The organism is Streptomyces rectiviolaceus (assembly GCF_039533825.1).
Taxonomy (GTDB): Bacteria; Actinomycetota; Actinomycetes; order Streptomycetales; family Streptomycetaceae; genus Streptomyces; species Streptomyces rectiviolaceus.
The window spans coordinates 57,672-113,559 of the sequence record NZ_BAAAUG010000010.1; the positions used below are offsets into that span (position 1 = coordinate 57,672).

The 55,888-nt window shown below is 67.7% G+C and carries 58 protein-coding genes and 1 pseudogene (2 of these 59 only partly in view); 32 read left to right on the plus strand and 27 right to left on the minus strand.

The genetic code is table 11. From position 1 onward, the window contains the following. From ABD378_RS01685 to ABD378_RS01750, 14 genes and pseudogenes are all read left to right on the plus strand, one after another. Positions 1–1,392 carry the 3' portion of a ParB N-terminal domain-containing protein gene (locus ABD378_RS01685; protein WP_344518447.1) on the plus strand. The gene continues 381 nt to the left of window position 1, outside the view, so the window shows 1,392 of its 1,773 coding nt (coding positions 382–1,773); its start codon lies beyond the left edge, outside the window; the stop codon is at positions 1,390–1,392. 66 nt (positions 1,393–1,458) lie between these two features. Further along, the gene (locus ABD378_RS01690; protein WP_344518448.1) at positions 1,459–1,881 is read left to right on the plus strand and encodes a hypothetical protein; all 423 of its coding nucleotides are present in this window, start codon (positions 1,459–1,461) and stop codon (positions 1,879–1,881) included. Between the two features lie 136 nt (positions 1,882–2,017). Continuing rightward, positions 2,018–3,235: a hypothetical protein gene (locus ABD378_RS01695; protein WP_344518449.1), complete on the plus strand. Its 1,218-nt coding sequence runs from the start codon at positions 2,018–2,020 to the stop codon at positions 3,233–3,235. A 100-nt stretch (positions 3,236–3,335) separates the two neighbouring features. Continuing rightward, a complete protein-coding gene (locus ABD378_RS01700) occupies positions 3,336–3,695 on the plus strand; it encodes a hypothetical protein (protein ID WP_344518450.1) in 360 nt (119 codons plus the stop codon). Positions 3,696–3,818: 123 nt separating this feature from the next. After that, positions 3,819–4,709, plus strand: a complete 891-nt coding sequence (locus ABD378_RS01705; RefSeq protein ID WP_344518451.1) for a hypothetical protein — start codon at positions 3,819–3,821, stop codon at positions 4,707–4,709. Between the two features lie 119 nt (positions 4,710–4,828). Then, positions 4,829–5,251 (plus strand): DUF6409 family protein, encoded by a 423-nt coding sequence (locus ABD378_RS01710; protein ID WP_344518452.1) that lies wholly within the window; start codon positions 4,829–4,831, stop codon positions 5,249–5,251. 327 nt (positions 5,252–5,578) lie between these two features. Next, positions 5,579–7,045 (plus strand): DUF3560 domain-containing protein, encoded by a 1,467-nt coding sequence (locus tag ABD378_RS01715; protein ID WP_344518453.1) that lies wholly within the window; start codon positions 5,579–5,581, stop codon positions 7,043–7,045. 73 nt (positions 7,046–7,118) lie between these two features. Continuing rightward, complete coding sequence (locus tag ABD378_RS01720; RefSeq protein ID WP_344518454.1) at positions 7,119–7,769, plus strand: hypothetical protein; 651 nt, start codon at positions 7,119–7,121, stop codon at positions 7,767–7,769. 62 nt (positions 7,770–7,831) lie between these two features. Next, positions 7,832–8,239: a DUF6197 family protein gene (locus ABD378_RS01725; protein WP_344518455.1), complete on the plus strand. Its 408-nt coding sequence runs from the start codon at positions 7,832–7,834 to the stop codon at positions 8,237–8,239. 43 nt (positions 8,240–8,282) lie between these two features. Beyond that, positions 8,283–8,681, plus strand: a complete 399-nt coding sequence (locus ABD378_RS01730; protein WP_344518456.1) for a DUF6181 family protein — start codon at positions 8,283–8,285, stop codon at positions 8,679–8,681. Positions 8,682–8,731: 50 nt separating this feature from the next. Next, positions 8,732–9,281, plus strand: a pseudogene (locus tag ABD378_RS01735) (DUF6349 family protein). Between the two features lie 201 nt (positions 9,282–9,482). Next, positions 9,483–9,761, plus strand: a complete 279-nt coding sequence (locus ABD378_RS01740; protein ID WP_344518458.1) for a DUF6211 family protein — start codon at positions 9,483–9,485, stop codon at positions 9,759–9,761. A gap of 44 nt (positions 9,762–9,805) precedes the next feature. Continuing rightward, positions 9,806–10,459 (plus strand): hypothetical protein, encoded by a 654-nt coding sequence (locus ABD378_RS01745; RefSeq protein ID WP_344518459.1) that lies wholly within the window; start codon positions 9,806–9,808, stop codon positions 10,457–10,459. Positions 10,460–10,462: 3 nt separating this feature from the next. Continuing rightward, positions 10,463–10,639 (plus strand): hypothetical protein, encoded by a 177-nt coding sequence (locus ABD378_RS01750; RefSeq protein WP_344518460.1) that lies wholly within the window; start codon positions 10,463–10,465, stop codon positions 10,637–10,639. Between the two features lie 839 nt (positions 10,640–11,478). Here the strand turns inward: ABD378_RS01750 and ABD378_RS01755 are convergent. Further along, entirely contained in the window at positions 11,479–11,997 is a 519-nt protein-coding gene (locus ABD378_RS01755) for a hypothetical protein (RefSeq protein ID WP_344518461.1), read from the minus strand. 514 nt (positions 11,998–12,511) lie between these two features. On the opposite strand from ABD378_RS01755, the gene mobF reads away from it, so the two are divergent. The 3 genes from mobF to ABD378_RS01770 all read left to right on the plus strand — a co-directional run bounded on the left by mobF (position 12,512) and on the right by ABD378_RS01770 (position 17,953). Beyond that, positions 12,512–16,957, plus strand: coding sequence for a MobF family relaxase (gene mobF, locus ABD378_RS01760; RefSeq protein ID WP_344518462.1), 4,446 nt, complete (start codon positions 12,512–12,514; stop codon positions 16,955–16,957). A 532-nt stretch (positions 16,958–17,489) separates the two neighbouring features. Further along, positions 17,490–17,726 (plus strand): hypothetical protein, encoded by a 237-nt coding sequence (locus ABD378_RS01765; RefSeq protein WP_344518463.1) that lies wholly within the window; start codon positions 17,490–17,492, stop codon positions 17,724–17,726. Then, the gene (locus ABD378_RS01770) at positions 17,723–17,953 is read left to right on the plus strand and encodes a LexA family protein (protein WP_344518465.1); all 231 of its coding nucleotides are present in this window, start codon (positions 17,723–17,725) and stop codon (positions 17,951–17,953) included. Before ABD378_RS01765 ends, ABD378_RS01770 begins: the two co-directional genes overlap by 4 nt. A 63-nt stretch (positions 17,954–18,016) precedes the next feature. Here the strand turns inward: ABD378_RS01770 and ABD378_RS01775 are convergent, their stop codons facing one another. After that, complete coding sequence (locus tag ABD378_RS01775) at positions 18,017–18,556, minus strand: AAA family ATPase (RefSeq protein WP_344518548.1); 540 nt, start codon at positions 18,554–18,556, stop codon at positions 18,017–18,019. A 277-nt stretch (positions 18,557–18,833) separates the two neighbouring features. Here ABD378_RS01775 and ABD378_RS01780 point away from each other — a divergent pair, with 277 nt between their 5' ends. Next, complete coding sequence (locus tag ABD378_RS01780) at positions 18,834–19,109, plus strand: GNAT family N-acetyltransferase (RefSeq protein WP_344518466.1); 276 nt, start codon at positions 18,834–18,836, stop codon at positions 19,107–19,109. Here ABD378_RS01780 and ABD378_RS01785 read toward each other — a convergent pair. The 4 genes from ABD378_RS01785 to ABD378_RS01800 form a co-directional block, all read right to left on the minus strand. Further along, positions 19,088–19,561, minus strand: coding sequence for a TrmO family methyltransferase domain-containing protein (locus tag ABD378_RS01785; protein ID WP_344518467.1), 474 nt, complete (start codon positions 19,559–19,561; stop codon positions 19,088–19,090). The genes ABD378_RS01780 and ABD378_RS01785 overlap by 22 nt on opposite strands. A gap of 37 nt (positions 19,562–19,598) precedes the next feature. After that, a complete protein-coding gene (locus ABD378_RS01790; protein WP_344518468.1) occupies positions 19,599–20,990 on the minus strand; it encodes an NsdA family TPR-like regulatory protein in 1,392 nt (463 codons plus the stop codon). 208 nt (positions 20,991–21,198) lie between these two features. After that, positions 21,199–21,738, minus strand: coding sequence for a GNAT family N-acetyltransferase (locus ABD378_RS01795; protein WP_344518469.1), 540 nt, complete (start codon positions 21,736–21,738; stop codon positions 21,199–21,201). Next, positions 21,735–23,012 (minus strand): NsdA family TPR-like regulatory protein, encoded by a 1,278-nt coding sequence (locus ABD378_RS01800; RefSeq protein WP_486389298.1) that lies wholly within the window; start codon positions 23,010–23,012, stop codon positions 21,735–21,737. The genes ABD378_RS01795 and ABD378_RS01800 overlap by 4 nt, the downstream gene beginning before the upstream one ends. A gap of 562 nt (positions 23,013–23,574) precedes the next feature. Here ABD378_RS01800 and ABD378_RS01805 point away from each other — a divergent pair. The 5 genes from ABD378_RS01805 to ABD378_RS01825 all read left to right on the plus strand — a co-directional run bounded on the left by ABD378_RS01805 (position 23,575) and on the right by ABD378_RS01825 (position 25,804). Then, complete coding sequence (locus ABD378_RS01805) at positions 23,575–24,051, plus strand: recombinase family protein (protein WP_344518472.1); 477 nt, start codon at positions 23,575–23,577, stop codon at positions 24,049–24,051. Positions 24,052–24,175: 124 nt separating this feature from the next. Continuing rightward, positions 24,176–24,613, plus strand: coding sequence for an ATP-binding protein (locus ABD378_RS01810; RefSeq protein ID WP_344518473.1), 438 nt, complete (start codon positions 24,176–24,178; stop codon positions 24,611–24,613). After that, positions 24,613–25,035, plus strand: coding sequence for a hypothetical protein (locus tag ABD378_RS01815; protein WP_344518474.1), 423 nt, complete (start codon positions 24,613–24,615; stop codon positions 25,033–25,035). Before ABD378_RS01810 ends, ABD378_RS01815 begins: the two co-directional genes overlap by 1 nt. Further along, the gene (locus tag ABD378_RS01820; RefSeq protein WP_344518475.1) at positions 25,032–25,334 is read left to right on the plus strand and encodes a hypothetical protein; all 303 of its coding nucleotides are present in this window, start codon (positions 25,032–25,034) and stop codon (positions 25,332–25,334) included. Before ABD378_RS01815 ends, ABD378_RS01820 begins: the two co-directional genes overlap by 4 nt. Next, on the plus strand, positions 25,331–25,804 hold the full coding sequence (locus tag ABD378_RS01825) for a LuxR C-terminal-related transcriptional regulator (protein WP_344518476.1): 474 nt from the start codon (positions 25,331–25,333) through the stop codon (positions 25,802–25,804). The genes ABD378_RS01820 and ABD378_RS01825 overlap by 4 nt, the downstream gene beginning before the upstream one ends. A gap of 8 nt (positions 25,805–25,812) precedes the next feature. Here the strand turns inward: ABD378_RS01825 and ABD378_RS01830 are convergent, their stop codons facing one another. Next, positions 25,813–26,973, minus strand: a complete 1,161-nt coding sequence (locus tag ABD378_RS01830; RefSeq protein WP_344518477.1) for a helix-turn-helix domain-containing protein — start codon at positions 26,971–26,973, stop codon at positions 25,813–25,815. Positions 26,974–26,979: 6 nt separating this feature from the next. Next, positions 26,980–27,399, minus strand: coding sequence for an NUDIX hydrolase (locus ABD378_RS01835; protein WP_344518478.1), 420 nt, complete (start codon positions 27,397–27,399; stop codon positions 26,980–26,982). A 168-nt stretch (positions 27,400–27,567) separates the two neighbouring features. On the opposite strand from ABD378_RS01835, the gene ABD378_RS01840 reads away from it, so the two are divergent. The 8 genes from ABD378_RS01840 to ABD378_RS01875 all read left to right on the plus strand — a co-directional run bounded on the left by ABD378_RS01840 (position 27,568) and on the right by ABD378_RS01875 (position 37,847). After that, positions 27,568–28,368, plus strand: a complete 801-nt coding sequence (locus ABD378_RS01840) for a TauD/TfdA family dioxygenase (RefSeq protein ID WP_344518479.1) — start codon at positions 27,568–27,570, stop codon at positions 28,366–28,368. Beyond that, a complete protein-coding gene (locus tag ABD378_RS01845; RefSeq protein ID WP_344518480.1) occupies positions 28,359–28,832 on the plus strand; it encodes a hypothetical protein in 474 nt (157 codons plus the stop codon). Before ABD378_RS01840 ends, ABD378_RS01845 begins: the two co-directional genes overlap by 10 nt. A 259-nt stretch (positions 28,833–29,091) precedes the next feature. Next, positions 29,092–29,280, plus strand: coding sequence for an FxLD family lanthipeptide (locus ABD378_RS01850; RefSeq protein ID WP_344518481.1), 189 nt, complete (start codon positions 29,092–29,094; stop codon positions 29,278–29,280). Between the two features lie 81 nt (positions 29,281–29,361). Further along, on the plus strand, positions 29,362–31,401 hold the full coding sequence (locus ABD378_RS01855; protein ID WP_344518482.1) for a lantibiotic dehydratase family protein: 2,040 nt from the start codon (positions 29,362–29,364) through the stop codon (positions 31,399–31,401). After that, positions 31,398–32,471 (plus strand): lanthionine synthetase LanC family protein, encoded by a 1,074-nt coding sequence (locus tag ABD378_RS01860; protein WP_344518483.1) that lies wholly within the window; start codon positions 31,398–31,400, stop codon positions 32,469–32,471. The genes ABD378_RS01855 and ABD378_RS01860 overlap by 4 nt, the downstream gene beginning before the upstream one ends. A gap of 38 nt (positions 32,472–32,509) precedes the next feature. After that, on the plus strand, positions 32,510–34,564 hold the full coding sequence (fxlM, locus tag ABD378_RS01865; RefSeq protein ID WP_344518485.1) for a methyltransferase, FxLD system: 2,055 nt from the start codon (positions 32,510–32,512) through the stop codon (positions 34,562–34,564). A 3-nt stretch (positions 34,565–34,567) separates the two neighbouring features. Further along, complete coding sequence (locus ABD378_RS01870; RefSeq protein WP_344518486.1) at positions 34,568–35,701, plus strand: hypothetical protein; 1,134 nt, start codon at positions 34,568–34,570, stop codon at positions 35,699–35,701. A 256-nt stretch (positions 35,702–35,957) separates the two neighbouring features. Beyond that, positions 35,958–37,847: an ATP-binding cassette domain-containing protein gene (locus tag ABD378_RS01875; RefSeq protein ID WP_344518487.1), complete on the plus strand. Its 1,890-nt coding sequence runs from the start codon at positions 35,958–35,960 to the stop codon at positions 37,845–37,847. Positions 37,848–37,863: 16 nt separating this feature from the next. Here the strand turns inward: ABD378_RS01875 and ABD378_RS01880 are convergent, their stop codons facing one another. Both ABD378_RS01880 and ABD378_RS01885 read right to left on the minus strand, forming a co-directional pair. Beyond that, a complete protein-coding gene (locus tag ABD378_RS01880) occupies positions 37,864–39,054 on the minus strand; it encodes a helix-turn-helix domain-containing protein (protein ID WP_344518488.1) in 1,191 nt (396 codons plus the stop codon). Continuing rightward, complete coding sequence (locus ABD378_RS01885) at positions 39,051–39,653, minus strand: hypothetical protein (protein ID WP_344518489.1); 603 nt, start codon at positions 39,651–39,653, stop codon at positions 39,051–39,053. Before ABD378_RS01885 ends, ABD378_RS01880 begins: the two co-directional genes overlap by 4 nt. A 191-nt stretch (positions 39,654–39,844) precedes the next feature. On the opposite strand from ABD378_RS01885, the gene ABD378_RS01890 reads away from it, so the two are divergent. Next, entirely contained in the window at positions 39,845–40,744 is a 900-nt protein-coding gene (locus ABD378_RS01890) for a DUF4365 domain-containing protein (protein ID WP_344518490.1), read from the plus strand. 267 nt (positions 40,745–41,011) lie between these two features. Here the strand turns inward: ABD378_RS01890 and ABD378_RS01895 are convergent, their stop codons facing one another. The 17 genes from ABD378_RS01895 to ABD378_RS01975 form a co-directional block, all read right to left on the minus strand. Further along, positions 41,012–41,449: a hypothetical protein gene (locus ABD378_RS01895; protein WP_344518491.1), complete on the minus strand. Its 438-nt coding sequence runs from the start codon at positions 41,447–41,449 to the stop codon at positions 41,012–41,014. Continuing rightward, entirely contained in the window at positions 41,446–41,955 is a 510-nt protein-coding gene (locus ABD378_RS01900; RefSeq protein WP_344518492.1) for a hypothetical protein, read from the minus strand. Before ABD378_RS01900 ends, ABD378_RS01895 begins: the two co-directional genes overlap by 4 nt. Then, the gene (locus ABD378_RS01905) at positions 41,952–43,400 is read right to left on the minus strand and encodes a type IV secretory system conjugative DNA transfer family protein (RefSeq protein WP_344518493.1); all 1,449 of its coding nucleotides are present in this window, start codon (positions 43,398–43,400) and stop codon (positions 41,952–41,954) included. Before ABD378_RS01905 ends, ABD378_RS01900 begins: the two co-directional genes overlap by 4 nt. 299 nt (positions 43,401–43,699) lie before the next feature. Then, entirely contained in the window at positions 43,700–44,086 is a 387-nt protein-coding gene (locus ABD378_RS01910) for a DUF6238 family protein (protein WP_344518494.1), read from the minus strand. Then, positions 44,083–45,519, minus strand: a complete 1,437-nt coding sequence (locus ABD378_RS01915) for an ATP/GTP-binding protein (protein WP_344518495.1) — start codon at positions 45,517–45,519, stop codon at positions 44,083–44,085. The genes ABD378_RS01910 and ABD378_RS01915 overlap by 4 nt, the downstream gene beginning before the upstream one ends. Continuing rightward, positions 45,516–47,042, minus strand: a complete 1,527-nt coding sequence (locus ABD378_RS01920) for an SCO6880 family protein (RefSeq protein WP_344518496.1) — start codon at positions 47,040–47,042, stop codon at positions 45,516–45,518. Before ABD378_RS01920 ends, ABD378_RS01915 begins: the two co-directional genes overlap by 4 nt. Before the next feature lie 7 nt (positions 47,043–47,049). After that, positions 47,050–48,684 carry a TrbL/VirB6 family protein gene (locus tag ABD378_RS01925; RefSeq protein WP_344518497.1) on the minus strand — a complete coding sequence of 545 codons (1,635 nt, stop codon included), beginning with the start codon at positions 48,682–48,684 and terminating at the stop codon, positions 47,050–47,052. After that, entirely contained in the window at positions 48,665–49,765 is a 1,101-nt protein-coding gene (locus tag ABD378_RS01930; protein WP_344518498.1) for a DUF8175 domain-containg protein, read from the minus strand. The genes ABD378_RS01925 and ABD378_RS01930 overlap by 20 nt, the downstream gene beginning before the upstream one ends. A gap of 216 nt (positions 49,766–49,981) precedes the next feature. Continuing rightward, positions 49,982–50,320 carry a hypothetical protein gene (locus tag ABD378_RS01935; protein WP_344518499.1) on the minus strand — a complete coding sequence of 113 codons (339 nt, stop codon included), beginning with the start codon at positions 50,318–50,320 and terminating at the stop codon, positions 49,982–49,984. Between the two features lie 48 nt (positions 50,321–50,368). Then, positions 50,369–51,283: a bifunctional lytic transglycosylase/C40 family peptidase gene (locus ABD378_RS01940; RefSeq protein WP_344518500.1), complete on the minus strand. Its 915-nt coding sequence runs from the start codon at positions 51,281–51,283 to the stop codon at positions 50,369–50,371. A 73-nt stretch (positions 51,284–51,356) separates the two neighbouring features. Next, a complete protein-coding gene (locus ABD378_RS01945; protein ID WP_344518501.1) occupies positions 51,357–51,758 on the minus strand; it encodes a hypothetical protein in 402 nt (133 codons plus the stop codon). 238 nt (positions 51,759–51,996) lie between these two features. After that, complete coding sequence (locus ABD378_RS01950) at positions 51,997–52,377, minus strand: hypothetical protein (RefSeq protein ID WP_344518502.1); 381 nt, start codon at positions 52,375–52,377, stop codon at positions 51,997–51,999. Positions 52,378–52,868: 491 nt separating this feature from the next. Next, positions 52,869–53,417: a hypothetical protein gene (locus ABD378_RS01955; protein ID WP_344518503.1), complete on the minus strand. Its 549-nt coding sequence runs from the start codon at positions 53,415–53,417 to the stop codon at positions 52,869–52,871. An 84-nt stretch (positions 53,418–53,501) separates the two neighbouring features. Continuing rightward, positions 53,502–54,545 carry a DUF2637 domain-containing protein gene (locus ABD378_RS01960; RefSeq protein WP_344518504.1) on the minus strand — a complete coding sequence of 348 codons (1,044 nt, stop codon included), beginning with the start codon at positions 54,543–54,545 and terminating at the stop codon, positions 53,502–53,504. 62 nt (positions 54,546–54,607) lie between these two features. After that, positions 54,608–55,027 (minus strand): DUF6195 family protein, encoded by a 420-nt coding sequence (locus ABD378_RS01965; protein WP_344518505.1) that lies wholly within the window; start codon positions 55,025–55,027, stop codon positions 54,608–54,610. After that, entirely contained in the window at positions 55,024–55,380 is a 357-nt protein-coding gene (locus ABD378_RS01970) for a DUF4326 domain-containing protein (protein ID WP_344518506.1), read from the minus strand. Before ABD378_RS01970 ends, ABD378_RS01965 begins: the two co-directional genes overlap by 4 nt. Further along, positions 55,380–55,888, minus strand: the 3' portion of a protein-coding gene (locus tag ABD378_RS01975) for an ATP-binding protein (RefSeq protein ID WP_344518507.1). It continues 217 nt past the right edge of the window; 509 of the gene's 726 nt are visible here — the last part of the coding sequence; its start codon lies off the right edge, out of view — the gene reads right to left on this strand; it ends in the stop codon at positions 55,380–55,382. Before ABD378_RS01975 ends, ABD378_RS01970 begins: the two co-directional genes overlap by 1 nt.

Consider the following 55,888-nt stretch of genomic DNA (forward strand, 5'->3'; position numbering starts at 1 on the left):
AAGATCCAGCGGCTCGACGGCGGAGTCCTCCAGGTCAACGACGGAAACCGCCGCTACCACGCAGCGATGGACGCGGGCCTTACCCACCTGCCGTACGAGTGGGAGGACGACGACCGCGACGCGGCCGGGCAGTTCCTCGACATGATCACGACCGCTCAGCACCGTAAGAGCCTCACCACGTCCGAGATGAACCAGGCCATGTTCAGCGCCGCCGAAGCGGGCGCGCAGGTCGGCCGCATCGCCAAAGCCGCAGGCGTTCGACAGAAGGACGTCAAGACGCTGGTCAAGGTCAGGTCCGACGAGAAGCTGAGCGCCGCCGCCAGTGGCGCGGGCAGCTACGAGTGGACGTTCGAGCACCTGGCCGCGCTCTCGGAGTTCGCCGACGACGCCGAAGCGCTCGCCGCGATCACCGAGGCCGCCGCCGAGGACGACGCCGACGAGGGAGACGTTGACTGGGCCATTGCCATCGAGCGGACCAAGCGAGACAAGCGGATCAAGGCCGAGGCGCACCGCGCGGAGCTGGAGACGGCCGGGCAAAAGATCAGGGACGCCGAGGAGCTGTCCGAGCGGGCTATGCCCGTGTGGCGACTGCGCGGCATCAGCACCGAGGAGCACGCCGAGTGCAAGGGGCAGGTGTGGGTGTTCGACGAGCGGCGGGGCGATCGGTACGAGCCCTACTGCTCCGCCCCCGGCCTGTACGGGCACACGGTGCCCGAGGGCAGCAGCGGCACCGGCGGCACGAAGACCGCCGCCCAGGTGGAGGCCGAGCGCGCCGCCCGCGCCGCCGTGAAGAAGGGGAACATCGACTGGGACGCGGCCGAGGCCCTGCGCCGGAAGTGGATCACCGACCTGATCAAGCGGCGCAACCTCCCCAAGACCACGACCAACACCCTGATCTGGCACGTGAATAATGCTCTGCTGAACGGCAGTTGGGGAATCTGCGACGACCTGAACAAGGAGCCGACGACCGAGATCCTGGCCGCCTTCCTGGGCCTGAACGCCGAGCAGGCCAAGGATCGGGGCAGCTTCGCCGGGCACGTCGCCAAGGACCCGCGCCGGGCCCCGCAGCTCCAGTTCGCCGCCATTGCCGCCGTACGGGAGAAGTGCGCGAACCGGTCGGCGTGGAGGACGGACAGCCAGCGCGCCCCGTGGACGCGGAAGCCCACCGGCCGGTGGTTCCAGGTGCTCGCGTCCCTCGGGTACCCGCTCACGCCCATTGAGCAGTCGGTTGTGGACGATGAGCCCTACGACCCGTCGAAGAAGAAGCCTCGCGCGATCACTTCCGGCAGTGAGCCGGAGGCCGAGCAGGAGCCCGGCACTGACGAGGAGGCGGGCGAGCCGGAGGCCGAAGAGGCCGACGACCCGGCCAGCGACGACGAAGCCGCCGCCTAACCACCTCAGCCGCCCGGCGCCGGGGGCGGGAACTCCCCGCCCCCGGCCACCCCCTGGAGCCCCACTGTGACCCGTACAGCTCTGTTCGAGACCCACGCCGATGACCACGGTTGCGGATGCGTCCCCGCCCCCGCCGAGCCCGACCCCGGAACCACCGCCGACATCATGCAGGCCCGCGCCATCGCGGGCGGACTTGCGGAGTTCGGCATCGGGCCCGCCCGCTGGTCCGCCGCCTACGACCACGAGACCACCGCCGTCGTCCTGCGCGTGGACACCCCGCGCGGACTGTACGCACTCGCCATCCCGGACTCCGGCCAGCCGTTCCCCGTCCACCACCGGGGCGAACGCATCGGCGCGCTGGACTGCCGCCGCACGTACGGCACCGCCGACAGCTACACCGCCGCTCTGTTCGCCGCGTTCCTGCGCGACCGCGCCGCACTGGACATCCCCGTCCGGGATGTTTGCCCCGCATCGCAAAACATGGTTTAATTAATGGTGTCGGAGGGGGAGGGCAACCCCCCTCCGACACCACGGGCCGCCATCTGGCCCGACCCCCGGCCGCACGCGGAGGGCAACCCGCCCGGCCGGGCCCTCGATTCCTCTCTCACCAGCAGGAGCACCCACGATGACCAGCGCAGCCATGCGGTTTTCCATCCCCGCCACGGCCCAGTCCCGCGTCCGTCAGCTTGTCGAGGCCACCAACGCCCGAGCCGCCGTCCACCACCTCACCGCGTACGCACTCGACATCTCCGCGCCGTTCCTGGCCGACTACCACGACATTGACGGCCGTCTGATCGGTAAGCGCCCCACCGTCACCGTGACGATCTCCGGTGACATCCCCCGTCACCACGGCTGGACCGTCATCGCCCGCTTGGACCACGACGAGGAGGGCGAGACGATCACCAGCCTGTTCCCCGGTCTGCCCGAGCAGGACGCCGAGGCCGCGCGCCAGTACCGCGCTATCGAGAACTTCTGCCACGGGTGCGCCGTGTCCCGTCACCGCACCGCCACCTATCTCGCCCGCCACGAGAACGGCGAGATGCGGCAGTTGGGCACGACGTGTGTGGAGCCGTACACCGGTCTGCCGATCAAGGGATTGGAGGCGTTGTGGCGGTTCGGCACGCTGAAGGACTCCGATTGGGACGGCGAAGAGGGCGGCATCCCGGCCGATCTCCGCGTCCCCGTGATCGAGGTCCTGCGGGTGACTGCCGCCATCGTGAAGGCCGAAGGCCGGTTCTACAGCCGGTCCGAGCAGTGGAAGAACACCCAGCCGACCGCCGACGGCGTCGAAGCGTACTTCTTCGACCGCAAGGCCCCGATGGAGTGGCGGGCCGCCATCGACGCCGACCCCGACGCGCCGAGCACCGCTGCCGCCGTCCAGGCATGGGCCGTCCAGGGATACGGCAGCCTCTCCGACTACCGCCACAAGGTAGGCCAGTTGGCGAAGGGCGAGACCGTCGACCCGCGCCACCTGCCGACGCTCGTGTCCGCCATCGCGGGGTGGTACCGCGACCAGGAGAAGGAAGCCGCCGAGCGGGCCGCCCAGAACAGCAAGCCGCAGGGCACTGTGGGCGAGCGCATCACCACCCCCGCCACCGTCACCACCGTGATCGAGCTGGAGGGCCGGACGTACGGCTACCACACCCAGCGCCGCCGACTGGTGAAGTTCCAGGACCCGCAGGGCAACGTGTTCGTCTGGTTCAGCAGCGCCGCCGACGTCCCCGACCAGGGCGAGGAGGTCGAGCTGACCGGCACGGTCAAGGACCACAGCATCTACGGCGAGACCGCACAGACCGTGCTCACCCGGTGCCGCGTCGCCGCACGCGAACCGGTCGCCGCGTAGCAGGCCCTGGCCGTGCGGGAGTCACCGACCTCCCCTACGTTTCCCGGCGGCGCGCACCCGCAGCGCGCCGCCCCCCCACACACACACGAAAGGCACCACGATGAGCGCCGACATATTCACCATCGAGCCGCAATGGATCGTTCAGGCCCCGCACCTCCGGTGCACCCTCAAACGCGCCCTTGCTCTCCAGGCCACACAGAATGTGTGGTCCGGTACCGAACACATCAACAACGCCGTGGCAATGGCTTACGGCGATCAGCTCCCGGACTCTGGTCGATGGGAATTGACCCGTTCCCAACTCCGCACACTCAAAATCGCCATTGAGTGGCGCAGGGCCAAGCGTGCAGCCAGCGATAAGAAGACCGCCCCCGATATCCTCGAACACTGGACACAGGTAGAGGATGAGGTCATAGCCGCATACCGGGCCGTGAGTGACGAAGCGGGGTTGTACTGGATTTAAGGGTTGCCGATCACTCAGAAACATGGTTTAATTAATGGTGCCGGAAGGGGAGGGCAACCCCCGACCGACCCCGTGAGGCCAAGCCGGCCCCGGACGCCTATCTCTCACCAGGAGGACCGAGACATGCCCCGCAAGCCGAAGATGACCGACGAAGAGCGCCGGGTCTACTCCGCCAAGATGCGCGGTGAACTCGAAGCCATCATGGATCGCGCATACGGCGCGATGGTCGCCAGCGAAGAATTCTGGGCCACCGTCATGCGCACGGCCGCGAACCTGACCCACCCGGACCGCGACGACCGTAGCCCCACCAACTGCATCGCCATCGCCGCCCAGCACCCCAACGCCACCCACGTACTCAGCTCCGGAGACTGGCGAAAGGCCGGACGCTTCCCGGTCAAGGGCTCCACCTCCCTCCGCATCTGGACGCCGATCAAGCGGCGACCCGAGGGAGCCCAGGAGGCCACGGCCGCAGCCGCCGACGGCGGGCAGCGAGACGCCGCCAGCGAGACCGCCGAGGGCGAGACGCGCAAGGTGTCCGGCTTCAAGGCCGGGCCGGTATTCGACATCAGCCAGACCGACGGCGACGCCTACGAGCCACCCGCTGCCGCCCCGCTCGCCGCCGAGGTCATCCGCGATGTCCTGGTGAACCAGTATCGCGACCAGTACCACGAGGACCCGGAGCAGGCCGGAGGGTTCGACTTCACCCAGGAAGCCCCCGACAACGCCGTCCGCATCCTGCTGTACGGCCACGCGTGGCGACGCATCACCGAGGCAGACGCCCCCCTTCCCGGCCAGCACGCCGCCGAGGTCGCCTCAGCCGCCCACGTCGCCGCGCTCATCCTGAACATCGCTCCGGGCCCCGCCGTCATGCCGCCGCTCGCGGGCATCATCACCCAGGACAAGAAGCCCCCGGTACATGAGTCCGCCGTCCGGGTCATCGAGACCGGCCGCGCCATCGCCCGCGCCGTCACGACGGCCGCCGAACGCCGCCGCGAACTTGCCGTGACCGGTTGACCTAGACCCAAGAACATGGTTTAATTAATGGTGTCGGAAGGGGGAGGGCAACCCCCCGACCGACACCCCGACGGGGCCGACCGACCCCGTCGGAATCTCTCACCAGACAGGAACAAGACATGCTCACCACCGACCAGAAGCCCACCGTCCAGGACTTCCCCACCGCGGCGCTCGTGATCGGCGGACCCTGGTTCCGGGGCCACCAGCTCGACACCCGCCCCGCCGTCGTCGTCGGCCCGTTCGGCGGGCCGGAATTCGCGGACGAGGCCACCATGGTCGTCGTCTGGTACTTCACCCTCGGAGCCCCGCAGCCCGGCGACAGCGTCCAGGCGATGTTCCCGCACGAGCTGACCCCGCTGGACGACACGCTGACCACGATGCACGGCGACACGTTCCGCGACATCGTCCGCAGCCTGCGACGGGGACGGTTTGCCTACGACGACGGGGACACGCTCCGCGCCGCCGTTCGCCAGGCATGGCGCGAGCGGACCGGACTGACCGACGCAGACACGGCCGCCCGCCACACGCTCCACCGCAGCTGACACCAAGGCCCCGCCGGTCCGGGGGAGGGCAACACCTCCGGACCGGCAGGCCCCCAGCACCCAAGCGGACACCCCTTCGGGGCGTCCGCTGCGGTCCGGTGCCCGCCGCCAGCCGACTCCGCCGCAGGCGGCTCCGCCGACCGACGACGGGCACCGGACCGCAGCGGACGCGCCCCGCGGGGGCGCGACAGCCCCTGTCGCCGCGCAGGCGCGACGACCCGCGAGCCGATCGTCCCTCACGGCCCGCGCCGGTGGTGCAGCGCCGCTGCCAACGCAAGGTCCGCCCTGCGGCCGGACCACAAACTCTCACCAGAGAAGGCCAGTTCAGTGACTATCAAGATCACCCACACCCGCCGAGAAGGAACCCTCATCGAGGGCACGAGCCGGAACGACGGCTCGAAGGAAATTCTCCGGACCCGCCACTACGCATCCGGCTACACCACGCTCGCCAAGTGGTCGCGCGACCTCGGGTGCTGGTACCTCCCCTACAGCCGCGACAAGCGCACCTCCCCACAGATGCTGGAAGCCCTCGCCGATCGTCTCCGCGCGGAGGGGTTCGAGGTCACCGTCACCATCGACGAGACCGACCGCCGTTCGTTCGCCGAGGCCGAGCAAGACCGCGTTGAGCGGGCCGAGGGCCGCGCTGAGAGGTTCGGTGGATACGCCGACACCGCCGCCCGGAACTCCGAGGCCGCGTGGAAGTCGAGCCACGAGATATCCGAGCGGTTCGCTTTCGGTCAGCCCATCCTCATCGGCCACCACTCCGAGGACCGCGCCCGCCGTGATCACGCGCGCATGGACAACGCGATGCGCAAGAGCATCGGCGAGCACGACCGTGCCGAGCACTGGACCGGCCGGGCACAGGCCGCTGCCAATTACGAGCGGTTCCGCAAGGACCCCGGCCGCACGCTGCGTCGACTCGACAAGCTGCGGGCCGACCTCCGCGCCGTCGAGAAGTGGCAGGCGGGCAAGTCGGCTAAGGGGTACTCCCGCAACCCCGACGACCCCGAGCTGACGATCCGGCACCAGGAGCTGACCGAGGAAATCGAGCACTGGCAGCAGGTCATCAAGGACGCCGAAGCCAACGGCTTCAAGGTCTGGTCGAAAGCGGACTTCACCCGCGGAGACTTCGTTCTCTACCGCGGCACCTGGTACGAGGTCCTGCGCGTCAACCCGAAGTCCGTGACCATCCCGCACATCCACAACGGCACCGGTCAGCGCATCGTCCGCGCGACGGACAACCGGCACGACGGCTGGACCTGGACCGCCCCCTACGACGACGTATCCGGGCGCAAGAGCGCCGACGAGATGCAGCAGCCTCCCCAGGCCGAGGCCGCCGAAGACCAGGAGCAGGCCGAGCAGTCCCCGCCGGTCGAAGATCTGGAACCGGCGGCCGAGATACGCCACTCCAGTCCGTGGCACGCGGAAGGGCGTCGCTGGGCTCACTGCCACCACGCCACCGAAGAAGGGCCGACCCCCGCGTCGGCCCCCGCCGCCGGGGCGGACCGGCAGGAGGGCATGGTGCTGGTGCTCATCGCCTCAAAGAACTCCCGCCGCTCCCGCAAGCGCGCTCTGTGGGCGATGACCCGTCGCGAGGCACAGGCCGTGTGCGGCGACTCCCGCACCTCCGGCCGCTCCTACATGCTCACCTGGACCGACCGGCCCGGCATCGAAGGTGCCGACTGGGAATGGGTGCCCGACAACGGGAGTCTCGACCCGGTCCTTTCGGACCTGGGTGTCACCCCGCGCCGTGACTGGGCCGCCGCCCCGCAGGCCCCGGCCGAGGCCGCGTAACCACGCCTCCCGCCCGCCCCGGCGGCCGAGCGCGCTGGGGCGGGCCCCTCTCTCACCAGAACAGGGCACCACCATGACCACGCAACTCCTTGAACGACCCGCGACCATCACTGTCCCCGACACCGAAGCGGGCAAGCTCATCGTCCCTGCGATCGAGGGCACCACCACTGTCCCGACGTACCGCGTCGGCGCCCCCGACATCCAATGCCGATACCCCGTGATCGTTGGTGAAGACCACGTCATCGGCCGCGCCTACAGGTGGCACCGTGACTGGCTCGTCCTCACCACCGAGGGCGAACACAACCTCCGTCGCCCGCCGAAGGGCACCCCCGGCACCGACATGGCCGCCGCCCATCTCGCGGAGGAGTACGCCGCCGGGCGGATCGGCGCAGTCCCCCTGGACCAGGTGCTCGCCGAGGCCCCCACGCCGTTGTGCGGGCCGGTGCCTCTCCTGCACCCGCGGATGCCGGTCAACGATCGCAACATCAAGGGCGCGCAGATCGCGTTCGCGGGACTCGCGGCCCACCACTGGCGGGCAGTCCTCACAGGGTTCCCCGGCAGCGATAACCACTGGTTCCTCAGCTGCGAATTGTGTGACTGGCAAGGCCCGAAGTTCTGGAGCCACTTGCGCGGGCGCAACGGAGAGCCGCCGAGCCCGCGCCGTCACAAGGGCGGGTGCATCGGAGAGGACAAGGTCCGCCGACTGATCCCCGCCTACCACTAGCAGACCGACCGGGGGGGGCGGCGGCAGCGCGCCGCCGCCCCCGCTTTCCCGAAGGGAGCACCGTGCCGACCCACCACACCCCCGAAAGCATCGTCATCGCGGACACTCCGGCCGCGATCCTGGAATGGGCAGCCCGCCACATCGAACACGTCGGCATCCACCAGGGCCCGCGCCTGTTCGCCGGTCCGGGCCGTACGGCCACGTTGCCGTGCTGGCCGCGCGGCGCCCTCGAAGTCGCCGCCGGCCGGACGTACGACTGGGACCGCATCGACCGTGCCCGTGACCAGGCGTACGGCATCCTCGCGGAAACCGTCACCGGTCACCCCGTCGACGCCGACGACCCCGCCGCCGCCAAGGCCCGGCACCGCGAGGTCATCGACCGGTGGAGCGCCGAGCCCGGCCGTACCGCCGCCGACGCTGCCCGCGCGTTCCGCGCTGCCGCCGCCCGTGCCGAACACGCCCTGTTCTGACCCCGCCGCCTGCCAGCATCCCGAGTCATCGAAGGCCCACACGATGGACGAGACGACAGAAGACCGCAGCACCACCAGGACACCGAGCCGCCGAGGAGCCGCCACCCCCAGCCGGGACGGCGTCCACCGGCTCAGCGTTCCCCTCCACCCCCGGCTCAGCGCGACCGAGCTGATCCGCGTACTCCTCGCGGCTCCGGGGGAATCGGACCTCTCCGCCCTCGACCCAGTACAGGTCCGGTCGCTCATTGCCGACGTGCTCACCCAGCACGGCTATGACGTGCTCGACCGGTCGCCGTACTACCCGGAGCTCGACCGCCACCAGGACGCCCGCCGGGCCGTGCGCCGTGCGTACGGGCCGCGGTTCCTCGACGCCCCCGACGAACAGGCTGTGCTCGCTGATCCGCTCCGCGAAGTCCTCGCCGCCGGAAGCAGGAAGTCGTGACCGTCGCCGAGCCGACTGGAGCACGGGCACGGCAAACGCACTATTGGCGGGTGCGCAATGCGCGGACGCGCCACCGCCCCAAGAGCGCCGGGCAGGCGTGGCACATCCAGCCCGGACACCCCGGCGGCGCGTACTGCGACCTCGGCCACGAGCTGGACCCGCCCGCACGCCACACCCCGACCCTGCTCTCCCGCAGTCGGCCGACCGGCGGCCGGGGGGGACGAGCAGGAGTTCCGCGGCGGGTGTCTCGCGTGCGAGTGGGAAGGCCCCGTGCACTCCGGCGACGGGTTCGGGGACGGTGACAACGAGGCGGTGGAGGACGCGCACGACCACTGCTTCCCCGGCTGGCGGACGCTGCCGCCGATCACCACGGTCGAGTACCGGTGGGCCGTCCCGCGGAGCCGGAGCCGCTGGGCTCAGCTCATCGCCCGGTACCCGGTGGGCTGGATCGACCAGGGCGCCCCCGTCGTGGCCTGGAGCCGTCACCGCCGCGAAGCTCATCTTCCACCGCACGCCGGACGCCCCCGCTACGAACTCCGCGTAACCCGGCCACGGAGCAACCGGGGTCGACACCCCACAGATCAGGGAGCCCTCTTCTGATGACCGCCGTCCTCCGGATCAGGGCCCCACCCGGCTAAACCCAAAGGTGGTTTAATTACTCCGCCGCGAGCGGAGCGGGCAACCTCCGACCGGCCGCGCGTCCCACGGGGCGCGACGCACCCCAGACAACAGATGACGGCCAGCGCACAAGGGCAACAAGGCGCTGGCCGTCGGTGTCTCTCTCACCAGAAAGACCACACCATGCTATGTGACCGACACCCCGACTGTCCCCAGCCCGGCGACATCGCCCAGCTCAAGGGGGGTAACAGCATCGGCGCTGATCAGGCCGACACCTTCGTCATCGTCGAGGACTTCCCCCCGACCGGCCGGCACCTCGTGCTCAACCTGCCCGTCGACCACCCCGGCCGCGCCGACTGGGCCGCCGCCGTCCCCTTGGCCGACATAGCCACCCTCACCCGGCTCGAACCGGCAGGCAGCCGTACGTGGACGCCGGCCCCGGACCCGGACGACATCCCGTGACCGCGCCGAGCGGTCACGACCCCGACCAAGAACAGGAGACGACCGTGTCCTCCAAGACCGGCCGCACGCTCTACTCACGCGCAGACCTGCGCAAGGTCCACGGCATCAGCGAGCCGACCCTTCAGAACCTCTGGACCGACCGGGAGAGCAACGGGCACCCGCCCGTCGCGGAGACCATCGACGGCGTCATGCACTGGGATGGCGACGTTTGGGCGAAGTGGCACCACGAGCTTCAGCGACAGCGTGCCGCCGCGAACACCACGAACCCGCCGAAGCTCGACGGCGACCCCGAGGAAATGGTGGGCCCGGCCGAAGCGGCGAAAGTCTGCGGGTTCGCCGACTCCGCCACCGTCTCCCACTACGTCAAGAACCCGCCGGAGGGGTGGCCCGACCCGGACGGCTGGGATGAGCTTCCGACCCGACGACGCCCGAAGTGGAAGCGCTGGAGGCTGTGGCAGTACCTCGCGGACCGGAAGGGCCGCGGGCACGCCGGCGGACGGCCCACCGGCCGCCGCGGACTGGCCTACCCCTACCAGGGAGACGAGCGGCTGACTCTTGCCCGGCAGGCCATCGCGGCGAACCCCGGGGCGAAGAACGCTGACCTGATCCCCGAGCTTCAGGGGCAGACGGAGAAGACCTACTCCCGCCCGACCTGGAATCTGATTCTCAAGTCCGCCCGCGAGAACCCCGAGGAGTGACCTGTGCCTGACACCCGTTGTCCGCGCTGCGGCGGCCCGCTCGGTGAACGGCGCGCGCGTTCCCGGATGACCGTCGACCGCGAGGTCTTCATCTGCACCACGTGCGGTACGGAGGAAGCCGTGCGCGAAGCAAACGGTCAGGCGCCGGTGCCGTTCGGCGAGTGGCCCCTGAACACGTAGCCGTCGGCCGAGCCGCACGGCCAGCATGACGAAGGTCCCCGCTCCGACCCCGGAGCGGGGACCTTCGTCATGTCACCAGGCGTTTGCGGGCCGGGCAGGGCCCAACCAAGACCGCCGACCCGACCGCAGGCGACAGATCAGCGGCTACGAGCCCCCACCGGTCGGGAGCCCGCTCCGCCCTCCGGCCGATCGCTCGGGTACGGGGGCGGAGTCTGACGCCCGGTCCGAACCGGCTCTTCGCGTCGCCCCCCGGTACGCCGGGGAGTCCGAGGCCACCCAGTACGGGCTGGACAACTCGGCGAACCGGCGGGAGCCGCCGGATTCGGGGCCTGCTCCACACGCGGGCCAACGGCACAGCCCCCGCGTAGGTGCTGCACCGAAATCGGATCGTCAAACGCCTCAGCGCGTACGGCACCCCAGCCAGCGCACCTCCCGCAGAGGTAACAGTCCTCCTGTGGATCAGGCTCCAGGAGCCTGATCCACAGGAGCGACGAGGCCGCTCCTGTCCTGTGTAGTTTCTCGTTGAGTTCGGGCGGGTTTCCTAGCTGCGGGACGAAGAGTTGGGCTGCTCGATGGAGCGCGTTTCTGTGCAGACTTACTTTGCGTTTTCCGTCCGCTGCGTCGGCAAGTTCGTTGGGAGTGGCTCGCTCTCGGGGACAGGTTGAGCTGTCAGAGAGGGAGGGGGCGGGGCCGCTGCGGCGAAAGCGACCCGGCTCTACCCAAGGCCGGGCCGGGTGCGTGGTCTGGTGGTAAGGGTCGGCACGCCGACGTCGTCCACCGGGCCGGAATCCTCCTCGCCCCTGTCCCTGTCTGATTCGACCGGGGCGAGGAGGCGGGATCTAGGCTTCGGCGACGGCCAGTTGATCCAGCGTGCCGCTGGCGTTCGTGAAGCCTCCCAGGAAGCACGCAGCCATGGCATCGGTATTGCTCGCGATGTCGTTACTGGTGCTCGCGCTCACACGCTGGCCCTTGAACGTGCCCTCGGTGACCACCCCGGCAAGGGTCCATCCGGTGATGGTGAATTTGAAGGTGCCCTGCAGGGTGCTTGTGGACTCCTGTCCACTGGTTGTGGTCCACCGCACCCTCCCTTGCGCTTCCCCGTTGGGGATGCCCAGGTTGGGCACGCATGAGCCCTTGCCCTGCCCGTCGACGCTCAGGGTCGCCGCAACGATGTCCGAGCCGTGGCAGCCCGTGGTGGTTGCTTCGGTGTACACGCTTTGTTGCCGGTCACCGATGCCGAGCCCGGGTTTGATCGAGGTGCTGGAGACGCCGCCCGCGCACGTCACCGAATCCCCTGGGGCAGCGGGCGCAGCCTGTGCCGCTGGGGAGAGGGCCGTTCCCAGCAGGACGGCCGCCACAGCCGATGCGGTCCCCAGCGCAGGGGCTCGTCGTAAAGCTCGCACAGTCACTCCTCGTTCGGGTGGGCCCGGGGCGTCGCACCCGGGCAGGAGCATCACTGCTCACTCCAGGAAGCGGCGTAACCACCCGTATGAGGAATTGACACGCGAACCGCACCGCCCACACATCCGCCAGCGGACGCCGAAGCTCCGACCCGCCCCGGTCGATGTACGCGACCTCGAACCCCTCCGCCAGTGGCCCGGCGACACCGTCCGGCAGCACCCCTAACTCACGTACCACGACCAGCTAACTCCGCCCCGCGACGCAAGGTCACTCTGCACAACGCAAGATCCCACGCAGAGTAAAGCTGCAAAACGAAAAGTTCAGCCTCACAGGACAGATCCGAGTGCCCGAGATCCCCTCCCGTTGATCATGATCTTGAATTTTGAGGACCAAGGTATCGTCACTTCGTGACGATACAATCGGCAAAGATGACCGAGTCTGACCCATTGAGAGCGGGGGGTGAGCGGGCCGATGGGGCATACGACCATGATCGGCCCGTCCGACGAGCAGGTTGAGTACCGCCTTACCGGCGGTCACGGCTGCGGGAAGTCCACCACCGTCGACGCTGCTCCTCTCGTAGCCGCCATCGAGGCCAAGGCCGAAACGACTGGCGCCCCTGTCGCCTCGTTGCTCGGTTCCCGCGAGGCCAAGCGCGCTTTCTTCCGCGCCCGCGGACTGATCCGCAGCAAGGGTGCCGCGCGGTTCACCGGGTTCGACGCCGTCGAAGTCGCCGCCTCAGCCGGTCTCGACGCCCGCGACCTATACGGCGAGCAGGCACTTCCCCGACCGGCCGCTGATGGACAGGTGGACTACCACCTGGACGCCAGCGAACGCCCGTTGGTGTGGATCGGCAACGGGCTCAACGAGTTCGACATCACTCCCGGCAGCGTGCTGCACCCCGAGCGCTTCCAGGCCGCCCGCCGCCTCATGCACGGCGAGGACCCCCGGACCGGGCAGACCCTCGTAGACCCCAAGCTCGCCATCGCGCCGACCGCGAAGCTCCCCGCCGCTCCGCTGGCCCGTGCCATCCGCCGCGCCGCCGCCGAACGAAGCGTGAACCCGGTGACGATGCTGGACTCCAAGCGGAAGCAGGACGCCTTCCGCAGGATGGAGAGCCAGCTCAAGCGGTTCGGGGAGTCCCACCGAGTCCCGGCCTCCACCCTGCTCAAACTCGCCGACGCCGTCAGCATCGACGCCGTCGCCCTCTACGGCGAAGACGCGCTGGAGAAGGCCGTCGCCGCCGAGGCAGGCGGGCACGTGGACGCCCGCGCCCTCCTGCGTGCCGTCGAAACCCGAGCCACCGAAACCGGTCAACGACCCGGCGATTTGTTCTCCGCTGCGTCCATGAAGCGCCGGTACGTCCAGACCGCGGGCGAGGGCGAACGCCGACTTCGGGACCTGCCCATGGACGTCCGCGAAGCGGTCGCCATGGCCAGGGCGGCAGGACTTGCACCCGAGGACGTATGGGATGCCGAGGAGATTAAGGCCGCCCTCCTCGAAGGGCGGGTACAGGTCGGCAACTTCGGCGCCGACGTCACCTTGGACCTCGCGAAGTCCAAGAGCGCGTTCCTCGCCTACGCCCCCGAGGAGATCGCCGCCCAGGTAGAGGGCATCTACACCTCCGCTGGCCGCGAGTCCATCAGCGCCCTGGAGCGATGGACCGCGTACGCCATGCGCGGCCACCACGGCGACGGTGATGCGGCGGAGACCATGAAGACGAGCGGGTTCTCTGGCTGGATGATGGTGCACCGCGCTGCCCGGCCCGTGGACGGTGCCCCGTACGGCGACCCTCATTTCCACCTGCACTTCACCCTGGCCAACATGGTCAAGGGCACCGACGGCAAGTGGTCCACCATGGCCGGCGGGGGCCGCGACCTTCACCGGCACACCCGCGCCACCCAGTCCCTCATGAACGCTCGTATCCGACGCGAGTTGACCGACGAGTTCGGCATGTCCTTCCGCCGCGAAGAGCGGACCGGCGCATGGGAAATCGCGGCGATCCCCGAGGCCACCATCCGTCTCTTCAGTAAGAGGGACAGTCAGGTCCGTGACCTGCTGACCAAGCTGGGCATCGACTACGACAGCGCCACCGCCCGCGAGCGCACCGCAGCCTCCACCGCCTCCAAGGCCGCGAAGAACGGCGAAGCCACGGGCGTCGGGGACGACGTCCTACGCGACTACTGGCAGGCCGAAGGCCGCGCCGCAGGCGACGACCCCGACGCCATTGCGGCCAGCGCGATGCAGCAGGGCAGTTCGCGGCAGAACCCCGGCCTGGACGAGCTGTGCACCGCGATCTTCGACCCGAAGACCGGCCTGACCAGCCACTCCAAGGACTTCACCCACGCCGCTGCCATCGCCGCCGTCCTGGACGCACTTCCGTACGGAGTCGCCGACGCCGAGGAAGCTGAACGCCTCACCGACTCGGTGCTCCGGCACGCGGGGTACGCGGTCAAGCTGGACCCGAAGGGTGCCCAGCACTTCGCACACGCCGACCGCTACACGACGGCGGACGTGGTGGCCGCGGAGACGCTGATCGTCTCCGAGGCAACGAACCGTCTCGACACACAGGCAGCTGTCATCAGCCGCGACACGGTCGACATGACCCTGTCCACTGTCGAGGCACAGCACGGCGGCACCTTCACGTTCTCCGACGAACAGCGCGCGGTCCTCGACCGGTTGCTGACCGCCGGACACGGCATCGACGCCGTGGAGGGCGTCGCCGGATCGGGCAAAACCACGATCATGGACACCGCCCGGCAGGCATGGGAGGCCCACGGACTCGTCATCGCCGGAGCCAGTACGGCCGCCGTCGCCGCCGCGAACCTCAAGGCCGAAGCAGGGATCACCTCCCGCACACTCGCGTCCTGGCTCACCGGCATCCGCACCGGCGGCGCCGGTCTCACCGGCGTGGACGTGCTCGTTGTGGACGAAGCCGCGATGTGCGATGACCGCGACATCGCCGAACTCCTCACCCACGCCGCCAAGACCGGCACGAAGGTCGTCGGTATCGGGGACCCGAAGCAGCTGCACTCGCCCGGCATCGGCGGCAGCTTCGCCGCCGTGCACCACATCGTCGGCGGACTCACCCTCAACCAGAACTTCCGGCAGAAGGACGCGATCGAGCGCCGCGCCCTGGAACTGTGGCGCGACGACAACCGTGTGGAAGCCCTGCGCACCTTCGCTGGAACCGGCCGCGTGCACGCCCTCGCGGACAAGGACGCCACCCTCGCCGCGATGCTCACCGTCTGGGCCGACAGGCGCTCTGCGCACACCGACGACCACACCGCTGTGCAGCATCTGCTGATGCTCGCCGCCACCAACGAGATCGTGGAGGAACTGAATCTCGGCGCCCGCGCCCTGCGGAAGGCGAGCGGTGATCTCACCGGCCCGGAACACGTCTACGCCCTCCCCGGTGGCGGCGAACTGACGCTGTCCGTCGGGGACCAGGTCCTGCTTCGGACCAATGACTACCGGGGTAAGAGGAGCCGAGGCAAGAACGAAGACGTGCTGAACGGCTACCGCGGAATCGTGCGAGCCGTGGATGAGGAGCGCCGAGTCCAGGTCGAGTGGCGCGAGAAGACCGCCGACGGCCACCGAGACGTTGCCGAATGGGTCGACGCCGACTACATCGCACAGGGCGGACTCAGCCTCGGGTACGCGATCACCGGCCACAAGTCTCAAGGGTTGAGTGTCCAAGAAGCCCTGGTCTACGGTCCAGGCGCCCAGGCCAATGCGCTCTACACGATGATGAGCCGCGACAAGAAGGAGTCCCATCTCTTTCTGCCGCTGTCCGTCTACGAAGCCGACGCCGACCGTGCCCGCGGAGGCGACGCGCTCACCGAGCAGGAGCAGCTTGACCGGGCTGTCGCGGGCCTCATCCGCGAGATCGAGAGCGGTACCGAGGAACGCATGATCCTCACTGAACTCCCGAAGAACGCGGTCCCCGCTCACGTCCGTCGGGCTGTAGCCGATCTGCCAACCCCGCGCGCTCCCGGAACCGGCGACCCGAACGACGCGGACGGCCCCGAGGACGCACCGCAGCCCGAGGACCGAAGCACCCTAAGCGCAGCTGAACGGACCGCCCCACCGGCCCCGGACACCGCGCCGACAACTGACCGCCCATATGCACACCTCAGCAACGCGGCCCTGCGCGACGCAATTCGCAAGGCTGCCACGGCTGCCCGCGCCACCCGGACGGCAGCCGAAAGGGCGGAGACGGCAGCCGACCGCGCCGGGCAACTCGCCGCAGCAGGAACTGGCCCGAACGTGCTCGCCCTCCACCGTCGACACCAAGACGTCGCCCAGCGTGCTGAGACGATCCGCTACGTTCGAACGCTGAGCGGGGTGATCGCCGAACGGACCGCTGGTCTGCGCGATTTCGAAGAACGACTGGAAGGGGTCGAACAGCAGCTGACCGCCACCGGCCGTTTCGGACGGCCAGAGTTGCGCGGGGATGCCCGAGGCAGGGTCGAGGCCGACCGTGACGAACTACTTGGCGGATACGAATCGGCCGGGCGCGAACTGGAGCAGCTGCACAAGCAGCTCCGCGACCTGACCGAGGCCGCAGGCCCCGCCGGTGAATTCGAAGCCGTGCTCACCGAGGCGAACACGCCGGAGGAAGAGACGACGGACCTCCTTCGACGGGCCCAGGAGAAGGACAACCACGGCGCCAAGCAGCTGCGCGCCGAGGCCGTCTCTGCACGTGGCACCGCCAATGGTGCGGCCTACCGAGAAGCTGGCCTTCGAAGCGAGATGTCAGCGCGAACCGGACCGAACGCCCTACCGCCTGAGGACGAGGAGCACCCTGAGCCGTCACGGGTGCGACGGCCCGCTTCTCCGTATGCCACCCGCGTGCACACGGACCCTCCGCAAGTACACGATGCGCCGGAGGAACCCCCAGCTGAACTGCTGCCGTAGGCATACCGGCGGCTGAGGGGATGGCGGGCTACCTCAAGTGGAACGAGGAAGATCGCCGACCCGGACCAGCAGCTGACCCGCCTCGAGGAACTGCGTTCAGAGCTACGCGAAGCCTACGACCCTCTCATGCACAGTGTTCGTGTCGTCGTCCTTGAAGGGCCGCCTGCCACTGCTGAAGCGGCCCAGGGCGTATTGGACGCGGCGAAGAAGGCTAACCGGTGCCTATGGCGCATCACCTGCGGTGACGCGGACGCGCACGCTCGCTTCGTCGAGGCGGCGCGCGCCGCAATGGAAGCATCCTGATCGGACACCTGGGCGCACCGCATCCTGGGGTGTGGAACGTCGCCCCGACGAGATTGCCGGCCTTCGAGAACACTGCGCTCTACTGGCCGGCTTGGACGCAGGCCCCCTGTCTGGCGTAGCCGTCACGGAAGCGCGGCCAGAACCAACTGGGGCGCTCAGTCACAACACCCGACCGCAGATGAGGCGCGGTTCTTTGCTCGGGAATCGAACGTGTGATCTATTAAAGGATATGGACCGTGACCGCTTCCCCAGTGACCTTCTGAAGGATCAGATCGCCTGGTACCTGACCTACGACGAACTGGCAGTTGACCCCGCCGGGGCGCAGACGGCTGCGCGACGTCGTCGCCTGCTGGAACTTTCCCGCCGCGTCGCGGGGCATCCCTTCTGGAAGACGCCTGCCGGAACGCCTGCCGCCCGGATGGCTCTCAAGGAGATCGCCCGCACCCAGACAGAGGCGGGCTCGTGACACGGGCCGTACGGAAGCCTGCCGCTGAGCGGAGCCATGAACTGCTGCGTAAGCAGCGTGCATGGATCGCCGAATACGGCGAGGAGCCATCCGTGCGTGAACTCGCAGGGGCCGTCGGCATCTCTCCGTCCACCGCAAGCCTCCATCTGACGCGGATGCGAGAGGACGGGATAGACATCGGCACCCGCGGAGTACGTAGTCGCCGCTGCCCGCACTGCGGGCGTTGAAGGGAATCCGCCCGGCTCCGCGAAGCCGACCCTTGGTGCTGCTGACAGCCTGGCCGAGCGTCCTCAGCGGTCGATGGCTGGCACCTTGTCCAGGCCCGTCCCACGCATGATGCGTTTCACCGTGTCGTCCAGACCGCTGTTGGCATCGATGACGGTCTCGACGCCGCTGGGCAGCAGGTCCCGCTCGCGATACCAGTCACGCAGATGCTCGTCGGTGACCTGGGCAAGGTATTCCGGGTCGGCCTTCATCGCGTGACGAACCAGCGTCTCCTGGAGCGGCACGTCCAGGTAGTAGCACCGAGAGATGCCGCGGTGGTCGTGCACGAGGTCTTCCAGCATCGCGGCATACCGGTCGGCGTACAGAATGCCCTCGACGACCGTGTGGAACCCGGAGTCCAGGGCATAGCGGGCTGTCATGCCGATCAAGCCGATGTTGGCTGCGCCGGGCCGGTCGCGCTCGCGCAGCACGATGCGGCGCAAGTTGTCCTGGCCGACCAGGGCCAGGTTGCGGCCGAACCGATCGCGCAGGCCAGCAGCGATCGCAGACTTCCCCGATGCGCTGTTCCCGCGCAGAACGATCAATCGCGTCTCTTCGCTTCCCACCTTCACGACGGCACCATATCGATGGCCACTGACATGCACGGGCGAGCGATGGCCACGCTCCGGTCGGGCGACGCGGCGGTGCACGCGGGCCCAAGCGCCGCCGAACGGCCGCGACTCGGTCTCTTGGCCGGAGGCTTGGAGGCGGCGTCTCGACTAGGACGTTTCTTCTCGATCACCACTTCAACGGCCTGTGCGCGATCTTTGTTGAGGTCGACGGCGTGCTCGTCGGCTGTGCAGGTGAGGGCGGAAGCATCCTGGAGGTGACTGTGGTCACGAGATGTGGCTCGATCCCGAGCATCGCGACAGCGGCGAGGGTCGCGCCTTGGTCGGCTACGTCCGCGTGTGGGCACAGGAGCGAGAACTCGGGCCGCTCATCGCCCACTGCTCGCCCTGCAACCACGGTGGCCAAGCCTTCTACGAAGCCATCGGCATGCGCGCCGTCGCCGTCGTCTACCAGGAGGATCTGGACGACAGTGCAGAGCACGGTCGCTCCGGATCGAGAAAGCGACGTCAGTCCCGGCTACGCGGTGATTACGCCTTGCTTGACCAGTAGTCGGCCAGCATCTCGCCAGGCCAGGCGGGTTCGCGGACCGTGCCTCGCGGGCCCATCTCGGCGAAGTACGGCGACAGGTCGTAGACCTTCGAGCCGACCACTGCGTCCAGGTCGGTCACGTGCAATTTGAGTCCATCGACCTTGAGTAGCCGAGGGAAGCTCTGTGCCAGTTGGTTGGGGCGTCGATGATTACGGTGCGCGAAGGGGCCGGTCGCGGGCCACTGCGTGTTCCCGCGCGGGCTCCGCGCGTGATACTCGACATCTTCGGGTGAGGCAAAGTTGAAGTGCCACACCACCACCAGGTGGGAGAACTCGTCGAGGCCCTTTACGGATTCGATGGGAAACTCGGCCTGGTCGAGCTGGATCACGGACTTGACGCCGCCCCAGTAGTCATCGGCCACCTCGATGCGGCCAGTGACCACTTCCCCGATCGGCTTGATCTCCAAGGTCATGGGCCCACCCTTCAACTCGTCGTAACGACGCTAGTGATCAATCTACTTCGGCAAGGTATGAGGCCGCACGGGCGTCGAGGACGCCCACTGCCGGGATACCGCGCTTACGGTAGGGCGACAGCAAGTGCCGCATGTCGACCACCCGCTGCCGAGCCCGGCCTGAGTAGATGCCCTCCTCCATCGCGTCCAAGACGTTGGTCCATGTCGCGCACGCCTCCTCGACGCCGCCTTGGGCAATCTGCGCCGCACCCATGTACCCGAGAGTGACCGCGTGCGTGCGCCGGAACTCCGCACCACGCGTGCGCACAGAGCGCCGGAACTCCTTGACGGCACGCTGTTGATCACCGAGGTCCCGCAGGGTGCATGCGGTCTCGTGCGCCAAGGACGCCTCACCGAAGAAGAACGTCCGGTCCGGCTCCTTGATCCCATCGTGGGCATTCGACAGCTCATCCTCAGCTTGGAGCAGGGCTCTTGCCGCCTCATTGTTGCGGCGATTCGCGGCCAGAGCCCGCGCGTGCACTACGCCGAGGAGCGCTCGCTCGCGGGGGGTGGCGGACGCGTACCGCTGGCCATGCACTGAAGCCTGCGCGAGCTTGAGTGCTTCTCGCCGAAAGCCCAAGTCGAGCGCCTGGTGCGCCATGGCTCGCAGGATGTGTCCGCTCAGGGGCGCGTCGCCGGACCGTGCTGCCAGCTTCACCGCGGTGTTGAAGCGCTGGAGCGCGATGGCATGCTCGCTGTTGTCGAAGGCCATCCAGCCTGACAAGTAGGCAAGTTCGGCGGACGCCGAGAACATGGCACGCCGTGTCTCGTCATCGGCGAATCGGCCCCGAAGGTAGTCGTGAGCCTCGTGCCTCAGGTACTCGTCGACCGTCAGCCGGCCGTGTCCGCCACCTCGCCGCTGATCCATGCGCGAGAAGGCCAGGGTCAGTTGTCGCACGGTCTCGACGTCCCCGCTGCCGACGCGCTTCTTGTCCGGGGGCTCCTCGGACGGTGGGGTGGCCATCGCGTCCCACCACGCTTCATCCGGAAGGATCAGGGCCGCTGCGGAGTACACGCCACCTGCCAGCAGCCGACGCCGGTCCGTGTCCACGCCACTCCCCAAGTCGCTCAGCGCGATCAGAGGATCGGCGCGCCAGTCCAGCGCCTCCTGCGCTGGTGAGGTGGAAGCTGCGAACCCGACCTCTTGTGGCGTGATTTCACGCTTCAATCGACGGGACAGCGCCTGGCACAAGATAGCGGGCGCGATGCCTGATGGCTGGACGCCTCCCACCCACATGCTCACGTGGGAGCGTCCGATCTTCGAGTTCTCCCGTACTTCGCCGTTCAGCGTCTCATCGGCGACTCGGTTGTACGCGGCGGTGGCCTGAGCCCGTGACCAGCGTGCTTCCTCCAGCAGGGCTGCTAACTCTTCGTTCCGCTCGCGCGCCATTCCTGCGCCCCCACCACCGAAAATGATCTTTGATCACGTTGACCAACCCGCACTTGTTGGCAGCCGTAGATCGGTTGTGACCTCAAAGTAGTGGCCAACATCGTTGTGAGGTAAGCCATATGACGGAAAGCCACCCTGCGGGTAGTTCGGCGGCAGAGAGCAGGGGCTCAGCCCTCAGGACTTCATCCGCCCGTCGGCACGCCTTGGGTCAGCAGGTCGGGCGAATCATCACGGTGAGGCGCGGCGAGGCTGGCGAGGGCTGGCTGTGTCCAAGATCCGTGTACCCCCATGTTCGGTACAGGTCATGCACTTTCCCATCACCGACGACTTCGTTGACCATGAGCGTCACATAGGGCTCGTCACGACCAGCAAGCAGCACGTCGTGAATGCGTCGCGCGATCCCCGTGCCCCGCCAGTTGGGGCGCACGCCGATCTCCTTCAGCGCCAAGGCTGGCTGCGCTGTGTACTTCTCGCTGGGCGCTGGGCTGGTGCGCTGCCAGTAACGGTCTCCGTCCTCGATCCTGTTTCCGTAGGCATAGCCCACAGGGTGGTCACCTTCGTAGGCGAGGACGGCCTGGAAGCCAGGTTCACAGCCGTGGCGGTCCAGGCGCTCCCCGAATGAGGAGATTGCATAGTTGGCAAGGTGCAGCAGCGGAGCACGCACTTCGGCGTAGACGTCGAGCAGGTCGCCGCGGGCGGCGTCCAGGTCGGTGAACGATCGGAGTTCGATGGCGGGTGCCGAGGTCATGCTGTTGCCCTCCAGGCGGCGGTGTGCTCGGTCCAGGTACGTACGCTGACGCTGCCCGGTGCGGTGGCACGCAGGGCAGCGCCGAACTCCTGAAGCATGCGCGATACTCGGGCATGTTGGGTAGCAGCCTCAGCTGAAACCTCCATAGCGGTGCTGGTGGCGGTGTCGACGTCGCCCTGGGCGAGCTGAGCTTGGGCGAGTCTGCTGGTAGCGATCGCCCGCGAGCGAAGCATGTGCGGCTTGAGCGCAGTCAGGCACTGGTGCGCGTGGTACTCGGCGGTGGACCAGTCCCCTGCCGAGAGATGCGCTGTGAGAGCTAGCGAATGCAGTTCCGCTTCGTCGTAGAAGGCCAGTAGCCACACCGGGCGGAAGGCGCCTGGGTCGGCTCGCACCATGGCTTCCCGCGCCTGATCGAAGGTGCGAGGCAGGCCGGTGCGCTCGTGTGCGATGCCCTGGATGGCCATCTGCCGGGCCATGCCGAGTGAGGCAAACATCGGGTCCCGGCGGGTGATGTGCAGATTGCGCGCGACGTCGTTCGCGGCGCGGGCATCAACAGGTCGGCCGAGGTGCCGATAGAGACTTCCTGCATGGGACCAGATGCGGAACTTGATGGCTTGATCGCCGGAGAGTTCAGCAAGGGTCTGGGCTTCACGCATGTGAGCGATGGCGTCTTGGAAGCGGCGACCGTCAATGGCGGCCCACATCGCCGACGATCGAAAGCTGGCTGCGGTGGCGTAGAGACTGCTGCGTACGCGTTGGGTAGCGCTGCCAGAGTTCTGAAGATTGAGGGCCTTGCCGGCGAGAACTGCAGCGCGGTTCTCGATGTCGGGCTGTCCGCCCCGCTTGTGGTCGCTGGCGATCACGGCGGCGAACTTCTCCTGCAGACGCCCGACGTCAGCCATGCCGATCTTGCGGGTTGACACGCCGCCTGGGGCGGAGGCAGCCACAACTGCCGAAATCGAACCGGCGACGAGGGTGCGACGAAGCATGGGGTCCTCCTGCGGTGGGGCTGCCATCGGCGAAGGTCTGCCCCGTGGCACGAACCCTAAGTCGGTGGCTGACCGCCCGGAGAGGTGCTCTAAGGCTGTCCGCGTTACGGCGTTGGGCCATCGGACCCGCCCGGAGCGCCACTCCCGGACCTGACGCCCGTCATAAGTCCCAGGTCTCCCGGTTAGGCGCTCCACGGCTGAATTGGCGGCCTTGGCAAGGCTATTGGCGCTGTGCTGGTGCTCATCCATCCACGCCTCGAGCGCCTTGTTTCGCGCGGCGTCCATGACCGCACAGTAGACCGTTGGCGACACACCGTGAGGTAAAGGGATTACCAAGACCCCCTAGGGTGCCCTTCGCTTTTCTGGGCTGGATCCCCTAACCAGCAGCCCCAGACCGGGAGTTACCTGATTCACGCGGCACTGGTCTGCAGGCGGCACCCAACGGGCGTCACCGGCCGAATACCTGCGCCGTGGCACCAGCCGGGAGGAATCAGTCGGTCGCCACAAACGATCTTTGACCACCTTGACCACCCCCGAGCCCTTGACCCCATTCCGGTCACTGCGGATTGGCGGTTCGCTCTTGTAGGCCAGGTACTCGACGAGCGGGAGCACCCCACATGAACGCCTCCACTGGCACATCCGGCGCCGCAAGCATCGCGCGCCTGGCCAGCGTCGACCCGCTGCAGATCCGCGACGTCGTGCGGGGGTGGTCGTAATGCCCCTCGCTCTTGCCGACGAGCTGACGGAGTTCCTGGACAGAGCCGCCTACGTCTACCAATGGCCGCTGTACCCGCCGCCGGAATCGTGTAGCCCGGAGCGGCCCAGGTCTCGCAGGGCGCCTGCCTGGATGGACGCCGAGCGCCTGACCGCCGAACGGTGGCACCCGGACGAGGTTCGCATCACGCCCGACCAGATCGTGCGTCTCGGGATTACGCGCCGCGAAGCCCTTGACCAACGTCTCACACACCTCAGCGCCCACGGCCGCACCCCGCGCGTGTGCTTGTACGCCTTAACCCCGGTACGGAATCAGCCGCCACGCTCGTTCGCTGCGGCCCGTGACTACGCCAACGACGAGGGGTGGCGAGTCTGCGCCGACCACTGCATCGCGGACGGGCTCCCCAAGACGGACCCAATGCACCGCCCCGGCTGGCGCTGGGTTCTGAATCTCGTGCGCGCCGGGCACGTCGACGGCGTCGTAACGCTGACACACACTGAGATCACCCAGCACCTGGACGAGTACGAACTCCAACTCGACCTGGTGGACCACCACGGAGGGTTCGTCGCGCTCGTGACGCCGGAGAACGTGGGGGCGAAGCGCCGATGACGCAATTGGTGGACGTACCCGTGCGCACGAACCGAGCAGTCGACGGCGAGGTGAGGAAGCCCCCGCGACGTAACCGCGCCGGCAGTTACAACCTCTCCCACAGCGCCCGAATGGGAGGGTCACGATGAGCCCCGTCACATCTGCGGTCGCCGCTACCGCTTCCGAGTTGCAGCAGGGCATCGGACCAGGCTTCGCGGTCGCCTTCACCCCGGACAAGTCCCGAGTCCCACACATGCGCAAGATCACCGGGGCTCACCTGCGTCTATGGCGGGTGCCTGAAGCAACCGCCGACAACGTCATCCTTGCGGTCTCGGAGCTCGTCACCAACGGCATCCAGCACGGCCACGGCGCGGTCGGACTAAAGGTCATCTGCTCCGACGGTGCGTTGCGAGTCGAGGTCACGGACGGCAACCCCAGACCCGCCCAGCTCGCTGAGGCAGATGACGACGACCTATCCGGCCGCGGCCTCTTCCTCGTTGCTGTCCTCGCTCACAACTGGGGAGTCAGCCCCGACGGCCACATCACTTGGTGCGTCTTTCATCTCCCTGCCGGGAGGCCTTGATGACTGCCGTTGCCTACGAAACCGCTTCGCCGCTGCCCGTCGCGATGTTCGCGAACGACGATGCGACAGCATGCAGAGTCGACCTCGGCCTGCGCCGGTTCCTGGCCTCCGACGCGGTCACCACCGACCTGTACGACGACCTGGAGACCGTTCTCGGCGAGGACGCGGCCCGCCTCTCCCCGGAGGACAGCGAGGTCATTGCACACCGGTTGAGGGATGTGGCTCCGACGCTCAAGGACGTGGTCGAGCGCCTGCTGAAGCCCTACCCCCCGCAAATGAACATCGTGATGGCCCTGAGCAGCGAGATGCCCGCACCCCATGACACCTATGGGCACCTGGTGCGCTTCGCAAGCTCAATCCTCACCACCCTCGACTTGATGGGGGAAATCGCCGAATTGAGGGAGGACAACGCCGCCTCATGACGCATTCCCCCACCACCAACGTCGGGCTGCTTCCCCTGGCGGCCCGACTCCCCGCCCGGCGCTGGGAAAACACGGCTCCGCCCATCCCCCGCGGGGAGCCGCAGCGCCTCAGCGCCGGGCGGATCACTCGGCGCATCGCCGCTGCGGTCCTTGGCGCGCTCGCCCTCGCGGGCCTGCGTTGTGCCCTGCGCCGCCGCGTCCCGACCCCCTCCATACAGCGTTTGGCGACAGCTGACGACCTGAAGTTCGCCTTGCTGTGTCATCAGTTCACCCATGCCCGTCACGGAGTTGAGCAGTGACCACTAAGCACGTCACAAGGATCATCCTTGCCCCGAGAGAGCGGCAGGTCCTTGAGGGGCTGGCCGCTGGCGCCTCGCTTCCCGTGGTCGCGAACGACCTCAAGATCCGTGAAGGCACCGCCGCGGGCTACCTCAAGAACGCCAAGCGCAAGCTGCACGGTGTGAACGAGACCCCTGCAGCGGTCGCAGTCGCCTACGCCACCGAGGCCATCGTCCGGCCGGAGCTACGGGACCCCGAAACGCTGTTCCTGCCTCGTGAACAGCGCGTCCTGGTTCCGCTCATCGCCCGAGGCTTGACTGCCGCGCAGATGGTGACCGAGCTGACGCCGAAGCCGAAGGTCGACATCATCCGCCGGGACTGCCGCGAACTCCGGGTGAATCTTCAGGCACTCAACCGGGCTCACCTGGTCACCCGCGCCTGGGAGTTCCAGATCCTGAATGCGGAGCAGGTGATCGCATGGCTGCGCTGAGCCGCACGTTAAGCCGCCATCTCCTGTCGCATACGGTCGAGCGCTTGAACTGCCGTACCGCGTTCCACAGGAAGCCGGTCACCGGCGGTCCGCACGATCCGTTGCAACTGGTGCGGCAGCCGCTGGACCACAGCCTCAGCCATCGCGGTATTCAGGGACTCAGCAGCCCCACCCTGGTCATCCGCCAGGAGCCGCACGTGGGCGACAGTGACCAGTTCGATCACCCGCCATTGCGGTGCGACCGTCGTCGTCGAATCAGGCCCGTGATCGACAAGCCGTATGGCGAGGTCTGCGCGCCCCGTGCCGACGAGGCCGCGCAGGCGGATCTCGTGCAAGGCGTAGGGATTGAACAGCGATGTGTGAGTGGCGCTTTGGATCAGCTCGTCTGCTTCCTGCATCACGCTGTCGAAGAGACTCGCATCGCCAAGTTGACCTGCGGCTCGTGCGTACAGGGGCAGTACCGCCGCACGGGCTTCCGGGTTCGGTGCCAGGGCTGCCGCGTGGCGCAGCCGGTCCACCGCGGCTCCCGTGATGCGGGCCTTGCGCAGCTCGTTTCCGTGCATCCGCAGGGCGTAGCTGCTGAATGCGGGATCGTCGAAGTGGGTCGCGATGCTGAGGCTCTTGGCGGTCCAGTGGGCGGCAGTGGCCAGCCGCTCTTCCGGCAGGACGTTGCCGAGCGCGACGCCGAGTCCAACCCGCGCGTGAGCGAGCAGGCGCAGGACGTCCCCCTCCGTGTGACCGTCTTCCAGACGGGCTTCGAGTCGGGCGACCAGCGGCCACAGTTCGGCGACGGCTTCGGAAGCATGGCCGCTCTGGCGGGCGATCTCGGCGAGGCGGACCGTGGACTGGCCGAACTGAAGCATTGCCCGGTGATCGGTGTCAGCCGGGTCAGTGACGCCCAGAACGTGCGGCGGCAGGCGCAGTTGTTCGGCGACACGGCGCAGCGAGCCGACGTCGCCCAGGGTCTTCTTCCGGAGTTCGAGGGCCGAGATGTAGGTCTTGTCGTAGCCGAGAAGGGCGCCCAGTTCGGTCTGGTTGAGTCCGTGGACGGTGCGGTGGAAGCGCAAGATCGCGCCGAGGTCACCGCTGTCCAGGATGGTGCGGGCCTGCGGGGTGGCCCAGTGCCACACCACGTGCTGGGCCGAGGGCCGGGCTTCTGGCAGGGCCATGGCTGGCTACATCCGTCCGTACCAAGTGGCGATGGACTGCTTGTAGCCGTCGGGCATGGTGAGCCCAGGAATCTCCGAGGCGGTGAACAGTCCGATCTCGCGGTGTTCGTGGCTGACCACTGGGGCCGCTTCCGGCGTGAGGACTGTGCACCCGTAGGTGATGATCACGACACGGCGTTCGGGGCGGGTCTGCGGAAGCGGCTGGTAGATCCAGGCGTCCAGGAGCGGCCCCGTCTTGACGGTCCAGCCGGACTCTTCGTGCAGTTCGCGCTCGACGGTGCGCTCGGGGCTGGCATCTGCTGCCTCCAGCCGGCCGCCGGGCAGCTCCCACTCTTCGCGTTCATTCTTCAGCAACAGCACCCGACCGCGCACGTCCAGGGCTACACCTTTGACGGAAACGGGCCAGGTGGGAGGCGTGTACGTCATGAGTTTCCTCGCAGTGCGGGGCAGTGCCAGCGTTTTCGGACCGTAGCACGGAGCGCCCAACTCTCCCTGCGTTTGGGTGATTTGCCGGGGTCGACAATCTGTCGCTTTACCCGCCGGGCCACCGATCTCGACAGTGGAACCACTGACCGCCGACGAAGGAGTCCGACGATGCGCCCCGGTGATCTGTTTGCAGCGCACTTCCTCGATCACAAAGCCGCGGGCGCTTCGGCCGAGATCGCCGACCAACTACGCGAAGACGGCCTCGTCACCCTCGATCAGCTCGCCACACGGAACGACGTGCTGGCCTTCGCCTCCCGCATCATGACCATCTCCGCACACCGCGACAGCGACTCCGATGGGCTGACCACGATCCGCTGCATCCCGCGTCACGCAGGTCGGCCCGGCTACGCCGGACTCGGAAACGGCGAACTCGCCCCGCACACGGAGCGCTCCGGTCTCCCATATCCGCCGCGCCTGATGCTGCTGGTCTGCTCCCGGCCCGCCGACCGCGGAGGGGAATGCCTGCTCAGCGACGGGCGCCGCGTCCATGCCGACCTGCTGGAGCAGCAAGCCGGTGAAGTCGCAGACGTGCTCAGTAAGCCGAGGACGGCCTACTTCGGCGCGGGAGACGGACATGCCACCCAGGTCCTCACCCCTCACCGCGACGGGCGTATGTCCATACGGCTGCGGCTCGACGCCCTGGCCCGGTGGAGCCCTCTCGTCCAACCGCACCTGCCCAGGCTCCAGACCGCGGCCCTTCGCCATCAACAGTCCATTCGGCTGGAGCCGGGCCAGGCGTACCTACTCGACAACGAGCGATGGCTGCATGCCCGCACCGCGTTCGTCGGTGACCGCGTGCACTTGCGTGCCCTCGGAGTCCCACGCTTCGCCCTCCCGCACGGCTTCATTCCGACGCTGCCGTCCACCCCCCGGCCCACTACACACACAGAGGTCCTGTCATGGGCGTGACGTCTCTTAGAGCCGAAGTCTCTGGGAACACCGTGGTGCCGGATGAAGTGCATGGGCACACGGCCGTCTCAGCTCCGGCAGTCCCCGACAAGGTCGAGATCCTGGCACTCGTTGAGAGGGCACTGTCCTGGGATCTCGACAATTCCGCTCTCCCGCCCGTTGAAGACGCGCTCGAATTGGCGAAGTGGTTCACCGCCTACGGCCGGATCGTCGCTGCGGATCTGGACGTACTGCTCTCCGACATCCCCACCGACTCGCACGTGGGCGGCGGCGCACAGGCAACACTCAGCGAGGCTGGCAGGCGCCTCACCCTGAAGCCTCTGGCCCCGACCGCCGCCCCACGCTCTGCCGCGCGCCGCACACAGAACCTCGCCCGCCTCATCCAGGCCCTGAACCGCGCGGTCGGCCGCATCGGCGAGGAGCAGGTTCGCTCGCGCCCCGGAGGGCCACCGCAGCGTAGATGACCTCCCAAGACTGGGGTCTCCTTCCCGTCATCCGGTCCTCCGTGCCCAAGCCCGTGCACGGAGGACCGGAGTCAAGACACGGTGATGGAGACGGCGACATAGCCGTCGCGCCCCCGGATGCGCTCTGCACGGCAGCTGCACCCGGCCCGCACGACGTCCGCCCACCCCGAGTGGACGGATGCACCACCCGGCGACCGGGCCTGAAAAGGGCTCGGCGCAGGACGAAGCAGGCACCATCCGTCACTACCGAGGAGTTCGCATGACCGCGATCGACGTCGAGAAGCCGCTGACCCCCGCGCAGCCGGCTGCTGACACCGTCGAGGAGACCGACCTGTTCCAGCTCGACATCACCTTCATCGAGGGGACGCCGGCGACCGAGACCGTCCTGATGTGCAGCACCGGTGACACCTGTGGCAGCTCCTGCCCGAGCGCCTGCGTCACCTCGTAAGCCCGAGGCAGCTCGGCAGTGCGGGCCGGACGGGCTGCCCCGTCCGGCCCGCACACCCCGCCTATCAAGAACGGAGTGGTGATGACACGGGCACGACACAGCCTGTACCAGGGCGCTGGGCAAGGGATGCTGCGTGCGGCGGCGCACCTCGCCGCCCCGGTGATGCCGCCCTGGCCGGGCCGCTCGGCCTCGCTCGACGACTGGCGTTCGTGGCTGGGCACCGTGTGGGCTGACGAAATCTTCCGGCAGGCGGTGTCCAGTGCCAGCCCGGATCTGGCGAACCAGGTACAGGCGATCCTCAACGGCCGGTCTCCCAAGCTGCGCCGCGTGCGCCGGGCGGCACTGGCCACAGCCCGATACGCGATCCGGTACGCCCACCGCTCCACCCCCTACGGCCTCTTCGCGGGCGTATCCCTGATGGAGTTCGGCGACACGGCGGAGGTCCGCTTCGGCGAGGGGCACCAGGCCGTCACCCGGCCCGACCCGGTGGCGCTCGCAGAGGCAATCACCGCGTGGGAGACGGACGGCACGCGGATGGCCGACGTCGACGTGCGCGTCAACATGCTCGCCCGACAGCGCGACGGACACGTCCATGTGCCGTCCGAGGGCGATGCCGAGTTCCGTCTCGCGCTGAGCAGTCCCGCGGTCAGGTTCGTGCTCGACGCAGCAAGCGCACCGATCCGCTACGCGCTCCTGGCGGACAAGCTCGCCGCCGAGTTCCCGGCCACCTCGGAACACGCTCGCACCCAACTCCTCGGAGAGCTGCTTCGGGTACGGCTGCTGCGGTCGTCGCTGCGCGCCCCCGCCACCGTCCCCGACCCGACCGACGTCTTACCGCCCGCCCTGTGCGCGCAGATGCGCGAGCGCACGGTGGCACACGATCTGCGGCTCGACGCCACCGTGCGGCTACCGCGGGAGGTCCTGACCGAGGCGGAGACGGCCGCGACCGTCCTGGCCCGGCTCGCCACGCACCCGAACGGCACGCCGGTATGGCGTCGCTGGGTCGAGCAGTTCACCGACCGGTACGGCGAGAACGCCGCGGTCCCTGTGGAGTTGGCGACCGATCCAGACAGAGGTGTCGGCTTCCCAGACGGCTTCGGCAGGCAGGTCGAGCCGCCCCGCCCGATGTCCCGCCGTGACCGGCTCCTGCTGGAGCTGGCCGGAACCGCGGCCGTCGAAGGTGCCCGCGCGGTGTCCCTGACGAGCGCGATGATCGAGGAACTAGAAGCAGCCGGGGAGAAGCCTCGACTTACCGCACCACACCTGGAACTGGCCGCCCAGGTCCATGCCCACTCGACCAAGGCCCTCGACCGAGGTGACTTCCGGCTCCGGGTGGTCACTGTCTCCCGCTCGGCCGGCTCGATGACGGGCCGGTTCTGGCACATGCTCCCAGACACCGGCGCCACGTGCACGAAGCTGCCCACCGTCGAGGCTGGCGCTGAGGTAGTACAACTCTCCTTCCACGCCGGGCGCGTCCCGGCCGACCTCCTCACCCGCGCCCCGCAGGTGCTGCCCCGGATCGTCAGCGTCGGCGAGTTCCGCCACCCTGGCGACGGAGTACTGTTCCCCGCCGACCTGGCGGTCAGCGTCCGCGACGGCCACCCCCGCCTGGTTGAGTTCGCGACCGGCAAGCACCTGGAACTGCTCGCACCGACCGCGATCAACTTCCTCTGGAACAACTACACGCCGCCAACGGCCAGGTTCCTGGCCGAGATCAGCCGGGCCACCGCACCGCAGGTGACCTGGTTCGACTGGGGCGTGGCCTGGACGCTGCCCTTCACCCCGGCCCTCACCTACCGGCGCAGCATCCTTACCGCCGCGCGGTGGAAGGTAAGGACACGGGATCTGCCCGGCCGTACCGTGACTTTGAAGGCGTGGGCCGAGGAGCTGCACGCCTGGCGGGGCCGGTTCCGGGTTCCCGACCGTGTCCTGCTGGCCGAGGACGATCAACAGCTTCCCCTCGACCTCAGCCAGGACGTGCACCTGGATCTCCTGCGCGCTCACCTGGACGCCAGCTCCATCGGCGTTGCCACCCTGCACGACGCGCCGCCACCCGACGCCGACAACTGGATTGGCGGAAGGGCCCACAGCCTCGTCCTTCCCCTGGCGGCACGCTCATGACGGCCACATCGCTCCCGCCCCGTACGCAGGATCTCTCTGAAGGTCCTCTCGGAATCGCGCTGCTGGACATCGAGAGCGGCGACCTGCCCGCCGCCCGGCGCCATATCGCGCAGGCTGTCGTCCACGGGGTGAGCGCCGGTGCCAACGCGAGCCTGTTCCACGGCGCCCCCGCGCTGGAGTTCGTGCTCGCTCGCGCAGGACACGCTGGCCGTGATGTCCGCGATGTCGTCGACCGCGTGGTGGACGCCCGACTGACCGCAGCACGGCGACGTCAGGAATCCGGGGTCCTGCCCAACCTCGCGGAGTGGGACCTCATCCGCGGCCTGACCGGGCTGGGTGCACTTCTCCTAACCCGCGGGGCGCCCTCCGCCCGGCTGACGGACGTGCTGTCCTACCTCGTCTCTCTGTCCCGGCCGGTCCGTCTCGAAGGCCGGGACCTGCCGGGGTGGTGGTCAGCGGTCGGGCCCGCAGGCGAGGAAATGCCCGACGGCCACAGCAACAACGGTATGGCCCACGGAATCGCCGGCCCCCTAGCGGCGCTATCCCTCGCCGCCCGGCACGGCGTCCAGGTACCTGGGCAGAGCGAGGCAATCGCTCTGTTCGCACGCTGGCTCGACTGGTACGGCGGCTCCTACTGGACGCCCCGTGCCCACCTGGACACCAAGCGGCCATCAGGGCCGGAGCCCGCCCGCCAGTCCTGGTGCTACGGCAGGCCGGGCATCGCGCGCGCTCAACAGCTTGCCGCACTCGCCCTGCGCGACGCGAACCGGCGCCAGGCGGCCGAGGACACCCTTATCCACACGCTGACCGACCCCTTCACCCTCGCCCGGATCACCGACGCCACGCTGTGCCACGGCTGGGCCGGACTGATAGCCCTCACCCGCGCCGTAGCCGCCGACAGCCCCACCCCGGAGCGCTTCACGCCCGTGGTCGACAACCTGCACCAGCGCCTGACGGCAGACCTGGACCGGCTACCCAAGCCCGGCTTCATGGAAGGCCGCAGCGGCGCACACCTTGCCCTCAACGCATCGAACGCCACGGACTGGACCAGCGTGCTGCTGATCACCTGACCGCGCCCTGATCCCACCGACAAGGAGTGCCCACGAGCATGACCTTCGACGACGACGAGAGCCTTCCGATCACCCGTGACACGACCTGGTGGCACGCCAGCGTGGCCTTCCCCGGCGGCTCGCTGAGCCCCAAGACCGCCCAGGTCCTATCGGCAGCGCTGCACGACCAGCGCTTCCACTTCCTGCGCAAGGACTCAGGGCTGCGCCTGCGCACCGAACGCCCATCCGCCGCCCTACTGGACTACCTCGTCACCGAGCAACAGGCCACCGGCTGGGTCGGCGGCATTTATGAACCGGAGACCGAAGCCTTCGGCGGCCCCGAGGGCATGGACGTGGCGCACGACGTGTTCTGTGCCGACAGCCGCAGCGCCCTGCCCGAGACCGGCAGAAACGGCACCCGCGAGCGCTGCGTGATGCTGCTGTCCGCCATGATCCGCGAAAGCGGTCTGGACCCCTTCGAGGCCGGAGACGTCTGGTCCCAGTTTGCCGCCCTGCGTCCCTCCGTCACCCCGCCGACTGGGGGCGCACTCGACCGCTCGGTCTCGGCGATGCGGCGCCTGATGAACGCGGACGCCGCCCGCTGGCCGCACCCAGACCCTGGCTGGGTCGAGCGCGTCGCCGCCTTCGAAGACGGCGGCCGTCGCCTGCGCCGGCTCGCCGCTGATGGACGACTGATACGCGGCCTGCGGGCCGTCCTCGCCCATCACGCGATCTTCGCGTTCAACCGCGCCGGTGTGCCTGCCACCGAGCAGGCCGCCACCGCGTGGGTGGGACGCCAAGTCGCCTTCTCCGTAGGGAATGACGCCGACGTGTCGACCCGCCGGAGCAAGACCACCGACCCTAATCTGCCTCGAATGGAGACCACCGTGACACCCGTCACCGACCCCGCCGAACAGCGCGAATCCCTGGCGAACCGCCTCGTCGAGAGCGAACATCTCCGCACTCCCGCCGTCATCGACGCCTTCCGCACCACCGACCGCCATGACTTCCTTCCCGGCGTCGACCTCGAGGCGGCCTACAGGGACGACGCGGTCCCGATCAAGCACGACGAACACGGCGAGATGATCTCGTGCATCTCCGCGCCCTCCATCGTCGCTACCCAGCTCGAACAGCTCGGAGCGCAGCTCGGCCACAAGGTCCTAGAGGCCGGAGCCGCCACCGGATACAACGCGGCCTTGCTGGGCAAGCTCGTCGGTCCCGACGGGCAGGTGTGGACCCTGGACGTCGACCAGGACCTCGTGGACGGCGCGAGCAAGAACCTTGCCCAGGCCGGGGCCACCAACGTCACCGCTGTGCTGGCCGACGGCGCCGCCGGTCTCCCTGAGCACGCCCCGTACGACGGCATCCAGTTCACCGTCGGCGCGGGTGACATCCCCGTGAAGCTCCTCGGACAGCTCGCCCCTGGCGGCCGACTGGTCCTGCCCATGCGGATTCGCGGCAGCATCAGCCGCAGCTTCGCCTTCGAGCGCGACGGCGACACCTGGAAGACCGTCTCCTGCGAGATGTGCACATTCATTCCCCTGCGCAAGGGCGTCTGCGACGACCTCTACACCGTCGTGCCCATGGCCGGGGAGGGCAACGTCCGCCTGGAGACCTTCAGCGAGCAGGAGGTGGACCGCGAAGCGATCCGCACTGTCCTGGACCAGCCGCAGACCAAGGTCTACACCGGAGTCAAGCTCCGCCAAGGCGACCCCTGGCAGTGGGCGTACCTGTACCTCGCCTGCATTCTGCCCAACGGCCTGTCCCGCATGCCCGGATCGCGCCCAGGCTTCACCCCGCACTTCGGCTGGGGCTCCATGGCCGCCCTCGACGGCGACTCCCTCGCCTACCTGACCATCCGCGAAGGCGAGGACAACATGGGCCGCTTCTGGGAGATCGGCGTCATCGGACACGGCTCCCGCGGCGCCTCGCTCGCCGACCAGGTCGTGAACGAGATCCGCAACTGGGACGAGGGCTGGGGCAACACCGCTCCGGAGCCCACCTTCCGCATGGCTGTCGGCGACGCCCGCGACACTCTCACCACCGCCGACCCGCGCTTCGTCATCGACAAGACGTACAGCCGTCTCGTCGTTGACTGGCCGCGCAAGGGCTGACCGATGATTCCCGCGATAGCCAGCCGCATCCCTCTGGTCCGCCGCTCCAAAGCGCCGGCGCTCCCGCTGGACGAGCGCATCACCCACCTCAACGGGCTGACCGTCGCGCCCGCAGGTGCGAGCCACCACGACCTGGTGGCCCGCGCCTGCGGGGTCCTCAACTACGCCGCGCTGATCGCCTCCGACGTCGGGAAGCCCGATCTCGCAACCGCCCTCTGCTGGAGACAGCACCACGTATTCGCCCATGCCGGGAGGCTGAGCGGCGACACCGCCGTGATGTCGTTGATGCCCCTCATCAACATCTCCCGGCTGCTGACTCGCGACGGCGACGGCAAGGCCGCCTACGACGTCCTCACCCGCCTCTACCGCGCGGCCCAGAAACGCGAGGCAGCCGAGATCTACGGACACATTGTCGACCTGTCGGAGCTGACCGAAACGGACGCGGACCACCGCAAAGTCTGCCAAGAGCTGTGGGTCACCGTACTCGTCGACGGCGCCCGCGCCTTGGCGCGGATCGGCCGCTGGACCGACGCCGCCGACGCTATGGCCAAGCACCGCGGCATCGGCAACCGCCTCCTCGACGGCCGCCAAATCAAAATCATGTCGCTCATGGAGCGCGGCCTCGACCAGCAGGCCCGCGACATGATCGACTCCACCATCCCTACCGAGCCGTGGGAAACCATCATCGCCGCCGTTCTGCGCGCCCATTGCCGGCCTGCCGCCTCGCCCGTGCCGCAGCCCGTCCTAGACCTCGTACTGCGCGAGGTGACCGGGGTCGCCGCCAAACCTGACCCCTCGACCGCCGCCTTCCAAACCCGTGCAGGTCTTGCCGCACTCGACCTCGCCCTCGACCGAACAAGCCCCCACGCCGCCCCGCTGCAAAATGCGGTAGCCGACGCAGCAGCACTCGACGCGTACGCAGCGCGCGAAGCCATGCGCCACCCTGTGGCAGGCGCGGCCCTGACCAGCGCACAGCTCCAGAAACTCACCGACACAGTCAGCGCATCCGGACTCGGTACAGGACGCCTTCCGCAGGCCCACGATCACGCCCTCAACGAAACCGTGGACAAGGCCGAAGCCGTTCTCGACGGCCTCCTGCAAGGGCCTAGCCGAACGGATAGAGCGCCAGAGCGCTGATCTTGGAATGCAGCGACGCCACCACGTCGAATTGCTGCCTCCATCAGCCCCACCCGTATCAGCCTCGGCGATTCGGCCATCACCGAAAGCAGCGCCGGCCCCGCGCCGTAAGGGTCCGTTCACTGTGCACCTCACGTACGGCGCGCACCTACGCGGAATCGGGTCCGTCTCAAACACGTGTGTTCGAAAGCGCTGTCCGCGTCGTTGACCCCGACATCGCCAGTTGGCCCACAACCACCGTGTAGGAGGTACGCAGTTGACCACTGCCGACACCACGAGCGCGAACCCCACAGCACCTCCTCCACCGTCCCCGGCGGACCTCACCTACGGCGGGCAGTACAGCGTCAACCCCCTGGGCGAGGTCTCGTTCCGGAAACTCTGTTCACGGCTCCCGTCGGTCCTTTGGCACGTCGCACGAACGGCTTGGCACATCGACCGCCGAGCGGTCCTCCTGCTTCTCGGGTGCCAGGTCATCACCGGCGTCTCAGCGGCCGTGCTGCTCACCGGAACCGCCCATGCCATGCAGGCGATCCTCGGCACCGGAGCCGTCTCACACCGCCTGCGAGATGCGCTGCCCGCGCTCCTCGTCGTGGCCGGCGCCGCTGCTCTCGCCCGTGTCTCCAGCGCACTGTCCACCTACGCCGACCGACGTCTCACCCCGCCGGTCACCACCCACGCAGACACCGCGCTCGTCGAAGCGGTATGCCGCGTCGATGCGGCCGCGCTCGCCGGGGAAGGCTTCTCGGACCGTCACGAGGCAGCGGAGATGGGCGTGGTCCGCAGCCACGTAATGATCAACGATGCCCAACGCTTCATGTCCGCCCTGGTGCGGATGGTCACCGCGAGCGGTGTGCTGTCGGTTCTCAACCCCCTGATGCTCCCTCTCCTCGTCCTGGCGGTGCTTCCCGCCGGCCTCGGTGCGGTCATGTCCGCCCGAGTCGACTACGAAGTCCACTACGCGAACATCTCCGACAGGAACTCCCGGTCGATGATGCGCTGGTGGGCCACCACGTCGAAGTACGCCGACGAGGTCCGTGCGAACGGCATGACGTCCTACCTGCTGTTCTGGTACCGCTCCCTGTCCGAGCGCATCGACAATCGCACTCTGGCCGCCGCTCCCCGCACGCTGCGCATCGCCCTGGGTACTTCGCTGCTCGGCGGCGTCTTCCTCACCGCCACCTGGGCCGGGCTCGCCTGGCTCGCCGTGACCGGGCGCGTCAACCTCGCCATCGCCGCCACGGCGCTCGTCGCCGTACAGACGACGCTGGCCGCTCTGTCGCAGGTAGTCATCAACGGCGCAGCGCTGTTCCACACCAGCCTCTACCTGACGGACATGCAGACCTTCCTGGACGATGCGGCGGACAAGGCGCCGCACCGGGGCGATACGGCGGTGGCTGCACCTGTGGAGGAGATCCGGCTCGATGAGGTGGTCTACCGATATCCCGGTAAGGAGGCACCTGCGGTCGACCACGTCTCGTTGACCCTTCGACGCGGCGAGATCCTTGCCATCGTCGGGGAGAACGGATCGGGGAAGTCCACGCTCACCCGCCTCATCACGGGGATCTACCTCGCCGACAAGGGGCGGGTCCTGTGGAACGGCAACGACCTCGCCGCCGTCGATCCGGAATCCGTCTGGAGCTGCACCGGGCTGGTGCCGCAGATCTTCGCGCAATGGCCCCTGCGAGTCCGCGAGAACGTGACGCTGGGACAGCCGCGCACCTTCGACGACACGCCGGTGTGGGAGGCGATCGATGCCGTCGGCCTGCGGGAAGCCGTCGAGTCCCTCCGCTACGGCCTGGACACCCTGCTCGCCCGAGAGGTGTGGGGCGGCTCGGAATTTTCGGGGGGCCAGTGGCAGCGGGCGGCCTGCGCCAGAGCTCTCTACCGCCGTCCTCCGCTGCTGATCCTGGATGAGCCGACGTCTCAGATGGACCCACGAGGAGAGCACGACATTTTCGAAGAGATCAAAGCCATCGCCGCGGACCGCATCACGATCGTGGTGACGCACTGCCTGGAGAACACCAAGGTCGCCGACCGGATCATCGTTATGGACCACGGCCGAGTCATTGAACAGGGCACGCATGAGGATCTTGCCTGCGGTGCCGGTCTGTTCGCAGAACTCCTCGCCCTTTCGAAGGACCGATAACCGGCCTCAGACGAGATCAGTGGGCAACAGCACCTGGAGTCTCATCACGTTGCATCCGGTGGCGGGAAGATGGGCGCCGGAAGTCCAAAACCTCCGCTTGTTGCTCTCTAGCCACTTGCGGCTCTATCCCCCGGCGTTCAGGGGTGGGAGCGATCGAGCGGAGGACGGTCGGGTGAATTGCCAGCTGTTCGGCAGCCGTGACGTACGGCTTGGAGCCGTACTGCCGCTCCAGCAGTGTCCACAGCAGTAGCGGCGTCTCGTGCCCGACAGTCACGGGCTCATTCTTGCGCCAACCTCGCTGCGTAAGTTGTACGTATAGGGATCGCTTTCGGCTCTCATTGATGTTGCCGACCGCGTATCCGCGCATGATCAAAGCTTGAATCGACACGCCCCACGTCGCCTTCAGCCGTGCATATCCTGTCAGAGACAGCCGGTCCGTGATATCAGCGACGGCTCGGTCGTAAGGGACGAGCAGGGCGGCCGCGAAGCGGTTCGCGTCCATTTCTGGATCTTCCGCGTGAGGGCGGAAGGTGTGCAGAACCAAATGACCCAGTTCGTGAGCTAGCGTGAATCGATCCCTGTCACCTTGACATCCGGGAAAGTAGGTGATGAGCGCCGTCTCTCCGATTCCGCCCCAGTGCGAAAGACCGAAGTGACTTTGAGTTGCACTCTGCTCCTCTCCAGCCGGGTCGGTCAACACTATGGGAGCGACCGCGATACCCGCTCTCTCCATGGCTCGCGTCAGGTTAGGAATGGGCTTGTCAGGCGCCAAGCGCAGGGCTTCACGCGTCGTGCTGGCCAGCTCTTCAATGGCGTCCGCAGAAAGTTCGTCGACGGTCGCGTACGGCAACGGGGGTGTTGGGTACTCACCAGCACGAAGGATGTCTTCACTGACGCGGTAGCTCTCTCCATAGAAAGCTTGAACCCGCTTGGTTACCGTCCGACTGGCCGACGCAAGCTTGCGAAAGTGCAGCGAGTCACGGGGGATGGAAGAAGGCTGCGCATAGAAGAAGGACATCGGCGTGCCTGTGCTCTCGGCCACAGCACGAAGCCCCTCCTCTGAAGCCTCCCGCGCCTTGGTCTCCACCTGCGAGATCCAGCTCTTACTCATCCCGCTCATGTCCGCCAGGGCGGCCCCCGTGAGACCAAGCAACTCGCGCAGGGTGCGCAGGCGCTCACCAGGTGAAGGCCCTAGCACCGTGCTCATTTACCGTCCTCCTCCTCGGGGAGCCGTACGTCATCGAGGCCCTCAACAGCGGGCTCGAAGTGCAGGCTACGCATGTCTACAGCCGTCTCCGGCAGGGGGAAGTCTAGATCGGTCTTCGCTGTGCCCCCGAAGCGCCACTTGCCGATAGGGCGAACCACTCGGAAGGACGCCGCTCCCGTTCTGACATCGAGGCGCCACAACGCGATCAACCTGTCGTACGCAGGACCGGTGAGCTTCTCCTGGGTGGGCAGAGGCGGATTGTGGTAGTAGGCGCGCCTCGCCCGATTGAGGCCAGGCGGTGGCACGTCTTTGTCGTTGAGCGCATGCAGGACGCGTACTGAGTAGTCACTGTCCGTGAGCCACAACTCGCCGTTGCGGGCATGGTTGCCAGACAACGCCCAGACACCCAGATTCGTCTTGCGCAGCCGGTGATGCGCCAAGGCCCGCACCGTGTGAGTGCCATGCCACTTGTATTCGGCGTGGATCAGTTCGGGCAGCGCCTCAGACCTGCGCTGGCCGGCCCAGACGAAAGCGTCATGAAGGGGCTCACACAGGTCCGCCAGAGCTTCACGGACGCGCTCGAGCTCATCCTTAATCATAGGCGTGAAAATATCACAGAAAAAACTAAGGTTCTAGAGTTGCTCCGCACGCGAGCCTTGCAACATGGCGCTGGCGGCTGGTAGTTGCCTTCATTGCACGTCAACGGGCCTGCGGTGCACGGGTTGCAGCGGGGGAGCTGGCCGCCGCCGGCGTGAGGCCGCCGGTCGAACTCCCCGATCAGGATGGACACATGATGCGACGCAAGCCGTCCGCCAAAGTAGCCAGCATCGGCGTGACGCAGACTCAGCTCGCTGTCGAGGCCAGGCTGGGCTGGCTGTTCCGTGAGCAGCCAACAGAGGACTACGGCATCGACGCGCATGCCGAAGTCGTTGACGCAGACTCGGTCCGAGGCCGACTGCTTGCCTTGCAGATCAAGAGCGGCTCTAGCTGGTTCAGGGAGCAAGGTCGTGGCGGGTGGTGGTTCCGACCCGACGCGGAGCACGTGCAATATTGGACAAATCACTCATTGCCCGTCGCGGTAGTGCTGTACCACCCAGAGAGAGAACGCTGCTATTGGCAGCTAGTCAGCCGCGAGACGCTCATCAAAACTTCGCGTGGGGGCTGGAAGTTGCTGGTCCCTGAGGCTCAAGTGCTCGACGAAAGCGCTAGGGCAGCCCTCAGTCAGGCCGCCGAGGGCGATGCCTACACGCTCCGCATTCGCGAACTGCAGCTTGCGCGGCCGTGGATGCAAATGTTGGACGAGGGCATGCGGCTAGTGATCGACATTGAGGAGTGGGTTAACAAGACCTCAGGTCGAGGCTCAATCGCCCTGGGCGTAGATAACGAAGACGGTAACGATCCTGAGCAAATTGCAAGCTGGACTGTGTTCCTGGGGCTGTCTGGCTACGTCGAAGTAGTTCCGAAGCTGTTCGCTTGGGCAAGCGTAAGCCTGCATGACGAAACCTACGAAGACGCCGATTACAGTGACTATCCGTATGAACGCAATGATTGGGGTGTCTTGTACCCGTACATGAACCCCTCCGGCGAGGTCGACTTTTACCGACTGGAGTTGACGCTAAATGATCTAGGTCGAGCCTTCTTGCTAGTGGATCAATTTGCCACAAAAGGACTGAGGCAGTTGACTGCATGAGGAACGCAATGCGCTCCGGCCTCCCGCACTAGAACAAGCGGAAACCAGCGAGACCACGGAGTGAAGGCAAGGGGCGTCCGTAACCGTCAGCCAAGATACGGGCGCTCGCGGCGCCTCAAGAAGTGCTGGAGCCTGAGTGTAGGGAATCGGTGAGGTCCATTCCGCCCCCCGGGGGTGCGGGTGGGGTCTTCGGGCTCCGGACAGCTGTCCGGAGCCGCAAGCGCCGAGATCAGGTCAGCGGCTATCGGCCCCCGCCGTAGGCGTGTTCTAGATCGATGAGGGTTCGAAACCTTCCAATGAAATTGGTCCCTCTGAGACAGGGATGACGCCGTAGGTCGACCGTCGCCGTTCCGGCGTCACGGGTTCATCATTTGAGCCTGCCGTATCAGGTCGAGCCTCAGAAGACTCCCGCGTGGTGACCTTCGTGAACACCTGCTCCGCGCGGTCCAGAGTCAGCCGCATAGTGCCGTATGGCCCCACCGCGTACCCGGTGCGGTGGCCGTGCAGGTGCAGTTCCTCCACCGCCTGAACACCAGCGTCGACCTCCGGCACGTCGTCCGGCGGGACGAGAGCGTGCAGTTCCTCCGCCCACTCCCAGCCGAGATCCTGGAGCACGGTTCGAGCTTCTTCCTGCTCCCAGCCGCTTCGCGCCACCAATCCGTGACGGGGGTCAGCCGAGAAGACCATGTTGGGCTCCATCATCATCCCGCCATCTCCTCGACTCGTTCAGTGGGCACCGGGCCCTCGGCGTATCCAGCAACATGTGCCGCCCAGGCTGCAAGCTGAAATCGCGCCGGTCGGTCTTCGTGCCGTCCGACTCGGCACTCATCGCCAGCCTTACCGAGCGCCTTGTTCATCCGGGCGAGGAATCGGTCGTACTGCTCGTGCCAAATAACGGTCGCCCCTGCCTCTGCGTACGCGTCGGCTCTGGCGAAGGCCAGGGCCGCGATCTCGTACCCAAGGCCCTCGTGCTTCGTCCAACAGGGCGGGATGACGTCCTGGGGTTGCCAGGCGTACCGCAAGTTCAGCCAGCGGCACACGGAGTCGAGCCATGAAGGCATGGGCGCGATCAACTCGGCTGGCAAGGACCCGAGATCCCATGGCGCGGGGCCGTCGACGACGGACTCCTCCGCGCTCCGCTCCGCGATGTACTCCAAGATCAGGGCGGGCGGCTCGGGGAACGGCTCGAAGTGAGCAAGCGGATTCGTCATGCCGCAGCCGCCTCCTCACGCCCGGCCCACGCGGCGGCATGAGCCTTCGCCTGGTTCTTCCTCGTTGTGGCCTGCCGTGAGCGCTCTGCCTCGTTGGCCGCTCGCAGGTCGCGGACGTGCCCTTCGATCGCGGTCCAGGAATCCCAAGTCCACATGCCGTCGAGACGGGTAACGACAGGCGGGAGATTGTCCGCGAGTACCAGTGCGTGACCTTCGGGCAGAGCCCTGATCTCGTCCCCGCGCAGGACAGGTTCCAGCGCCATGTGCGTGGCGGTCGAATGCCCTCCGCGGTCTCCCCCTGTCGTGGTCTTCGTAGTGCGCTCCCGTTCGACCTGACCACAGAGGTCGGACATGTCCTTGAGGAAGAGGGGATCCTTCGCGCCGCCGAAGACCACGACGTGGTTGGTGAAGGAGGCCAGTTCGTTAGCGGTGTCCTCGCCGAAGCGGGCGCGGGCGGACGCCCATCCTTGGAGGCCGTAGATCACCGTGATGCCTCGGCCCCGGCCGTCAGCGACGCGTTGGCGCAGGCTGGGGATGGGCGCGATGTTCGGCGCCTCGTCCAATGCGGCCAGGAGGGGTGGGTCCAGCCGCCCCGCCGGGGCCGCGATGGCGTGAGCCTCGGCGACGTCTAGCAGGTCTTCGGCTATCGCCGTGGTCAGTGGAGCGACGCTGTTCACCTCCGAGTCCTTGCCGAGCAGATAGATGGTGCCTTCTGCGTCAAGGAACTCGTGGAAGTCCGTCGGGTCCTCTCCGTCTCCTTGCAGAGCGCGGATCACCGACTGGTGCATGAGGGGTTCGAGGGCCGCGTCGAGGGTCGAGGCGGTGTTGCCGACGGTACGGCTGTCCCCTGTGGTGGCGGTCCGCAGCATGTCCGCCCAGCCGGGGCCAGCGCCAGGGTGGGCGTTGAGGATGCCGAGCGGCGCGGGATCGGTGAGCTTGCGGGCCCACTTCAGCACCCAGTCCAGGTTGGCGCCGTCCAGAGCGGCAGCGTGGAGGAACGCGGCGAGGATCTTGGACGCCTGTCCCTTGTAGAAGGCGCTGCCCTCGCTGGACTGTGCTGCGGACCCAGGAGTCCGGGAACCAGCGACGAACGCTTTCGCCCTCGTCATCGCGATCTCTGTTTCGGACGCGCCCGTGATCGGCGTCCAACGGAACTGGGGCAGGGAGGGAGCGATGTTCTGCGGGTCGAAGACCATGACCGGGCGGCCGTCACGCCGCCGTGCATCGAGGGTCAGTTCGACCAGGTCCGGCTTGGTCGAGGTGGCGAGGACCGGCCCGGTCCAGTTGCGGATGGTCGGAGCGAAGAAGCGCATCGTCTTTCCGCTGCCCATGGGGCCGATGACCCGGCATGCCTTGTCGGCGCGGGACCACAGCTCTACTCCCTTCGGGCGTTGCGAGGTCCCCAGCGAATAGCCGAAGTCGTGAGGATCAAGGGGGTGGCGCATGACGTGCTCCGGGACGAGGAGGGGTGAGGGGGCGGGTCAGGAACCGGCGGAATGGTCCTTCGCGAGGCTCACCGCTGATGTGCGGGCGGGGTGGTCTTCACCGCGGGAGAGGGAGGGTCGGATCTCCGCGGCCTTCAGCACTGCCGCGGCCGACAGTTGGCGCTTGAGTTGACCCTTGGACGCAAACCCGGCGGTGCGTCGACTCCGGTTCATAAGAACCCAGAGCGTCACCAGGGCCACCGCGCAAACGCCGGTGAGGGCGTACAGGGCCAGGGAGATCCCGCTTGGCATGAGGTCCACTAGTCGGCCCTCCGCGCGACCCGGGCGGCGAGGTAGCGCATACGGCGGCCGCAGAGCCGGGACAGCGACGCATCGGGTCCGGCGCAGCGCGGCGGAGCCGTGTGGAAGGCACTGTGCAGGTCTTCGGCAGCCCGCCAGATGTGGGTGACGGCTGTACGGACGCGGCCACCGGCGGCGGAGTAGTCGCCGTGGTCCAGCACGGTGGCCAGCGCCTTCGTCCGGCGGGCGAGTTCGAGGGCATCGGCGTGCAGCTGGTCGATGTCCTGTCGCACTGCGTGCTCGTCGGCCGGGAGCGCGGTCTCGTCGGTGGTGATGGTCATGGAGAGGGCGCGCTCCGAATCTGCGTGGAAGGGGTTGGCGGCGGAGAGGTGGCGGTGCCTGGTCATTCGGCTTCCGGGGAGGTGCTGGTGAGGTCGGTCATCGAGCCGGAGGAGAAGCACAGGTGTTGCTCTGCCTCGACCAGGAGGTGTTGGACGCCGGGATAGATGACCTCTCCCACCTTCCACAGCGCGATCCCGCGGCGAAGGCGCATGATGTGCTCCGCCGTCCAGGACGGCAGTCCCAGTCGGGACACCGTCGCTTCGGCCTCGCTCTTCTTCTGCGAGTAGATGACGATGGTGTCCGCCATCTTCAGAGCCGCTTGGGTCTCCGGGCTGTCGTCGATGTCCGACAGGTGGTGGACGATGAAGATGCAGGACAGCCCGTAGCCGCGAGCGAACTTGAGGAACTTCTCCAACAGCGCGGCAAGTTGGGGAGTACCGAGGATGTGCCACGCTTCCTCGCATACGAGGATGCGCTTGCGCTGGGTGTAGCGGCGGCACCCCGATTCCGGGTTCGGCCCGAGTTCCCAGGCGCCGGAGTTCGCGTCGACCACGACGCGGTCGTGCTGGCCGGGCTCCGTACCGCACTCGCACAGCGGGCGCAACCAGACCTCTTCGAGGAAGACCGAGATCACCGCGACGAGGATCGTCATGGCGACGCCGCCGGACGGGACCTTCGTCAGGTCGAAGACGATCATGTCGGCGTCGAGGTCTACGCCGAGGCTGGTCGGTCCGTCGAGCATGCCGGTGAGGTCGCCGGTCGCGTCCTGCTCGCTTCCGCAGAGCCGGTCCAAGACGTAGGACGCTTCCAGGCCATCACCAAGGAGTTCGTTCTGTGTCCGCTGCTTGGCTGTGGCGTCGGACTCCTCCGGCGACCGGAGCGCGGCGGAGACGTCCGCCAGGACCGGAGTGCGGCCGAGGTCGCCCGCCCGCTGATGCGCCCGGCGGATCGCGATGCGCAGTGCGGAGCCGGCGAACTCGTCCAGGGTTTTCCCGAGGCCGAGTTCGACGATTGTCCGAACCAACTCGATCTGCCGTCGGCCCGAAATCGCTGGGTCCATCGGGTTGATGCAGGAGGCACCGCGACCGCCACCGGGGGCGAACTTCACCGGGGCCTTGCCGGTCAGTGAGCGGCCGAGCGCGGCCCATTCCCCCTCCTCCCGCTCCTTCTGTTCTTTGGTGTCGAGCACGACCACCTGACGGCCGAGGCGGATCTGCCGTGCGGTGTAGGTCTTAGTGAGCGCCGATTTGCCCCGGCCGGTGTCGCCCATCACGATCATGTTGCCGCCAGGCAGGCCGTCACCGAATGCCGAGAACGGGCAGTAGATGAACGCCTTCCCCGAATACAGCTCCCGGCCGATGATCGCGCCCGCGGTCCCGAGGGTCGGCGGTGCGATCGGGAGATACAGGGCCTGGCTGGTGGTCGTCTCCGTATAGAGGGGACGGCGCACCGTCGCGTACTTCGGGGACAGGGGGGCGAGGTCGAGCAGGTCAGTCACTTGATGCCTCCGGCGAGGGGGAGGGTCGTGGCGAAGGCGCGAGCGTGTTCGAGGTCGAGCCATTCGGTCCGGAGGTGGGCGTTGCGGGCACGGGAAGCGGTCGTGCGCTTTGTGCGCTCCAGCTCCTCAGCGCTGCGCGAGGAGATGGTGATGTAGCCGACGACGGCGGACCCGGCAGCGCCCGACGAGGCCAGGGCCGCGCCCCGTGATCCAGTGGCGCTCGCCGCGATCTGGTCGCGGGGGTCGATGTTCTTGCCGCGCTGACGGTCCCGGTGCATCTCGGCCTGGTTGTTCGTGTCCTCCGCGAGCATCCGTTCCACGGCCTTGTCGTTCGGCTCAAGCTGCTGCGTGATCGAGATGGTTCGGATCACGTCGGGCATCCCGATCAGCAGAGGCGACAGAAAGTCTGGTCCGACGGGGGTGGTGGGCCATCCTATGACGGCCGCCGTGGCGTGGAACCAGCTGTCGGTGGAGCCTGCGGCGCGGGTGGCGACGTGAGCCCCGTGGCGGACGTCGACATTGCGGGGGAAGGCGTGCGCCTGCGGGAGGTCCGTGTCCCAGATGGCGTGGTCCGGGTCGTAGGAGTTGCGGATGTACGCGGTCATCCGGCCCTCGTCCAAGGGCGCGATCACCGAGAGGTCGGCGTCCTCGGCGCGGGACCACAGTTCTTCCAGGTACGTGGCCATCGCGGCGGCGACGCCTTCGTCACCGGTGCCCCGGGCCGCAGCTTCGGACGCCAGGTCGCGGGTGAACTTCGCGTGGATGGTGATGTAGTAGCGGTGCTCTTCCGCCGAGGTCGAGACGGCGTTGGCCAGCACGTCGTACGACTCCTTCAGCCACTGCGGAGCGTCGGCCGTCGCCGCCGAGTCGTCGCGCTGGGAGATGAAGCGCTGATGTGCGTAGGGGTCGGACTTCATCTGCCGGGCGAGGACCTGAATCCTTTTCACGGGGTGTTCTTCAACGTTGCCGAAGGCGTCGAGGAGTTCGCCCCATCGCTCCAGGGCGACGACCTGTTCCCCGACCTCCTTGCCGCCCAGGCCGGGGGAGGCGATTTCCAGGGTGGCCGTGACGCAACCGGCCTCCGGCTGGAGGACGACGACGGCCTTTTGCCCGCGGACCGTGACCGGCACCCACGTCATGCCCGCGATGCCCTCTGGCTCCGCCAGGGCGGCGTCTGGCGGGGTGCCGTCACGGCCCAAGCCGCCCTCGACGGCCGGGGACACCCACACGCCGCCGGTACGACGGAGGGCCTGGCGGTGGTAGCGGTTGATCCCCCACCAGCGGTAGAGCGTGCGTCGCTGGGACGTGCCCTTCGGCCGGTACGGGGCGTACACAATGACCAGGGCGACCAGGATCGGCACGACGAGGCACGCCGCCGCGATGGCCGTCACGCCGCTGAAGAGATAGCCGAACAGGATGCCGGTGGCTGCACCGCCACCGAGAACGACCTGTTCGCCGAGGTCGCGGCGGCCTACCAGCCCCGTGGGGCGGTGCTTTCCGAACTGATACGTACGAGTCGACATGGGTCAGTCACTGGTCCTTGCTGGGGATTGGCCGTCCGGGTGCCTGGCCATCCGACGGCCGTGACGGCGGCGGAGGCGTGACCGAGGGCCCGGAGCCCGAGGTGGTTCCTGATGCAGAAGAGGGGGAGGCGGGCGGCGGCGTCGGAGAGGGCGCCGCCGGGGCGGGAGCCTGTGGCGGGGGCGGCTGTGCCGTACTCGGGGCTCCGCTGGTTCCTGGTGGACGTCCGGCCCCTGCATGGCTGCTGGCAGAGGACCAGTTCGGAGGGGAGCTGACGACGGGGTCGGAGGTCGCTCCCTCGGGACGTGCGGCGGCCGGTGCACCGGATGAACCGGCGTGGTCGTCGCCGCTTTGTTGGCTCTGGGGCTGTTCGGAGCCGCCCTTGGCGGCGTCGGTGCCCTGCATGCCGGGGGAACTTGTGGCCTTCTTCTTCGCCGTGTCGACGCCGGCCTTGGCCACGGCTGCCCCTGCGGCGACGGGCCCGGCCACGGCCGTTCCGCCGCCCATCTTGGCCCCAGCCTCCTTGGTGCTGGCCGTCTTGGTGCTTCCGCCGACCAAGGAGTCCTGAACGTGGGAGTTGATCGCGCGGTTCGCGTGCTGGCCGGGACCGTCGATCACGGCGGCAGGGCCCGAGGACTGGGCGAACTTCCGGTCGTGATGGAGCTGGGCCATCTCGTCGCCGAACCCGGGCACCCACTTGTAGACCGCCGCGCTCGCGAAGACTGCGAGTAGGAGGATCAGCGCACCGACCAGCGTCTTGGAGACCGCGTCGGACATGCTGCCCGAGGTGTCGCTGAGGACCGCACCACCGAGGCCAAGCAGGGCGAAGAGCACGGGTTTGCTCAGGCCGATCGCGAAGACGCCCCCGAACCACTTCTTGCTCTTGTTCCACAGATCGCGGTCCACAAGCCCGGAGTTCACGATGGGGCCGAGCGCGACGGCCACATAGATCGCCGCGCTGCGGATCAGCAACTCGACCCACATCAGCAGCGCGCCGAACATCATGATCAGGTTGACGACCAGCAGCTGCCCCACGCCCTCCGAGGGGTTCGACGCCATCACCTTGAGGATGTTCTCGAGGAAGGGCTTGAAGTTGCTTGTCGCGTACGGCTCGAACACTGCTGTGACTTCGTCAATCGCCTTCATCAGAAGGGCAATCGCACCCGGCGTCATCGCGTTGACCACGAACTGGAGGAGCAGGAAGCCGATCGCTTCAGAGACCGCGGTGGTAACAGCGACACCGCGGACCGCACGCTTGGCCACGGCGATCAGCCACAGGGCCACGGTGAGCAGGCTGCTGGCGGCGAAAATGATCGCGTACTGCTTCAGGAAGCCAGGCGACGTGAGGTCGATCTTCGTCGTGTTCTGGATCAGCTCAAGCATCTTGCGCAGGAACCAGATGTTGGCCTCAGTGAGCTTCTGGAGCAGGAAGCCCAGCGGGTCCTTGACGAAGTCGATCGCTGCCTTCGCCTCGCACACCATCGGGATGTAGCAGAAGGGATTGGCGACGGCCGCGGGCACGAACAGGAACCCGATGATCACGTTGACCACGGCCACCGTCTGGATGCGGCGCCTCCACCGGCCCGGCGTTCCGCGCTCGATAGTCAGGAGGCCAGGGGCGTCGTCACGCAGTCGCAGGCGCATTGCTGGCACCCCCTACGTCCGCGAAGCTGTCGGCCGGGTCCGCTTCCTGCATGGCGGGTGGCGACGGCACGAGCGGTTTGGACGGCGTGACGGCTGTCGTCCTCCACGTGCCCTTGGTCCAGACGAGGTCCACGGTCATGCGGAGGAATGCGACCTGCGGGCGCTGTGCCTCGTCCTTGCCCGCGACCCCGCCCACCGACGCGGTCCACAGCTCGACGCTCGCGGCCTGGTCGGAGTAGGAGATCGTGCGGGTGGCGAGTGCCGCCGTCCGCGTGATCAGTTCGCTGCCGTCAGCGGCCCTGCCGTCGGCACCGACCCCGCGGTTCTCCATGACCAGCCGGGCCGTCGAGTCCGTATCGGACGTGACCGAATCCAGCACACTCGGTGCAGCGGTGGCTGCCAGCATCCGGTGCCGCCAGCCCTCATCCGTGAAGAACCGCGGGTCGCCGTAGAGCATGGTGGCGCTGACAGCGGCAGCGTGGGCGCCGCGCTCGTTGCGTCCATACGCTGCCGGGAATCCGTCCTGCCCAGCGGAGCCGCTCAGTACGGGGTCTTCTGCAGCGGCCGGTACGAAGTCGGAGAAGTCACTCGTGACGTTGGAAGCCTGCCGCGCGTCGATCGGGGCGAACAGCCCCTTCGTGCTCGAACTGTCCTTCATCTTCCAGTCGTTGGACTCCCAGGTGAGTGTCACCGTCACCGACTGGAAGTCCGCCTTCGGCGTCGTGTGCCCGGCCGCGCTGCCACGGACCGTCGTCGTCCACAGTCGGACCATGGCCCTGTGGGCGTCGAAGCCCAGGACGTGAGCTGAGAGGACACCGGTACGGGCGACGGCCCGCTTAGTGGAGGCCTTGCGGCTGTCGCCCCGGAGTGCGCCGACTGCTTGAACGGCGGCGTGGTCGGCCTTCTTCGTCGACGTACCGGCGGCGCCTTGGGCTGCCATAACCGACACGGCTCGGTGCCGAGCGTCCTTGTCCGTCAGGAAGACGGAACTTCCGCTGACGGTGGTGTAGTTGGCTGCAGCCGCCTTGGCGCCGGCCTTCGTGTGCGGGTAGCCCACGGGGACACCGCGCACCTTACGCACGCCCTCTCCGCTCGTCTGCGGTGCGGAGTGGGCAGGTGCTGACGCGGCGGGGGCGGGGGTGGGCGGGCTGCCTGTCGCCAGGCTGACGATCACCCCGGCCGCGGTTACGACCGCTGCCCCACCGGCGGCGATGCCCCAGAGCTTCGCCGACGGCTTGCGTGCTCCGGCCGCCTTCGCGGAGGAATCGTTCCTCCTTCGAGGTCGAAACGCCATGGGTCACACACCCATGCCGTACGTGATGGCGAAGATCGTGCCGAAGGACGCCACGAGGAAGACAGCCGTCAGACCGCCGACCATCATGCCCTTGCCGCGCGAGCTGTCCATCGTGCTGTGGCCCTCACCGAACCACCCCTTGCTCTTGCCGACTCCCGCGAGGAACGCCCCGCCGCCGACTACGAGCACGACGGCCGCAATGACGCCGAGGATCACCTTCGCCGTCGTTCCCAGCTTCCCGAAGGGGCCCCAGTCCGGCTTAACGCCGGACACGACGTCGGCCCCGGCGGCAAGGGTCGAGTGCAGGGAGGGATCGGCAGCGGCAGACAGGAGATTGTGCATGTTCAGCCCCTTAGTGCTTTAGATGTGGAATGTAGTGATTTACGGGGATTAGCCGACATGCCGCATCGCGATGATCTGCGGTTTCCAGACCCGGAGTGACTGGATGCGCACCTGGGCGCCGGTATGAGGTGCGTCGATGACCTGCGAGTTGCCGATGTACATCCCGACGTGCTCCGGCCCGGAGGTACCGGGCTCGCTGAACAGCAGGTCGCCAGGCCTGAGTTGGGAGGCACTCTTGACCGCGGTCCCGGAACGGACCTGGTCGTAGGTGGTACGGGGCAAATTCACGCCAGCCGAAGCCCAGGCCATCTTGGTGAGCGAGGAGCAGTCGCATCCGCTCTGCCCCTTGTAGGGCGATGCGCAGTCACCACCCCACTGGTACCAAGTCCCAAGGGCTGTCTTCGCGGCGGAGACCACGCGGGCGGCGCCCTTGCCGGCCGGGGCGTCGGGCTTGACGGCGTCGGCCCACTTCGCCGCCAGTTGGCGGATGTTCCGTACGTAGTCGCGCGTCTCGGGGTACGGGGGAATGCCGCCGTACTTGATCACCGGGCCGCCACCCGCGTTGTACGCGGCGAGCATGTTGTCCGTGGAGTCCCCCGACACGCTCTTGACCTCCTTGGCCAGCGTGCAGTCGTACTTCGCCTGCGCAGCGATGGCGTCGGCCGGGTTGAGGATGTCCTTGGTTCCGTCTCCGTCGCCATCCACGCCATGCTGGGCCCAGGTCGCGGGCATGAACTGTGCGATACCGACGGCGCCGACGGGTGACTTCGCCCCGGAGTTGAAGTTGGACTCGGTGTAGAGCTGAGCCGCCAGGAGCGAGGCCGTGACCTGCGGACACTCGCCCGCGTGCTTGTTGATGAGTTCGCGAACCCAACCGGGAACAGGAGCGTCCGTCGTGATGCCGCCGCCGGGGCCGGTCTCCTGCGCGGAGGCACTGTCGGCTCCGCCGAACGTAGTCAGCAAAGCGAGACCCGAGACGACGCCAGCCGTGAAGAGTCCCAGGCCAACTTGTGTGCCCTTGTTCATCGCGGCCCCGTCACGCCCACGGCAGGGCGGTGACGCGCCAACCGTCGGGGGTCTGCTCAAGACGGAGAGCGAGCTGTTCGTTGCTGCGGTCCGCGTGTCCGGCCTTCGGCGTCGTCGTGAGCGTGTAGCCCACTCGAACCAAGGCGGAGGACTTGGTCACGGCCGGTGCGCCGTCGGGGACTACTGCCGACGTGATCTTGACTGTCTGCCGGGCCTTCTCGGCCCGCAGCGCGGCCCATGCAGCGTCCTGACTCGGCCGCTTCTGGGCGAGGACGCCCGCCAGTTCACCTGCTGCGAGCCGGGCCGCCCGAGCACCGGCATCGGCGTACGAGCTGTCCTTGCCGTCACGGGCGTCATGCTGGGCGTATGCAGTGGTGAAGGCCCGCGCTGCGTGCTCAACGTCCTTCGGCAAGGCGGTACTTGCGGGCGACGCAGGGCTTGTCGCGCTCGGCGAGTCCGTCTCGGTGATGCCTGCCGAGACGGAGTGCGGTTGTGCAGCCGCGGGCTTGTATGGGCCGTTTGCTGAGCTGGAGCATCCGGTAGACAGAGCGGCGACGGAAGCCGCTACAACTATTACTGCCGATATAGGTATGGACTGGTCGTAACGAGACATGCGGGAACCACAATCTTGCACAGGGGGAGGGGAGAGGTCAGACGTCGAACGTGTGGGCCGCACTGCACTTGACCGGGCGGGCTTTGCCCTTCGCCACGCAGACCCTGATCTTGTGCGTGCCCTGAAAGAGGGTCGGGGTCTTCCAGGAGCAACTGCCGTTGTTGTAGGAGTCCTTGACTGTGGTGAGCAGACGGCCGTCGTTCGCGAGGATCTGGACTACTGCCTTGCGGCCGTCCGTCTTGACGTCACATGCGGTGACCTTGTCGCTGACGTGGTTGTAGTAGCCCTGGGCGCCGTTGCCGCTGGAGGCCCACCAGCCGGAGCTCGCGGACGCGGGGGCGGTGGAGAGTGCGGTGGCGGCAAGCGCGCCCCCCAGGGCGATGGGCAGGGCGCGCTTGAAGAAGCCGGAAGACAACACGGAGTTGCTCCTTACGGAAGTCGGTTTCATGAGGTGGTCGAGCTGCCGCGACTGCGCCTGCGAGGAACGTCCCGTCTGTCGAGGACAGCGCGCAGCTGCGTCGGCGATTCGGCGGGCAGGGGAGTTCGCGGCGAGGGGGGCGGGTGTTGCGGCCCCCGGCGTGGAGGGACCGCAACACCCCTTCGCAGGAGGGGGTACTACTCCTGCGGCTGTTACCGGCGTCTGCCGGAGAATTCGAGGAAGGGCCGTGGAGAAAAGGAAGTTCGCGGCTGAAGCCGTCACTCATATCAAGGCCATCAACCCCTTCTCTCAGCAAAGGAGAGGTCCGATAAAGGAACCTCCGTCGACCACGAATCACCTTGTGGCGTTGGCCGTGTCTGAATCCTTGCAGGAGTCCGCGGACAACTCGAATCAGCAAAAAGTCGGAACCTAATTCCTAGAATTAGGTTCCGACTTCTGTGGTGGCGAGGCTATTTCAAACGGTTCGGCCTTTAGCAGGCGGAGTGGCGCAGGTGCTCGATCGCTACGCCGAGCCACGGCGCGGGCTGGCCGGAGAGGAGCAGCGGGGCACACACGCTGTACGAGAGCACGACTTCAGGCTGTCCCGCCGTGACCCCGGACAGGAGGGCGTGGTCGAACGGCATCCAGGTCGGCGACCCGGACGGCCTGAGCCGTACTCCGGTGGAGGTCAGGACGACCCGAGCCGGGGTGTGATCGCGCCACTGCGGATTAGCGGCAGCTTCCGCCTGTTGGCGCCGCCGCGCGTCGAGCCGGTGGTTCGGGACCAAGCGCCGGCCGAAGGCCGGGTGGTCCTCGAAGTACCCGGCCGGTCGCGGATAGACGATGTCGCTTCCGTAGAAACGGGCGACCGAGCACGTCACGTCCGCATAGGCGATCTCCCCGTCTGCGAGGGGAAGATCCGCCACCTGGACCGGCGCAAGGTCGCCGCCGTTCTGGAGGTGGTGCGCGAGCGCGGTCGCTGCTTGTACGGCGTCGGGACGGACGGCGTTCTCCGAGGGGTTCTGTCGGCGTCGCCACATGGTCTTCCCTTCCTGATCAAGCGGACAGTCCATGGCCTCTGCGGCGGGACGCGGCAGAGGCCATGGGCACTCCATGAGATGAGATCACCAGAGGGCGCTAGAGGCAGAGGCGGGAGTCTTCGCGGCCTCGTCCTCCTCTTCCTTCAGCCGGGCCAGGAGGATGCCAAGTCGGTCGTTGCTGATCCCTTGACGCGCGCGGACGGCTTCCTTGACTGCGTCTCGGCTGATCCGTCCGGCCTTCTCAGAAGCGGCTCGTGCGATCGGCAGCAGGTCCTCCAGCCACTCGTCGTCAGCCTCCCGGTCCTGCGGGAACTCGGCGCCGTCCGGGGCGGGGGATGTTTCGCCGTCCGCATGGGTGCGGACCAGCTCTGGGACGGAGGACTCAGCAGCCGCGGGGGGCGGCGTAGCTGCACCGCGGTCCGCGAGGGCGGCAGCCGGTCCGTCCGCCTGGTCCGCCTCCGCACCCGCGCCGTCCGCACCCGCGGGCGCGCCTGTACTCGGCTCGTCCACACGAGGCTTCACAGTCTCGGCGGCCCTGTGTTTCCGCAGGTCCACGGGGGAGCCAACAGGGTTGTCCGTTGCGGACGGACGAGCCGCGACGCTTCGCGTTTCGGTCGTCTCCAGCGGGTGAGGCTTCGGCAGGACCGCGATGCTGTCGAGCGGCGTGGCGTCTCGGTGGACCGGTCCCGGACCGCTGGCCGAGCCGTCCCGGACGGACAATTCGGCGGTCCGCGCCATCAGGATGTAGAGGTGTACGGAGCCGGCCAGTGCCAGCGGCGCGAGCGTCGACAGCACGCCGACAACGCTGTCCGTGAGGTGCAGTGCGGACCGTCCGGCCTGCGGACCGTGGTTCAGCGTGATGGCGTGCAGGGCGTTCGCGCCGAGACTCGCCCCGGTGGCTGCGAGGAAGAGAAACCAGGCGTACAACCGAGCGCCGAAGTGCTGGTGACGCAGGAGCACGATCGCTCGAACGCCGTACGCAATGAACCCGTCGATGAACACGGGAAATAGGTAGCTCAACGTCTCCCGCGCATGAATCGCAGTGGCGATCTGCCGCAGCGCGTCATAGGAGAAGGCGAAGCCGGCCGCGCCGAGCAGAATGATCGCGGAGCGGTCCCAGGCCGTCATACCGCGAAGGCTGTAACCGGCCTGCGGTTCGGTCGCCGTCGACGTTATGTGCGCGCGAGACATCAGAGGTCTCCTCCGTCGCGCGGGTTGATGGACTGCCAGGCGGGGGTCTGGGAAAGCAACTGTCCGAGCTGTTCCAGGGACGTCACCTCGTGCACATGCTGACTGGGGCAGCTCACGCATGACACCCGTAGCAGGATGCGTTCCGTACGGCCTTGGTCGGTGTAGTACAGCTCCAGATGCTGGCCTCCGACGGTGTCGAGCGAAGCAAAGGCTTGCAGGTGTTCCTCAAAGGAGAGGAGCCCCAGGACCTCCCAGTCGAGCGTGACCGCTTCATCGCCCAGGAGGCGGCGCGCGTACTTCGTCGCCGCCGTGATGGACCTCGGCCCCCAGGTGCGGAAGGCGTTCTCTCGCGCGGCCGTGCGCCGCTCCTCGGCGGTCGCGAGGTGCTTGGCCGCAGCGGACATGATCGGGTGACTCATCGGGGGCCTTCCAGGGAGTAGCAGGTGCGGATCGTGTCGCCATCGCCGGTTTCGTTGGCGAGGCGGAGAAGGACATCCGCGTGGCACGGCACGTCGAGGGGGCACGTGCACATCAAGTCGAAGCCGCGCAAAGCTCGGGCGAACCGGGCGGCGTAGCAGCGACCCACCGGCCCTCGGAGCGTGGCGGCGAAGAGGTCCACGGCTTCCGCCGCGTCCATTGGCGGGCCGAGCGGAGACGGAGCGCGGTCTCCCGCCTTGAAGAAATTCGCGTACGGGCTCCGGGGGCCGACGTATGCACAGGCTGTGGACAAGGGTGCGGCGTCTCGGGACGCTCCACGAAGACGAACGGGCATCAGGCTGCTCTCCCGCCGCGCCGCCGGTCAGCACCGATCATCGGCACGAGGCTGGTCACCATCTCGGCCAGGCGACTTGCCACACGAGCGCCGACGAAGTCGGTCAGGTCCGGCCCGTTCTCATTCCGGGCAGGCAGGTTCGACGTGATGATCGTCGGCAGGCAGTGGTTGTACCTGTAATTGATGAGCCGATACGTCACCTCCTCGGTCCATTCCGAGGTCTTCGCCGTGCCGAGATCGTCAAGAAACAGGTACTGCACTTCGCTGAGCTTTCGCAGCTCTCGTTCCGCAGCACCCATGACCTGTGAGGGCCGCAGGATTCCGTACATGTCTGCCGAGTTCACGGCAATCAGCTCGAACCGGTCCGGACCGCCAGCCGCGATCCTCCGCAGCGCTCCGTAAGCCTGGTGGGTCTTGCCCGTCCCTGTGAGGCCGGTGAGGAGGAGGGCGCCAGCGGCAGCGTTGTCCGAGAACGCGCGATCGGCCCAATCGGTGACCTCCGGCATCG

Excerpts from the sequence above, each read along its gene's own strand:
- ABD378_RS01695 (WP_344518449.1), top strand. The coding sequence starts at position 2,018 with ATGACCAGCGCAGCCATGCGGTTTTCCATCCCCGCCACGGCCCAGTCC.
- ABD378_RS01700 (WP_344518450.1), top strand. The coding sequence starts at position 3,336 with ATGAGCGCCGACATATTCACCATCGAGCCGCAATGGATCGTTCAGGCC.
- ABD378_RS01705 (WP_344518451.1), top strand. The coding sequence starts at position 3,819 with ATGCCCCGCAAGCCGAAGATGACCGACGAAGAGCGCCGGGTCTACTCC.
- ABD378_RS01710 (WP_344518452.1), top strand. The coding sequence starts at position 4,829 with ATGCTCACCACCGACCAGAAGCCCACCGTCCAGGACTTCCCCACCGCG.
- ABD378_RS01720 (WP_344518454.1), top strand. The coding sequence starts at position 7,119 with ATGACCACGCAACTCCTTGAACGACCCGCGACCATCACTGTCCCCGAC.
- ABD378_RS01730 (WP_344518456.1), top strand. The coding sequence starts at position 8,283 with ATGGACGAGACGACAGAAGACCGCAGCACCACCAGGACACCGAGCCGC.
- ABD378_RS01740 (WP_344518458.1), top strand. The coding sequence starts at position 9,483 with ATGCTATGTGACCGACACCCCGACTGTCCCCAGCCCGGCGACATCGCC.
- mobF (WP_344518462.1), top strand. The coding sequence starts at position 12,512 with ATGGGGCATACGACCATGATCGGCCCGTCCGACGAGCAGGTTGAGTAC.
- ABD378_RS01765 (WP_344518463.1), top strand. The coding sequence starts at position 17,490 with ATGGACCGTGACCGCTTCCCCAGTGACCTTCTGAAGGATCAGATCGCC.
- ABD378_RS01780 (WP_344518466.1), top strand. The coding sequence starts at position 18,834 with ATGTGGCTCGATCCCGAGCATCGCGACAGCGGCGAGGGTCGCGCCTTG.
- ABD378_RS01785 (WP_344518467.1), bottom strand. The coding sequence starts at position 19,561 with ATGACCTTGGAGATCAAGCCGATCGGGGAAGTGGTCACTGGCCGCATC.
- ABD378_RS01790 (WP_344518468.1), bottom strand. The coding sequence starts at position 20,990 with ATGGCGCGCGAGCGGAACGAAGAGTTAGCAGCCCTGCTGGAGGAAGCA.
- ABD378_RS01795 (WP_344518469.1), bottom strand. The coding sequence starts at position 21,738 with ATGACCTCGGCACCCGCCATCGAACTCCGATCGTTCACCGACCTGGAC.
- ABD378_RS01800 (WP_486389298.1), bottom strand. The coding sequence starts at position 23,012 with ATGGACGCCGCGCGAAACAAGGCGCTCGAGGCGTGGATGGATGAGCAC.
- ABD378_RS01805 (WP_344518472.1), top strand. The coding sequence starts at position 23,575 with ATGGACGCCGAGCGCCTGACCGCCGAACGGTGGCACCCGGACGAGGTT.
- ABD378_RS01810 (WP_344518473.1), top strand. The coding sequence starts at position 24,176 with ATGAGCCCCGTCACATCTGCGGTCGCCGCTACCGCTTCCGAGTTGCAG.
- ABD378_RS01815 (WP_344518474.1), top strand. The coding sequence starts at position 24,613 with ATGACTGCCGTTGCCTACGAAACCGCTTCGCCGCTGCCCGTCGCGATG.
- ABD378_RS01820 (WP_344518475.1), top strand. The coding sequence starts at position 25,032 with ATGACGCATTCCCCCACCACCAACGTCGGGCTGCTTCCCCTGGCGGCC.
- ABD378_RS01830 (WP_344518477.1), bottom strand. The coding sequence starts at position 26,973 with ATGGCCCTGCCAGAAGCCCGGCCCTCGGCCCAGCACGTGGTGTGGCAC.
- ABD378_RS01835 (WP_344518478.1), bottom strand. The coding sequence starts at position 27,399 with ATGACGTACACGCCTCCCACCTGGCCCGTTTCCGTCAAAGGTGTAGCC.
- ABD378_RS01840 (WP_344518479.1), top strand. The coding sequence starts at position 27,568 with ATGCGCCCCGGTGATCTGTTTGCAGCGCACTTCCTCGATCACAAAGCC.
- ABD378_RS01845 (WP_344518480.1), top strand. The coding sequence starts at position 28,359 with ATGGGCGTGACGTCTCTTAGAGCCGAAGTCTCTGGGAACACCGTGGTG.
- ABD378_RS01850 (WP_344518481.1), top strand. The coding sequence starts at position 29,092 with ATGACCGCGATCGACGTCGAGAAGCCGCTGACCCCCGCGCAGCCGGCT.
- ABD378_RS01855 (WP_344518482.1), top strand. The coding sequence starts at position 29,362 with ATGACACGGGCACGACACAGCCTGTACCAGGGCGCTGGGCAAGGGATG.
- ABD378_RS01860 (WP_344518483.1), top strand. The coding sequence starts at position 31,398 with ATGACGGCCACATCGCTCCCGCCCCGTACGCAGGATCTCTCTGAAGGT.
- fxlM (WP_344518485.1), top strand. The coding sequence starts at position 32,510 with ATGACCTTCGACGACGACGAGAGCCTTCCGATCACCCGTGACACGACC.
- ABD378_RS01870 (WP_344518486.1), top strand. The coding sequence starts at position 34,568 with ATGATTCCCGCGATAGCCAGCCGCATCCCTCTGGTCCGCCGCTCCAAA.
- ABD378_RS01880 (WP_344518488.1), bottom strand. The coding sequence starts at position 39,054 with ATGAGCACGGTGCTAGGGCCTTCACCTGGTGAGCGCCTGCGCACCCTG.
- ABD378_RS01885 (WP_344518489.1), bottom strand. The coding sequence starts at position 39,653 with ATGATTAAGGATGAGCTCGAGCGCGTCCGTGAAGCTCTGGCGGACCTG.
- ABD378_RS01890 (WP_344518490.1), top strand. The coding sequence starts at position 39,845 with ATGATGCGACGCAAGCCGTCCGCCAAAGTAGCCAGCATCGGCGTGACG.
- ABD378_RS01895 (WP_344518491.1), bottom strand. The coding sequence starts at position 41,449 with ATGATGATGGAGCCCAACATGGTCTTCTCGGCTGACCCCCGTCACGGA.
- ABD378_RS01900 (WP_344518492.1), bottom strand. The coding sequence starts at position 41,955 with ATGACGAATCCGCTTGCTCACTTCGAGCCGTTCCCCGAGCCGCCCGCC.
- ABD378_RS01905 (WP_344518493.1), bottom strand. The coding sequence starts at position 43,400 with ATGCGCCACCCCCTTGATCCTCACGACTTCGGCTATTCGCTGGGGACC.
- ABD378_RS01910 (WP_344518494.1), bottom strand. The coding sequence starts at position 44,086 with ATGACCAGGCACCGCCACCTCTCCGCCGCCAACCCCTTCCACGCAGAT.
- ABD378_RS01920 (WP_344518496.1), bottom strand. The coding sequence starts at position 47,042 with ATGTCGACTCGTACGTATCAGTTCGGAAAGCACCGCCCCACGGGGCTG.
- ABD378_RS01925 (WP_344518497.1), bottom strand. The coding sequence starts at position 48,684 with ATGCGCCTGCGACTGCGTGACGACGCCCCTGGCCTCCTGACTATCGAG.
- ABD378_RS01935 (WP_344518499.1), bottom strand. The coding sequence starts at position 50,320 with ATGCACAATCTCCTGTCTGCCGCTGCCGATCCCTCCCTGCACTCGACC.
- ABD378_RS01955 (WP_344518503.1), bottom strand. The coding sequence starts at position 53,417 with ATGTGGCGACGCCGACAGAACCCCTCGGAGAACGCCGTCCGTCCCGAC.
- ABD378_RS01960 (WP_344518504.1), bottom strand. The coding sequence starts at position 54,545 with ATGACGGCCTGGGACCGCTCCGCGATCATTCTGCTCGGCGCGGCCGGC.
- ABD378_RS01965 (WP_344518505.1), bottom strand. The coding sequence starts at position 55,027 with ATGAGTCACCCGATCATGTCCGCTGCGGCCAAGCACCTCGCGACCGCC.
- ABD378_RS01970 (WP_344518506.1), bottom strand. The coding sequence starts at position 55,380 with ATGCCCGTTCGTCTTCGTGGAGCGTCCCGAGACGCCGCACCCTTGTCC.